This window comes from Psychrobacter submarinus, from assembly GCF_904846685.1.
Taxonomy (GTDB): domain Bacteria; phylum Pseudomonadota; class Gammaproteobacteria; order Pseudomonadales; family Moraxellaceae; genus Psychrobacter; species Psychrobacter submarinus.
In genome coordinates this window covers 690,082-747,752 of record NZ_CAJHBQ010000001.1, presented here as the reverse complement: position 1 = coordinate 747,752, position 57,671 = coordinate 690,082, and the positions used below count along the sequence as shown (strand labels likewise).

Below are 57,671 nucleotides of genomic sequence, written 5' to 3'. Positions count from 1 at the left end.
TATTCGATTGACAATATCTCACTATTTAAGCAGTACAGGTTTTCATTCATTTGAGGAGCGGTAATCTATGGCTAGTAAGCAACAACCATCAGAGTCTATCAACGACAAGACCCAGTACAGCGATCAGCAAAATAAAAAAACGCCACACGTATTAATGATATTAGATGGCTTTGGGCATCGTGAAGAAAATGACGATAATGCTATTGCTGCCGCCAATATGCCAAACTTAGATCAGATTTATCAGCAGTATCCGCACGGATTAATTTCAGGCTCAGGAGAAGACGTCGGACTGCCGCCGGGTCAGTTTGGTAACTCTGAAGTCGGTCATATGAATCTGGGCGCTGGACGTATTCTTTACCAGGACTCAACGCTCATCTCAAGCGAGCTTGAGAGTCGTGAGTTTTACAAGAATGAAGCGCTAGTAGGTGCGGTAAAAGCGGCTAATGAGCTTGGCGGTAATGTGCATATTATGGGCCTGCTCTCTGATGGCGGTGTGCATGCGCATCAAGATCATATTGAGGGTATGTGTCACTCCGCGCTCGTTCACGGTGCCAAAAACGTTTTTGTACATTGCTTCTTAGATGGTCGTGACACGCCGCCTAAATCTGCGGATAAATATATCAATCGTTTGCGAGAGTATTTAAATAAACTAAACTCGCACTACGAAGGCAACGTACAGATAGCCAGTATCATCGGTCGTTACTATGCTATGGATCGTGATAACCGCTGGGATCGCGTACAAAAAGCTTATGAGCTGATTACCGAAGGGAAAGCGGAGCGCATGTCAACGCGGGCGGATGGCGCCATTCAAGCAGCCTATAAAGCGCGCGAGACTGACGAGTTTGTCAGTCCAACTACCGTTATCGAGCATGGCGAAACCCCATGCACTGTCGAGAATGACGATGCGGTAATTTTTATGAATTTCCGTTCTGATCGTGCGCGTGAATTGGCACAAGCTTTTGTACTGCCTGATCATGAATTCTCAGGTTTTGCGCGTCATAAGCAGCCAAGGCTCGCCGCTTTTGTTATGTTGACTAAGTACTCAGACGTGCTCGCGGACAACCCCAAAACGAGCATCGCTTATCATCCGACATCACTCAGCAACACTTTAGGCGAGTACTTACAAAACCAAGGTAAGACGCAGCTACGCATCGCCGAGACAGAGAAGTATGCGCATGTAACCTTTTTCTTCAGTGGCGGCCGTGAAGAGGAGTTTACTGGAGAAGAGCGCATTTTAGTGCCTTCACCAGATGTGGCAACTTACGACCTACAGCCAGAGATGAGTGCGCCGGAGGTGACCGATGAGCTCATTGAAGCTATTGAGTCTGGTCAGTATGATGTGCTGATCGTCAACTATGCTAATGGCGATATGGTAGGGCATACCGGTATCTTTGATGCAGCAGTCAAGGCGGTAGAGGCATTAGATGTCTGTATCGGCCGCGTTAAGACAGCGGTGCGCGCCGCTGGTGGAGATATGCTTATTACTGCTGATCATGGTAACTGTGAGCAGATGCAAGACTATGAGAGCGGGCAGGTGCATACTCAGCATACCACTGAGCATGTGCCACTGATTTATATTGGTGACAAGGATGTCAAAGTACGTAGCGGTGGCCGATTAAGTGATGTCGCGCCAACGATACTTTCGTTGATGGAGCTAGAAGTCCCAAGCGAGATGACTGGTGAAAACTTACTGATCGCTAACGCTTAAGTCGATAAGCTTAAATCGATAAGTAGTTCTAAAGCGTACTTATAATCGGCGATTTAAACGGTCTTATCAGCATTTGCCAAAGATAGAAAAGGGAAGAGTAGAGATTATTCTTCCCTTTTTTATGCTTTGCTGTGCAAGCTTTGTCCTCTATAGTTTTTGCTTTTATGGTTTTTAAAGTTTATTAGTTATTAAGCCGACTTTAAGTGGTTTTTATCATAGCCTTAAGCTATCTTATGGTGTTATATAACAAAATTATTTATTTTTCAGGTGAGTTTTCCTATGCCTTTATCTGCTCTCAAAAATCTTCTTTTGGTAATACCAGTGAGTCAGCAGCAAGTGCTCCGAGCTATGCTGAGCCCTTGTCTATTAGCGGTGTTCGGCTTGAATGGGCCTGCGCAAGCTGCGCTCAATGATGATCAGATAAAAGTGATAGACAAAGCTGGTGAGCAACAAAAGCAGGACACCGATACTACTGCTAATCTGCAGCTGATCAGCTTACAAGATAACAGGCCAATGATTGACAGCAGCACTGATAATCGGAGTGATGATTTTTTAGAAGACGATACCAGCGCTTCTGATCAAAGCCAAGATTGGCCAGAGGATGACAGTGATGACAATGATGATATCGATGCCTTTGGCGATAGTACAAGCAGCCCATTAGCAGACGATATTGACGATGACTATGAAGAGGTACCGCGTGAAGTGGCGAACGTATCGCTCAAAGCCATCTCTCCTGAGACCCTTAAAACCTTTGTCGCTGTCGTTGATTTGGTGCGCCGCGAGTATATAGATCCGGTCAATGATGAAGTGTTATTCAATAATGCTATGAGCGGTATGCTGACCAAGCTTGATAGTCATGCAGAGTTTTTGGATGCTGAGGCGTATGAAAACTTACGTGCTTTCACCCAAGGCGATGTGGGTGATGTCGGTATCGAAGCGCACTATCAAGCGGATGCTGATCATTGGGTCGTGACTGAAGTGATAAAAGATTCACCTGCAGACCAAAAAGGCGTGACTGTCGGAGATTATTTACACCAAGTGGGCGAGTTTAAGCTTGATGATGAACGGGCGCCTAATGATATCAAACAATTATTAACCGGTATTGCCGGCTCACAAATCGATGTCATCGTATCAAAAGCCGGACGACGTAAACGCGCAGTGACGCTCCAGCGTAATCATACACGTACACAGAAGATAGATACGCGTTTGCTAGATGGCGTGGCTATTGTAAAACTACCATCTTTTCAAGAAACAACGCGCGAAAAAATAGTACAAAGTCTGATTTATTTAGACGCGCCTATCACTGGAGTGCTGTTAGACGTACGAGATAATCCAGGCGGGGTGCTGACCTCGGCAATCGATGTCGCCAGCCTTTTTATGAAAGATACGGATGTGGTACAAGTTAAAGGCCGTCAAGGCGATCCACGTATCTTAGCGACTAAAGGCAGCGCGTTACTTGCGCCGTTGCCGGTAGTCATTTTACAAAACCGGTATTCTGCCTCAGCAGCAGAGGTGTTAGCCAGTAGCTTACAGGCGCAGAACCGCGCCACTATCGCCGGGGAGACAAGCTACGGTAAAGGCTCGGTACAGTCGGTAATCGCATTAAATGATGAGCAAGCCGTCAAGCTAACGGTAGCCCACTATCTAACTACAGAGGGTGCAAAAATCGATAAAGTTGGGGTGCAGCCTGATGTGACTTTGAATGGTAGTGAAAGCTCATGGGAGCAGCAAGCACTTGACTTACTACGCCCAAAAATACAAAACTCAGGAATTCATCTGGTTAGAAAAGGCCATGTTGCCCAGCCAGCGGTGAAGTAGCTAGAGCGCTGATTATATAGCTGTATGTAGCTCTTAATGGCTAGACTATGCTGATAACTAGCGTAGTTATGAGTCTGGTTGCTCTTCAGCAATTCCAAGTTTTTTCATGCGATAGCGTAAGGAGCGAAAGGTGGTACCTAAGAGCTCAGCAGCTTGTGTTTTATTCCAACCAGTCTGCTGCAGCGCAGTGACAATCAGCTGTTTTTCTTGCTGCTGTAGATAAGCCTCTAAGCCTTTTTCGGGTAATTCAGCAGAGGTACTTTCTTGCATCGCTGCTGATACACTGGCGTTCGTGTCTTTTTGAGGATTACCCGTTGGTAAACTATCCTCTGCCGCAGCTACGCTGTTGGATAAAGGCGTAGTTTGGCTAGTCGGATCAGTCGTAGATTGTGACTGATCACAATAGGATGGCTCAGACAATGACGCCTCAACCTCCGGTAATCCTAAGTGCTCGGCTGCGATGATATCACTCTCCGCTAACGTTATCGCTCGCTCTAACAAATTACGTAGCTCACGGACGTTACCGGCGAAATGATGCAACTTTAAACGCCCAATAGCATCATCACTGAGCTGTGGTGATCCTTCTAGTTGCCACTCCTCACGAATCAAAGCTAAGAAATGCTGAGCCAAAGCCGGAATATCATGCGCACGCTCATTAAGCGCAGGTAGCTTTAGCTCAATGACATTGATACGGTAGTATAAGTCTTGTCTAAAGTGGTTAGCCGCTACCAGCTGCGCCAGATCTTTATGAGTGGCAGATAACAGACGAATATCGACGGCGACCTCTTTGGTATCGCCAATCGCGCGCACGGTTTTTTCTTGAATGGCGCGCAGGAGCTTGACTTGCATCGCTAAAGGTAAGTCTGCAATTTCGTCCAAAAACAACGTCCCGCCATTGGCTTGTTGAAACAGTCCTTGCTTGTCAGCCACTGCACCCGTAAAGCTGCCTTTTTTATGACCGAAAAACTCTGACTCCATTAACTCAGAGGGTATAGCGCCGCAGTTGACAGGAACAAAATGCGCCTCACGTCGAGGACTTAAGTCATGAATGAGCCGAGCGGCGACTTCTTTACCTGTCCCTGAAGCCCCTGATAAAAATACCGGTGCTTGCGAGCGGGCAAGCTTTAAGATAGTCGATTTTAGCGTATACATGACTTTGGTGTCGCCAATTAAGCGCTGGTCTAGCAATTGCTGTTCAGGCGTCTTCGCGTCTGCTGGTTGAACGCTATCATCTTGACGAATGACTTTTAGAGCGTTTTCGACCAACTGCCGCAAACGCGGTAGCTCCAAAGGCTTATTGACAAAATCAAATGCGCCTAATTTTAGCGCTTCGATAGCTAAGTCCATACTGCCATGTGCGGTGATGACAGCCACTGGCACAGTAGAGCTGCTGCTGATAAGTTTGACCAGATCAAGACCTGATCCATCCGGTAATTGCAGATCTGTGAGACAAAAATCGTATTCATTGTCTTGCCAGTAAGCTTTTGCCTGCGCTAAATCATAAGCGACATCGCTTTTGATGCCCATTTTAGTCAGGGTGATTTGCATTAAGCGGCACAAATCTACTTCGTCATCGACGACCAGTGCAGTTGCTGTCATAAATAACCTTTCAGTGTTCAACGAATAAAATGGGTGTAAAGCAGTTAGTATAGATTAATGGGTTAAAAGGCAGCTAAAGTCGGCCGCCAGTGAACTCTTATCTGTTTAGAGGTCCACACTCTCGGCTATAGCCTGCTCGGTCAAAATAGCTGGAATGATCAAGCGAAAGCAGGTTTTTTCGTGCTCTGGAACATAGACTAAACGCGCCTGATTAGCCTCACTAAACGCTTGTGATAGATATAAGCCTAAGCCTGTACCGGCTTTATCAGTGGTAAAAAACGGCTCAAATAAATGCTCAATATCAGCGCTTTTTACCCCCTTGCCACTATCTAAAATATCGATTATAACATCGTTACGCCGACTATAAATCTCTACTTCTACGTAAGCATGAGGATGAGATAAGCTACTATAGCGCAAACCATTGTTGATTAAATTAATCAATATCTGCTCTAATTGATGAGTATCAAAGACAATAAGAGGCTGCACTTTACCGGATAAAAACACATCATGACCACTAAAATGGTTAGCGATAAACTCTACCATCCAGCTCTCAAGCGTAATGCTGTGTTTATTGGGCGGCTGTCGTTTGGAGAGCTTTAGCACATCTTCAATAATTCTGTTAACGCGCTTGGTTTGCGAGAATATCATCCTGTATAGCTCAAAATTGCTATCATCGACGCTGTTAGCCGCTATCCTAACTGACGCGTCATCAGTACTGACAGACTCGGAATCAATATCTTCCATAAGCAGCTGGCTGGCTTGTGATATGGCGGATAAGGGGTTACGAATCTCATGCGCAATACTAGCGGTTAGCTGTCCAAGCGAGGCAAGCTTGAGCTGCTGCGCGCTGGCTTGTTCACGGCGTAAGTCTTCTAAGATGATCAGGCGGCTATAGTCTTTTAGCGGGATAACTTGCACTCGTAAACGCGCTATGATTGAAGCTTCTATAGTCGTTGGCAGCTCGTAAGTAAACAGCCTTGATTGTCCTGCAGGTACCGCCAAACAAGTCTGCAATAACTGCGTGTGTAGATGCGCTAATTGCTCATGGAAGCTTGCAAGCTCGTTGTTTGTCTCATCGATGTCTAATAGCTGATATGTCGCGCGATTGGCCAGTACAACCTGCTGCTGATCTAGGACTATGACGCCATTGATCATTTGGCTGATAACTTCTTGGTTGATATCGTTGAGCCGGGCCACTTCTTTCGCTTGCTGCGCGGAGACTTTTTCAACGTGTAATAAGCGCTGCGATATCGTCCAAGTTAAAAAACCAACAACCAAAAAGCTTGCCGACATAAGCAGCGCGTCGCCTAGATTTGCTAAGCTGATGCTACTAGAGAGCGCATAAAAAAACTGTTGATAAATAACAAATATAACAGCGAGCAAAGTGATGACTAGCGCTTGCGAGCCGGGAAGCAGCATAAAGCTTGCGGCAACGACCACCATATACAGCATCGTCAGTTGTAAATCTGGCGCGCCACTGCTATAAAGCAACAAGCTGAGCATAATGATATCGACCGCTAAACCAAAGCTTAGTTGGCGCTGTGGGCGCTTGCGTACGACATAAAATAAACCCAGTAGAATGATACTAAGTAGCGTGTAAAATATCAGCGCGGTCTGCTGTAATAAACTAGGCAAAAGCAGATTATCAGCATTAGCATTCGCATAAGCTAATATCAAAAAAAACACATTAATAACCACACGGTAACTGCTATACACCAGCCCCAATCGACGCAGCTGTGAGGAGGGTAGCGTATCGTTTTGCTGACGATAGTTGTTGATAACAGTCATCGTTTTGGCTAATAGGGTCATAAAGTATAAGCATCGAAGCAGTACAATAAAAATAGCATCATAGTAGATCACCTCAGCGGGAGTACAGAGTGAAACAAAGTTAAAGTGTAACCTTGTTTTAGTCATTAAGGCTGTATTAAACCATGACGAATGGCTAAGTGGGTCAACTTTACATCGCTATCGACGCCTACTTTTTCGTAGATACGGTAGCGGTAAGTATTGATGGTTTTGACACTCACAAAGAGCTGATCAGCGATTTCTTGTGGGCTTTGACAGTTGACTACCATCATCGCTACTTGCTTTTCTCTATCACTTAATAAGTCAAAAGGCGATCCGGCTTTATCGGAGAGTAATACTTCCGCTAACTGCTCGGCCACATCGTGACTGAAGTAACGCCCACCTTGATGTACCTTTTTGATTGCTCTTATCATCTCATCAAGAGGCGTTCCTTTAGTGATATAACCGTTGACGCCTGCTTTTAGCAGCATAGAAGGGTAGGGCTGAGTGACGACGCTGCTTACTGCTAAAATCTTGCTGCCTATGCCGAGCTGTACCAAACGTTTAGTCGCTTCTAGACCACCGATATTCGGCATATTGACATCCAACAAGATGACATCAGGGGTCAGATCACGCGCCAGTTTGATAGCCATGTCGCCGCCATCAGCTTCCCCTACGACTTCGATATCAGCACTATCGGCCAACATCCGACTGATACCCATACGCACCAGATCGTGATCGTCTACTACTAATACTCTAATCATAGTTATACTCTTAATTATACGGTCCACAGCGTGTTTGATTGCTACTTTTACGATAAGCTATTATTTATGATTGAAAATAAAACTATTACTAATCAAAACCTTAGAGCTAAAAACTCCAAAAATAACAAGCGAATAGAATTATATTACTGGAATGTTAATCAATATTGCTAGAAACTAAAGCAAATGTAGCAAAGTTTACTTAAGACGCAAAAAGGTTTACGTATGCAGCATAGTCGATTACTCTAAAATACAAACCATGATACACTAAAAGTACACAATACTATCTTAGTAATCATTTGCCAGTCGTTATTGGGCTATATCAATAGAGAGCTGATAATGAGCTAATTGTTATTAAGCGACGCATAGCCATCATCGTTTCACGCTATTTATCTATCGGTCGTCTATTATAATCGGTGACTGACGCCATACCAACCGCAGGGGGAAGAATGAGACATTTATCATTAACCAAACAGCAGCTCGTTGCTGCTCTAATTTCAATGAGTTTGGGCGGTGTTGCGCAAGCAGCGCTTACAATTAATGGTAACCCTGAAGCTAGTGCGCGCGTTAGTTGGGGCGGTGCTGATAGTCTATCAGAAGCTCGTAATATCATGTACAGCAAATCGTCTACTGTCAGCCGTGCTAATAATGGTTCAAGCATTAAAAAAGTAGATAACGGTTACGGCACTACCAATATTACTAACGCTAGTAGCTATGGTAGCAGCAATAATAGATTCAACGCTAATAATAGCTATAACACGACTTACAATGGCAGCTTTGGCAGCAGTGATATGATTCCGATCAGCACTGACTCTCGTAGTGTGACGGTAATTGATGCGGAGACTGGCGAATCTATTTATGAAAAAGATGCGGATAGAGCGCGTCCTATGGCTAGTATCACTAAAGTGATGACAGCGATGGTGGTACTAGATAGTGGTCTAGATATGCGTGAGGAACTTATCTTGGAACCTGAGGATTTTATTGGGCCTAAACGTGCCAGCTCACGCCTAAAATCAGGCGATCGATTGAATCGTGCTGAGATGCTATTAATGTCATTAATGAAGTCTGAAAACCCTGCAGCAAAAAGCTTAGCGCGTAACTATCCTGGCGGCTATGATGCCTTTATGCGCGCGATGAACCGTAAAGCGCAAGAGCTCGGTATGACCTCTGCATTCTTTGGCGATCCGACAGGACTTGATAAGCGTAACGTTGCTTCCGCAAACGACTTAGTAAAAATGGTACGCGCTGCTGGTAACTATGATGTGATCCGCCGCTTCTCTACCACAAAGAGCTACGACTTTTATGTTGCCAACTATGCCCGTGGTAACCGTACTTACTCAGCTAACAATACTAGCAGTTTGGTTCGCTCAGGTAACTATCCTATCGGTATCTCGAAGACCGGGTTTATCAATGAAGCAGGTCGCTGCGTAGTTATGGAAACCCGCGTCAATAATCGTCCGGCTATCATTGTGATCTTAGGTGCTAATAGCTCAGCGACACGCTGGGGCGATGCTAAAAACATCTTAAATAGTTTAGCGAGCCGCCGTACGGTATAAGACTATTCTACATTTGTAATTATGATTAGGCTGTTATTTAAAATAACAGCCTTTTTTATGACACTTATCTTTAGAGCTGAGATGTGACTTAAGTTTTAGCTTTTATGTCTTATATTTTGGACCCATAAATCATCTAAACTTACATCGAGCTGCCCGCGATATGACTGAGCTATTGAAACCTTTAAATCTACTAGTGCCTAAGCTGTATCTATTGACCAATGATGACAAGTTACCAGTGCTGCTGGCGAAGCTTGAGATGGCCTTGGCGACAGGAGTCGTGCACTTGCTTCAGATCCGCCGTAAGCAAGTTTTAGCTACAGATAATGGTGCCGCTAAGCTCTATCAAGAGGCGCTGCAAATCGTAGCGCTTGCCAAAAGATACAAGGTTGCGGTCGTGATTAATGACGATATGGCGCTCGCCGAGCAGCTAGGCGTGGGCGTACATTTAGGGCAGAGCGACGGCAGTATCGAGGCGGCTAGGCAGCGCTTGGGATGTCAGCAAGTAATTGGACGGACTTGCCACGATGATGTCGATTTGGTCGTTAAGGCGAAAAGCGCAGGCGCAAGCTATGCCGCAATGGGCGCTATCTTTAGCTCAACCACTAAGCCTAATGCCCAGCCTATAGAGCGCTCGAAGCTTATAGCAGGATGCAAGCAAGATATAGATATCTGCGTGATAGGCGGTCTAACCGCTGAGAGTATTACCGGGCTGCAAGGTTTGCCTATTCGTTATGTCGCAGTCGTCGGCGATATTATGGATTTGAGCGTTGATAAAATCGCGCATCGTTGCCAGCAGTGGCAGCAAGCGTTAAATACTTGGAGTACGGCCAGCTCAAAATAAAGGGCTAATAAAGTCAAAGAGCTAGCAAAGTCTTAGCATCAATGACTTCAACGTTTGCGACAAAATATTGCTATAAAAAAGGCATACTCATCACAGTATGCCTTAATATTTATTAATAAAAACCCGATTTTATATTTTAGATAGCTTATTCTGCGTGCTCCATACATAAAGTGGCGTAAGGCACGGCTTTTAGACGCTCTTCTTGGATAGGCTCACCGCAGACTTCACACTCAGTATAAGTCCCGTTTTCGATACGGCTTAGCGCCTCATTAACATAAATAAGGTTCTGCCTAGCTTCTTCAGCCAGCAGCTGGCGCGTATCGTTTTGACGAATAGAGATCGCTTGATCTTCCCAGTCTTTATTGAGCTCGTCTTGCGGGTTTTGAATATGATCTTCGATAGTATCAATGCGGGTTTGGTATTCTTCTTGTAGCTCTAATAGTGTCTTTTTGGCCGCATCTAAATCAATACTCATTGTACTCTCCTATTGGTTTTTGTTGTTTTGTACCGTAACAGCTTAAGGCGAATAAGCAAATAGTGCCACCACGAAATGTTACTGATATTTATTGAATAGGCTTATAAGGGCGTGTTGAACATTCAAATATTAGGACTGCTGATAGATAAAATCGCACCAAACTAGGCGTAAACCGACGATAATGTCGAGGCCTTAGCTAGGTTTACAACACCGTTTGGGGTGATTTTAGCATCAGCCCTTCGGGGCGGGGCTCTTTTTTGCCAATACATGGCGAAATTGTCTATCCTAGAATGACTAGGCTTCGAAAATTTCACTGCGTATTGCCTGAAAAATAGCCGCCGCCAGTGCCACATTTGAATGTTCAACACGCCCTAAAAGCGTTTATCGAAGGTTTGTTATCATGTGGCCTGTTTTGTTAAGTATAAATATAAGCGAGATTAAGTTGACGGTATATGAAATAGACCGCTAAAATGCGGCCAGCAAATAACGCTATACATAAGAGCCAGCATATGAGGGCTAGCGATTAAAAGCTAGCTGGTAACAAGTTAGCAGATGCGGCTTGTAAAATGAAATAGTGTCAAAGCAGTTGGACGTGCTCAACATGAGCTAATGAATAAATTAAGCATTCAATAAGAGACGATAAGGTAGAGAAGGTCATGAACTTTTTGCGTATGAGTGAGCTGGAATTGGCGGATAAGGTGGTTTTAATTCGTGAAGATCTCAATGTCCCCATCAAAGACGGCAAAGTGATGAGCGATGCCCGTTTACAAGCAAGCTTGCCAACGATCAAAATGGCTTTAGACAAAGGCGCAGCTGTTATTATTTGCTCTCATTTAGGTCGTCCGACTGAAGGTAGTCCGGAAGATAAATACTCGCTTGCGCCAGTTGCCGACTATTTGACCCAAAAGCTGGGCACGCAGATTGATAAACCGGTCACTTTAAACCGTGATTATTTAGAGCAGAGTGTTGACATTCAGCCAGGAGAGGTGGTACTGCTTGAGAACGTTCGCTTCAATAAAGGCGAGAAGAGTAACGATGCTAGCTTATCGCAGCACTATGCTGACTTATGCGACGTCTTTGTGATGGATGCTTTTGGCACCGCTCATCGGGCGCAGGCATCTACAGAAGGGGTGACCCAAGCGATGCATCAGGCGGATAAAGTCGCTTGTGCAGGGCCACTACTAGCGGCTGAGCTCGATGCACTCAGCCGCGCGCTTGAGACGCCAGCTCAGCCTATGCTAGCGATTGTTGGCGGCTCAAAAGTTTCTACGAAGCTTGAGGTGCTGCATAGCCTAGCTGCCGTCTGCCGCCAAATTATCGTTGGCGGTGGTATTGCTAACACTTTTTTAGCAGCAAAAGGGCATAATGTTGGCGCTTCTTTATTTGAGGCAGACTTAGTCGATACCGCGCGTGATATTATGGCCAAAACTGACATTTTATTACCAGAGTATGTGGTTACCGCCAGCAAGAATGACATCGATTTTGCAGATTTTACCGGCTCACTGCAGCAAGCCAAGGCTGAGGTAAAAGCGGTTACCGATATAGCCGCTGACGATATGATCTTAGATATCGCTGAGCCAAGCGCCAAAAAACTAGCCGACGCTATCAATAATGCGAAGACTATTCTTTGGAATGGCCCGGTTGGGGTCTTTGAAGTGGATGCTTTTGGTACAGGCACCCAAATTATCGCTAGAGCTGTGCAAGACAGCGACGGGTTTTCGATAGCTGGCGGCGGCGATACGCTAGCAGCTATTGATAAATATCAAGTCGCTGATGGCGTGAGCTATATGTCGACAGGCGGCGGCGCGTTCTTAGAATTTGTTGAAGGGAAGGTTTTACCTGCCGTAGCCGCCTTACAATTGAGCGCTTAAAATCGCTGATAGTAACACTAGAAGTACAAACTACATAAATCAACTGAGGTAGGCTGTCAAATTATTCGCAAACGTTATCGTCATTTAATAGCGTTGAAGAATAATAGCATGGAGCAGTTATTATATTGTTAATATACTGAAAATTTTATTGCATGTCCTATTTGCTAACTATAAACTAGCGAAACCATGTAATTTGACATGCATTATTTACGAGAGGTTTATTATGTTAAAACGTCATTTGTTACTTGCCAGTGTCCTTGCTGGTACTTTTGCAGTCACTGCATGTAGCCAACAAACTGAAGAGAACACCGAAGCTGCTGTTGAGTCTGCTGGTGATGACATCGCAGCTAACACAGAAGCTGCCGCTACTGAAGCTGAATTGGCTGCTCAAGACGCTGAAGTTGCTGCGCAAAACGCTGGTGATGAAATCGCTCAAGGCGCTGAAACAGCCGGAGCCGCTGCTACTGAAGCGCTAGCTAATACTGGCGATGCTATTGCTGATGGCACAAATGCTGCTGTCGAAGGTACAGCTGAAGCCGTAGCTGACGGTGCTGACGCTACAGAAGACGCTGCTAATGAAGTGGCCGTAGAAGCGGACCAACAGTACTAATACTCATTTAAGCCGCTGACACTATTTTGCACTAGCTTTAAGAGCACTGAGTTAAAGATAAATCTCTACTTTATTGAAGAAGCCTTGGTTATTACCAAGGCTTTTTTTTTGCGTTTAGTCGTGCTAACTAACGTTGTCTATTATTAGGTTTTATGATTAAGGTGGCAAAAAGATAAATACAGACACAAGCACTACGAGAGAGGGGTATATTTTGCTATAATCGCCCCGCAACAATTATCAGTGTTACTTTCATGTCTTTAAAATTTAAATAGAGAGCGTTTTATGGCCTTAATATCCCTACGTCAGCTACTAGATCATGCCGCTGAGCATAGCTACGGCGTACCTGCTTTTAATGTCAACAACCTAGAGCAGATGCGAGCAATCATGATGGCAGCCGACGCTTGTGATTCACCAGTGATAGTGCAAGCAAGTGCAGGAGCACGTACTTATGCTGGATCCGCTTTTTTGCGTCATCTCATTCTAGCGGCTATTGAAGAATGGCCGCATATTCCGGTCGTTATGCACCAAGATCATGGTATGTCGCCGGCGATCTGTCAGCGCTCTATTCAGCAAGGGTTCTCCTCAGTGATGATGGATGGCTCTTTAGGTGAAGATGGCAAAACACCGATGGACTATGACTACAATGCTAGCGTCACTCGTGAAGTCGTCAAGTTCTCTCATGCCTGCGGCGTCTCAGTAGAAGGGGAGATCGGCTGTTTGGGTAGCCTTGAGACGGGCATGGCAGGCGAGGAAGATGGCTCTGGCGCGGAAGGCGTGTTAGGTCATGAGCAGTTATTAACCAGCAGCGACGAAGCCGAGCAGTTCGTCAAAGACACCCAAGTCGATGCGCTAGCGATCGCAATCGGTACTAGCCATGGTGCCTATAAATTCACCCGTCCGCCGACTGGCGACATCTTATCTATCGAGCGGGTCAAAGAGATTCATGCGCGTATCCCCAATACGCATCTAGTGATGCATGGCTCGTCATCGGTACCGCAAGAATGGCTCAAAGTTATCAATGAGTATGGCGGCGATATCGGCGAGACTTACGGCGTACCCGTCGAGCAAATCGTTGAAGCGATTAAGCATGGTGTACGTAAGGTGAATATCGATACTGACTTGCGTCTGGCATCCACAGGGGCGATTCGTCAGCATTTGGCTCAAAACCCAAGCAACTTTGATCCGCGTAAATACTTCAAAGCGTCTATGCAAGCGATGTCCGACATCTGTACTAATCGCTTTGAAGCCTTTGGCTCAGCAGGCCAAGCGCATAAAATTCGTCCGATTAGCCTTGAAGGTATGGTTGAGTTTTATAAGTAAGTTTTTTGGTTAAAATAGCTTATTTAATGATATCTTATAACTCTATTAACGATAGGTGGCGCATATGATAGGACTGATTACTGGGCAAGTGCAGCATTTAATGGCACCAACCGCTTGTATTATGACCGCTTCTGGAGTGGGTTATGATATCGAGCTGCCGCTGTCGTCGTTCTGTCAGTTGCAGCTTGAACAGCAAGCGAGTATCTGGACGCATTTACATGTGCGTGAAGATGCGCAGCTACTGTTTGGCTTTATTGATCGTAAAGAGCGCGACGTGTTTCGGCAACTGATCAAAATCAACGGCGTCGGTGCAAAAATGGCTTTAGCGATGCTTTCAGCGATGTCAGCTGCGGAGCTCAAAATGCACGTTGAAGCGGATTCGGAAGTTGCGCTCACTCGCATACCAGGTATCGGCAAAAAGACCGCGCAGCGCTTGCTGATTGAGCTCAAAGATAAGCTGAAAAACATTGAGGTTGATGATAGTTCTTTAGTGCTTGATGTAGAGCCTGTTGTTGTCACCTCTGAAGGTAGTATTTTAGCGGAGGTGGAAGGGGCGCTAGTGAGCTTGGGCTATAAAGAAAAAGAAGCTCAGCAAGCCATCAAGGCAGCCAAAGCTGACGGCGCTACCTTTGATGACACCCAAAGTCTATTGAAAGCGACCTTGCAGCAGTTGTCCAGATTTTAGTTAACTTCGCTGATCACAACTTTTAATTCTTCATAAATAAGCGACACTAGATGTCGCTTATTTACCTTATATTGTCTCCGAATTAGGGTTTATGCATGACATAGACCAACACTTTGGTTATGCTATTTGCTAACTCAACATTTTTATAAAATGATACAACTATGACCCAAGAGCGATTAATTAATCCTTTAGAAGGCGCAGGTGATACGCCTGATGCCAATATTCGTCCGTCATTACTCGCTGAATATATCGGACAGCCGGTGGTGCGTGAGCAGATGGAGGTGTTCATTGGTGCGGCGCGGGCTCGTGATGAGGCACTAGATCATACGCTGATATTTGGTCCACCCGGTCTAGGTAAAACCACGCTTGCCAATATCATTGCGCGTGAGATGGGCGGCAATCTGCGCTCAACCTCAGGGCCAGTGCTTGAGCGGGCAGGTGATTTGGCGGCGATGCTGACCAACTTAGAGGCAGGCGATGTGTTATTTATTGATGAGATTCATCGTTTAAGCCCAGTTATCGAAGAGATCCTTTATCCAGCGATGGAGGACTTTCAGCTCGATATTATGATTGGCGAGGGGCCCGCTGCCCGCTCTATTAAGCTTGATCTGCCGCCTTTTACTTTGGTTGCGGCGACGACGCGAGCGGGCCTACTGACCTCACCGCTACGTGATCGCTTCGGTATCGTGCAGCGCTTGGAGTTTTATAATATCGCTGATCTGACCACTATCGTTAGCCGCGCAGCGCGCTTGATGGGAGTTCCTATGAGCGAAGATGGGGCAGTGGAGATTGCACGCCGTGCTCGTGGTACGCCAAGGATTGCCAATCGCTTGCTGCGCCGAGTACGCGATTATGCTGAGGTTAGAGGCGATGGTAGTATCAATGGAGTAATAGCGGCAAGCGCGCTTGATATGCTAGCCGTTGATAGACGCGGGCTTGACCACTTAGATAGACGCTATATCGAGATTTTGTTAGAGCGTTTTGATGGTGGACCTGCAGGCGTGGAAGCCGTCGCGGCCGCCATGGCTGAGGATAGAGGTACGCTTGAGGATGTCATTGAGCCCTACCTTATTCAGCAAGGTTATGTACTGCGTACTGCGCGCGGCCGCATATTGACGCAGATGGCGATCGATCAGATGGAGTAGGTTTGTAAGTTTTATCGCGGTTTAAAACATGACAGCCATTAACGTCTTATAGCAGTAAAGATCATAGCAGTAACTATGACAGTGTCACTAACCTTGCTAGCGCTACTTTGACTCAGGATTTGAAGATTGTTATTAAGCTAAAATACGCCAAAGCACGGCTAAAACTGCCAAGATATAAAATAGCGGCGACAACCAGCCGATGACTTGGGTGGCAATGGCAATGCTAATCGCGAATCCTGCTAGCGCTAACCAGTCGCGGCGGCGGTCATTGAGCATATCCGCGCGTATTTGCTGCATCTCGCGCAGTTGGCTGTCTTGTCTTGAGCCTTGCGAGGCTAGGCTCTGTAAGCCCTGATCCAGCAGCTTTGGAATATCGGTACTCGATAACAAAATCTCAGGCAGCTGCTGACGTAGCTGCTGCAGATTACGCATAGGATCGAGCTGCTCTTTGATCCATCCGCTTAGAATTGGCTTAGCTAATGACCAGATATCAAGATCAGGATACAGATCGCGGCCTAGACCCTCGACATGCACTAAGGTTTTAAGCAGGAGCATCAGCTGCGGCGGGATACTCATGTGATGGCGGCGGGCAATGTCTAATATCTGCATGAGTACGCCAGCAAAATCTATCTCGTTGATCGATTTTTGCACCATAGGGCCGACCGTACGGCGCATGTCACGTACTAAGGCATGTTTATCGGTATTGGGCGGTATCCAGCCGGCGCGGCTCACAATATCAACTAAGGCGGTGAAGTTATTATTCATCACTGCAAGCAGCATTCGCGCCACTATTAGCTGATCTTCCTTTGATAAAGTACCCATAATGGCACAATCAAGACCGATGTAGCGCGGCGCATGACCTAAGTCGACAGGGGTTATCTCACTATTAAGAGTTTTAACAGGCGGGGTTTCGACAAAGACATTACCCGGATGCATATCGGCATGAAAGAAGTTATCACGAAAGACTTGGGTAAAAAATATCGTTAAGCCTTTTTCTGCTAATGCCGCACGGTCATAACCAAGCTTATCAAAGACTTCTACTTGCGAGATCGGCACGCCTTGAATACGCTCCATGACCATGACGTTCTTTGAAGCGTCATAAACCTCAGGCACATACATTAGCGCGGAGCCTAAGAAGTTATTACGCATCTTAGTGGTATTATCGGCCTCTAGCGTCAAGTCGAGCTCATTGAGCATCACTTGCCGATAGTCCTCGACGATATCGATCAGATGCACCGCACGCGCCGCTTCTATGCGCGCAGAGGCCCAACTCGCAAGCTCGCGCAGCAGCTCAAAGTCAGCGACGATAGTCTTTTGAATATCGGGACGCACCACTTTCACGACGACTTCGCGGCCATCAGGCAAGGCAGCGGTATGTACCTGTGCAATGGAGGCGGCGGCTAAGGGTTTAGTATCGAAGCGGGTGAATAGGCTATCAATATTCTGACCTAAGCCATACTTGCTATCTTCGATTTGGGCGATAGCTGTAGCAACATCGAAAGGCTTTACTTTATCTTGTAATTGAATAAGCTGTTCGATGATCTCAGGCGGCACTAAATCACGGCGGGTCGAGAGCAGCTGACCTAATTTTAAGAACAGCGTACCCATATCCTCAAGTGCGTACTTGACGGCATTAGGCTGATGCTTTTTGCCCCAAGCGGCAGGGTGCAGCCGCAGTAAACGCGCTACGGGCTGCAGCTGCGGCGCTTCTTCTACAGGAAAATGGGTATCGAGTCGATAACTGGCGGCAATACGCCAAAGCTCGAGTAGACGCGTGCGATGAGATAGTAGCATGAATAATAATTACTCTAGATAAGGACAAGGTTAAAACAGTGGTAGCTGTGTTTAAGAAGATTTCGCAGTAAATTATTGATCTTGTCTTAAACGCGCTTGCTCCATTCTCAGCGCTGTCAGCTTAGCCTGCTCGCGCTCGACATCAGCACGCAGCTTGAGTAGCTGCTGCTTTAGATCGTTCACCTCAGCTTTATCAATCGGATCCGGCTCACTAGTACCTGCGATATCATTGGCCCAGTCAGTGACATCATCAAAGACGCGCTTACCACTGTGGCGCAGTCCCCATTTGAGCTGCGTGATTAATAGCTGTAGCTGACTTGCCATAGGTTTGCCAATCAATGGCTCTAGCTGACCGGCAATGTCAGGATCAAACCCAGCGACTAACTGCTTGAGCTGCATGAGCACTTTGTAGTCTCCCTCTATCGGCAAGTTACCTTTTGGCTCGCGCAGCAAGTTAAGCAGCTGCGCAGGATTATCTACGGTAATAATACAGTCAGGCTGACTGTGGCCTAGCCGCGCCATCTCCATATCTGCCTGCTCGCGCTCATCTAACGGATCGCCGCCGCGCGGCTCAAACACACTAGGAGTCGTTACTGGTTCAAAACGCAGGCGCTTATGATTGAAGATAACGTCTAAATGCAGCTCTGGCATCACCATGTTGAGGCGAAGCACTTTACCAGCAAGCGGCTCAAGACCGGCTTGGGTAATCTCATCACTCATCAAAGCGACATTAATTAGCTTCTCAGCGCCTGCCAAAAGTAAGACCGTTAGCATAATATTCTCACAGTAATCAGATTAGGGTTTAGCTTTAAACTTAAGCAGCTACGCTTTAAAACCGCGATGCACAGCAACGATACCAGCCGTTAAGTTATGATAATCGCAATTGACAAAACCCGCTTGCTGCATCATCTGCTTAAGCGTTTGCTGATTGGGATGCATACGGATTGACTCAGCCAAATACTGATAGCTCTCCGCATCATTAGCGACGATTTTACCCATCATCGGTAGCGCGGTGAACGAGTATAAATCGTAAGCTTTTGATAACGGCTCAAATATGGGTTTAGAGAATTCTAAAATCAGTAGACGTCCGCCGGGCTTGAGCACACGGTACATGGATCGTAGTGCAGCATCTTTGTCCGTGACATTACGTAGACCAAAGCTGATGGTTAATAAATCAAAGCTATCATCATCAAAAGGCGCTAGCGTCTCAGCATTGGCAAGGACAAAATCGACGTTATTGCAGCCGGCATTGATTAAGCGCTCACGGCCAACCTCGAGCATCGCGGCGTTGATATCTGACAGCACGACATGACCATGACGACCGACTTCACGGCTGAACACCTTTGCTAAGTCGCCTGTACCACCTGCGATATCGAGCACCTTTTGGCCGGCGCGAACCCCTGATAAGCTAATCGCAAAGCGCTTCCACAAACGGTGAATACCAAAAGACATTAAGTCATTCATGATGTCGTATTTTTTGGCGACTGAGGTGAAGACGTCTGCCACGCGCGCTTGTTTTTCAGCCTTATTGACTGTCTTGTAGCCAAAATGCGTTTGCTCTAGACCATCGGTGTCTGGCGTATGCGGGTTATTGATATCGTCGCGCTGATTAAAGGCAGCTTTTTTGCTTGCGCCGCTATTTAATGCAGACTGCACCTGAGACTGGGTTTGACTATCAGTAGCCGTACTCGGCATATCATAGTTAGACAGCGAGGTCTGTTGACCTTGCGGGGTTCCTACCGGTAAGTCTTGAACTTGGGTGAAATCATCGGCTTGCTGAGCGCCATCTTTACTGGTGTTTTGCTGTGCTTTAACTTGCTCGGTGATCTGCTGATTAGTGGCAATACTATCTTTCACTAATTGGTCTCGTTGTTTATCGCTCGGCAAACTCTGATTTTGAGCTAAACCATGGCCGGAAGAGGTTGTTTGATCGGTCATAAATATTTCCTATTACTGATATACACAGCGATGAATAAAGCGCTAAAGGACTGTCATTTAAATCAATTCATTTGAATAAATTTGTTTAAATCAATAATTATTTAGGCGGCCTCAAACACTTGTGCGGCGTTGTCGCTATCGCTGTTATGGACTTTGTCAATAATCTTGAGCTCGCGAGCACAAAAGGGATCGATAAAGCCTTTGACACTATCAAGCGGACGCATCGCAGCGAAGCCTGAATTGATAAAGTCGTATAAAGAGTTGAAGTTATAACGATAAGCGGTACGTTTTGTCATACCAAACGCTTTTCTTATCATAAATGAGTTGATGTACTTATCAGCGCGGTAACAAACTTCTTTGACGTTCTCGAGCTGAGCTTTACGAGCATCGCCTTCGTCAACAGCGCGGTAGGCTTTGAGCATAGTGTCTTCATTGACAGGTAGGCTGTGCTCCATTAACCACTCAGCCAAATGCAAATCTAATTCAATCGCTAAAGTGGAAGCTGATATTGCCATGCTCCCGGTTTCTAGAGCAGTAGCAGGCGCAAAACGCTCGACTTTTTGAGCCTTTGGAACGATGCGCTGTAGCTGTTTGGCAAGCGCTTTGAATTCAGCACCGTCATAGAGCTGAGTCAAAAAATAATCCGCCATCAGCTTGTTTTTGGGCTTATTAAACAGCTCACTATGAGTACGCTTGATACGTGCTCTTTGCCAAGCTTGTACTTCGGTCAGCTTTTGATTGAGTGCCTCATCATCGTGGTGAGGTAATTGCCAATAATGAGCTAAGTGTTGTTGTAAATCGGATAGAGCAGACATGAAGAAATCCTATAATAAATGTGTTAAAACCCGTGTCTAAGAGTATATGCGGTTTGTGACTTATACTAATAGCAAAAAAGCGTGGTGAGCGTAACCTTGTTTTGTAAACCAAAGCTTTTTATGAACCCCAAGACTTCGTAAATGAGTCTAGCGACTACTTTGGTATTTTGTTATGAGGCTATGATACATCAAAGACTAGCGCTTTTCCGTTGTTATGCGCTTTTTTTCTTTCTTCACTAATTATAAGTTTACGTTTACAAAAGCTTGAATAAAGCTTGCTGCGCTCAAAGGGAGACGATACCGCTACCAGACTTGTTATAAAGCTTGCTGTGCCGACATTACACAGTGGCGGATTATCAGCGGTTATAGATATGGGCTATGCCGTATCGTACTCAAGTTACCTTTAAATAAAAAACAATACAAATGGCAAACTGTTACACAGTGATATTATCTCGGTGGCAAGTGAATGCTATTATTCGTCTACTCCCTCCTAAAAATAATGACTAAGTGAGTCGCTATTATGTCTAACGATAAAGAGCATAAAACCGGTGCCAATAAAAAAAATGATGATACCCAGCAAGCCGTCAGCGCGCGCTTAGATCCAAAAGTGGTTAGTAGCCGGCTAACGCCCAATCCATTGAGTGAGTTTTCGATGGATAAAGACGAGCTAAGGCTTGCATTGGTCACTGCACAATTCGCGCTTAGGGCGACCAGGCAACAAACACCGCCGCCGACCAATAACCCTACCGGCTTGCTGGTGCTCGTCAACGGTATGGAGCAAGCAGGTAAAGGCAGCTCAGTCAAGCAGCTGCGGCAGTGGGTCGATCCAAGGCTACTAAAAGTAGAGGCGACTATTGGCTACCCGCCCTTAGCTTATCAGCCTATCTGGCAGGCCCATACTAAAGCGATGCCGCGTCACGGCGATGTGATGGTTTATTTTGGGAATTGGTACGCCGATCTGATACATAACGTCATGCGCATGATTCAAGAGGCATCAGCAGACCGCGCAAGCGGGCAACAAGAATTGCCAACAGCAGATTGGCAGCTTTATTTAACAGAGCAATTGGCTGAGCTTCAGACCTTTGAGCAAGATTTGCGCGCCAACCACACCAAAGTATTAAAGTGCTGGTTTCATATTGATGCTGAGACGCTAAAGGAGCGTCTTAATGATGATACCGCAGATCCTCAGTATCTATATCAGATAGACTGGTGCGATGAGCAGGTGCTCGAGCAGTTTAACTTAATAGCCGCAACGATATTGCGTGAGCAAGGCGACTGGGTCATCATTGATGGTAATGACAAGTCGCAAGCACAGATAAGTTTTTGTCATGAAGTGCTTCATGCTATACAAGCGGCATTAGCGAGTAGTGAGGTGCCTATCGAAGAAAACTCAGATAACGTCTCAGCGTCTAATATTGCCGCTTCTACTTTTGTAGCGGCAGAGGTACCAAAAGCGCTCACTGATATCAAAGACCATGACCTAGATAAGTCAGATTACAAAGAGGAGCTTGCGGAGAAGCAAGCTGAGTTTGCAAAGCTCATACGAGCTCGCGGAGGTCGTCATGTGGTATTTGCTTTTGAAGGTATGGACGCGGCGGGTAAGGGCGGCTCAATAAAAAGGATGGTAGCACCACTCGATCCGCGTGAGTATCAAATTTATAATATCGGCGCACCGATGCTCTACGAGCTGCAGCATCCTTATCTCTGGCGATTTTGGACGCGGTTGCCTAATGAGCAGACCGACCGTATCAGCCGTATTGCTATCTTTGATCGCACTTGGTACGGAAGAGTGTTGGTCGAGCGTGTTGAAGCGCTTGCTGGGCCTGCCGATTGGCAACGCGCTTATGGGGAGATTAATCGCTTCGAGGCGGACCTGCAAGCAGCAGGCACGCTTGTGATTAAGTACTGGCTGGCTATCGATAAAGACGAGCAGCTCGAGCGCTTTGAGGCAAGACGAGAGACTCCGCATAAAAAATTTAAACTCACTGATGATGATTGGCGCAATCGTGAGAAGTGGTCAGATTATGTACAAGCGGCAGCTGATATGCTCGCGCATACGGATACTGAGCACGCGCCTTGGTGTATTGTTGCGACCAATGATAAGCGCCGCGCGCGTCTTGATGTACTCGATCATGCTATTGCACAACTAAAAGCCTATAAATAAGTGGCAAAATAAAAGACAAAATCAGCGGTAAAACAAAAAGATAGGCACTGATGAACCTGTCGTTACAATTTTGGCAATTTCAATGTGCATAAATGCTAAATTTTTAATACAATGGGCGCACAAATAAGGGCTGATGATTCTTTAATTTCTAGGATCAGTCCTAAATACAGTATTTCAGTGTTTTAGTGCGTCGATGCTTATTGCTTTTATATTTATTATTTGGTATTTCATTGTCGCATTTTAATGATTTGTTCTAATTCTAATGGTTCCATTCTAATAAACTTGTCAGCGGCTATTTATGATGTAGATAACCGCTAGTGACCTAAGCCGCGAGCTGCCTTAATCAATTGATTCGGACTGTTACTTGCGGCTTAATTGTATGTCTATAGCCTGTGGCAGGCAAGTTTAGAAGGATTGCTATACATTCAATAGAGTAGCTCTATCCAGATTCAAGCACGATGAAGTTAAGCCGCAACCACGCAACTGAGCATTATAGTCGAACCACTATTAAAGTGTTACAGCGTTAGACTCGTTTAGCCTACTACTGTAGTACTTGCACTCGTCTGCCTTGTACCACTTTTAATATTGATTGACTATATATCAGTGTGTATTGTGACATCATTATTACTAGCAAGTCTCTTTAATCTTACTCAAGGCGTCTCATTTTATGGGTATTAGCAGCAACTCTGCAGCATCAACTAAGCCGGTTGGTTCTATGAGAATCAATTTATTTTTTGCTATTGTACTGACTGCGATGACCAGCTACTTTTTATGGTGGGGTCTCGACTACACGATGCGTCAGCAAACGACGTTGTTTATCGTTGCTACTGCCTTTGGTGTCTTTATGGCATTCAATATCGGTGGTAACGACGTCGCCAACTCTTTTGGCACCTCAGTAGGTGCAGGTACCTTGACCATTCCGCAAGCTTTGGGGGTGGCCGCGATATTTGAGGTGTCAGGGGCGGTGCTAGCAGGGGGCAGCGTCACCAATACTATTCGTAAAGGCATTGTTGATTTAGATGGCTTGTCGGTGAGTCCTAATCAGTTCATCTATGTCATGCTTTCCGCCTTGATTGCCGCCGCGTTTTGGTTATTATTCGCCACCAAAAAAGGTCTACCGGTTTCCACCACGCACTCCATTATCGGCGGGGTAGTGGGTAGCTCGATTGTCTTAGGTATCACTTTGGGCGGTACCGATATGGCGCTATCCACAGTCAATTGGATCACTATCGGTACGATCGCTATTTCTTGGGTGTTATCGCCTTTATTGGGCGGGGTATTGGCTTATATTTTATATGGTCATATTAAGCGCAATGTTATTGACTATAATGATAAAGCCGAAGCGCAAGTTGCAGAGCTAAAAGCCGACAAAAAGGCCATCAAAAAAGAGCACAAAGAGCGCTTTGATGCGATGACTGAGTCGGAGCAGCTGTCTTATACCTCAGCGATGCTGCGTGACCAAGAGATATACAAGGATGATGATTGTGATGTCGAAGATTTAGAGACCGATTATTATCAAAAACTATATATCGTGGAGCGTGAGCGCGAAAGTGTAGATACTCTAAAAGCCTTAAAGAAGTGGGTACCTCTGCTAGCAGCTATGGGCGGTGTTGTCATGACCTCGCTGGTAGTGTTTAAGGGTCTCAAAAACGTCAATAGTAATATGACCACCCTGCAGGGCCTCTTAATCATGGGAATGATAGGGGCGTTAGTATGGCTTGCGACCTTTATTTATACCAAAACCATTCGCGGTAAGCACAAAGAAGATCTGACCAAAGCAACCTTTATTATGTTCAGCTGGATGCAGGTCTTTACTGCTTCAGCCTTTGCCTTTAGTCATGGCTCCAACGATATCGCTAACGCCGTGGGTCCTTTTGCCGCGATTATGGATGTGATTCGTACCAATGCGATCTCCTCAGAAGCGGCAGTGCCATCGCCTGTAATGCTCACCTTTGGGGTTGCGCTCATTGTCGGTCTTTGGTTCATCGGTAAAGAAGTCATTCAAACGGTCGGTACTAACCTTGCCAAAATGCATCCGGCTTCTGGTTTTTCAGCTGAGCTTGCCGCAGCAGGTGTGGTCATGGTCGCCTCCACTTTGGGACTGCCCGTATCGAGTACGCATACTTTAGTCGGCGCAGTGTTAGGTATCGGTATCGTCAATAGAAACACCAATTGGGCGCTTATGAAGCCTATTGGACTGGCGTGGGTTATCACTCTACCCGTCGCCGCCACGCTGTCGGCTATTAGCTTCTTAGTACTGAATCAAATTTTTAGTTAGTAAAATACTAGGGCGTGTTGAACATTCGACCATGGCACTGACAGAGACTATTTTTTAGGCGATTTGCAGATAAAAATGGTAAGTTTAGTCGTTCTAAGCGTCTATTTTTATCAATAAAGCGGCAAAAAATAGTACTGTCCCTGTTGTTGTCGTGAGGGCTGATGCTAAAATCGCCCTAGTCGTTGTGAAAATCTATCCAATGCAATAAGCATTATCTGCAATTTTCACTTAGACTAGAACTATTTTAGCGATCAGCAGTGCGCATTTGTGAATGTTCAACACGCCCTAACTATAAAAAACCAAAAAAGCTTATCGGTTATCATCGATAAGCTTTTTTACTATTACAAAGTGTGGCTGGGGTTTAATATAGTGCTCTTGTCACTCACTTAAACCTCAAGAGCTTGATTGCCAGCCGCTTGATTATCTGTCTTGTCTGGATCAAACTGCTGGTCTGTACCGAACTGCTGGTCTGTACCGAACTGCTGGTCTGTACCGAACTGCTGGCGTTTTTTGGCAAAGAAGCGATCTAGGCGATCCATAGCGTTCTCCAAATCATGTAGATTAGGTAAGAATACTAAGCGAAAATGATCAGGCGTATCCCAATTAAAACCAGTACCTTGTACCATCAGCACCTTTTCATCAATCAACAGATCCATCATAAACTCCATATCGTCTTTGATAGGATAGATCTCAGGGTCCATCTTAGGGAAGCAATAAAACGCCCCTTGCGGCATAGTGCAAGAGATACCAGGTATTGCATTGAGACGCGATATAGCCATTTCGCGCTGCTTAAATAAACGACCCTTCTCTGAGGTCAGCTCTTTCATGCTTTGATAGCCGCCCATCGCTGTTTGAATGGCATACTGTCCTTGTACGTTTGAACACAGACGCATAGAGGCGAGCATATCTAAGCCTTCGATAAAGTCGGTGGCATGCTGTTTTTTACCAGACACCATCATCCAGCCGGCGCGAAAACCTGCGATACGGTGCGATTTTGACAAGCCATTATAAGATAGGACTAACACCTCATCAGTAAGCGTGCTCATAGGCTTATGCTCGACATCATCGTATAAGACTCGATCATAAATCTCATCCGCCATAATAATTAAATTATGCTCTTTAGCCACTTCGATTATCTGTTTTAAGTTCTCATCAGAGTATAGCGCCCCCGTTGGGTTATTCGGGTTGATAACGACGATGCCTTTGGTTTTGCTGGTGATTTTGGACTTAATATCTTCGATATCAGGCTGCCAGTTGTCATCTTCATTACAGCGATAGTGTACTGCAGTACCGCCTGAGAGGTTAGTTGCTGCTGTCCATAGCGGATAGTCAGGCATTGGGATGAGGACCTCGTCGCCATCATTCATCAGCGCCTGCATCGTCATCACAATCAGCTCTGAGACCCCATTGCCTAGATAGACATCACGTACATCGACTGCCGATAGCAAACCTTTTGACTGATAATACTGCAACACCGCTTTACGCGCCGAAAATATCCCCTGCGAGTCTGAGTACCCTGTCGCTTCTGGCAGATTCATTGCCACATCACGCAGGATCTCATGCGGCGCTTCTAAGCCAAAGGGGGCAGGGTTACCGACGTTGAGTTTGAGAATGCGTTGACCTTCGGCTTCCATTTTATTAGCCGTTTTTAATAAAGGGCCACGAATGTCATAGCAAACGTTTTGTAGTTTTTCAGATTTTTTGAGCTCGGTCATAGTAGTACCATCCTTGACTTGATATACAGTAGTATCAGCCGTGTTGTTAAGATAAGTGCTTGAGGATTTAGGGTCTTGGTTGGTGTCTGCTGAGGAAGTAGGTAGAGGTGTAGCCGCTGATTTACTCGAACTTTGGCGGATAGTATTGTTGTTGCTAGAAGTCTTATGAACACTATCACCGCGAAGCAAATACCCTTCTGTGCAGCCTAAGATATGGGCAAGCGTAGGCAGCTTGGATGAGACAATACCGTTAATACCGCGCTCCCAGTTAGAGATAGCGCCGCGACTGACTTTAGCGCCCGCTTTGGTCATCGCCTGTGCTAATTGCTCAGCGGTCAGACCTTTGTCACGGCGAAGTTGTACCAGTCTCTCAGCTTGTGCTAAGCGCTGGTCTTGAACGGAGTCAGCTTGGATTTTACTCATAATGGTTTTGACCTCAGCTTGTTAACACTTTATAAAATACCTTAATGCAAGATATTATTGCATTAAAAATAATAATGCAAGTCGCCTATACTAAGTTTATGCAAGTTATTCTTGCAATTTATGATTTGATTCTACTTCCTTACGTAAGCTTAAAGAGCTGTGATTTATAAAATTAATTAATATCAAATACTTAAGATTCGTTGTAAGTATCAATCAAAGCAAAAGTAGTTTGTATACTTACAAAAATATAGGCGAATTTTAACGTGTGATTTTAGTAATCGCGGCTAGCCATACATTGAATAATGAGTGATAAACATCATATCTTATAGGGCAGAAAGTTTTGAAGACTCAAAATTTTAATCAAGCGACTTTTAATCAAGCGACTTTTAATCTAGAGACCAAGAATAAGGAATGACTATGCAAGACAGCCAACTTACCAAAGAAGAGATCGCTCAGTTAACCGAAGACGACTGGAAACAGCGTTTAAGTGCTGATGAGTATCATGTCATCCGCGAGAAGGGCACCGAACGTCCTTTCACTGGCGTCTATAATGACGTCAATGATAAAGGCATCTATCGCTGTAAAGCTTGCGGTGCCAAATTGTTTGATTCAGAGAGCAAGTTCGATGCTGGCTGCGGTTGGCCAAGTTTCGATCAAAGTATCGATAGTGCTGCTATCGACGAGCACGTTGACGACTCTTTAGGTATGCGCCGTACTGAAGTGACTTGTAGTAATTGTGACGCGCATTTAGGCCATGTGTTCCCTGACGGGCCGCGTGAGACCACGGGTATGCGCTATTGCATCAACTCGGTGTCTATTGATTTGGATAAAGCGGAAGATTAAGCGGTATTCAGTATGAGCTACTTATCACGCAGGCTTTAAGATATAGTAGGGGAGCTAATAAGGCTCCCTTATTTTTTATCAGTAGTTTTTTTTATAAATAGGTGAAGCGTAATAAAAGACAATTTAATTAAGGATGAATAATGAGTACGATTTATGATTTTACGGCTGAGCGTATAGATGGCACAGAGCAGTCTTTTGCTGACTTTGAGGGGCAAGTGCTGCTAGTGGTTAATACCGCGAGCAAATGTGGTTTTACCCCTCAGTTTGAGGGGCTTGAAGTCCTAAATGAGCAGTATAAAGACCGAAAATTAACCATCATTGGCTTTCCGTGTAATCAGTTTGGCGGGCAAGACCCCGGCAGTAACGAAGAGATCGGCGCTTTTTGTCAAAAAAACTACGGCGTCAGCTTCCCGATGATGGCCAAAGTCGATGTCAATGGTAGTGATGCCCATCCAATTTTTAAGTGGCTTAAAGAGCAAAAAGGTGGCCTGCTCACTGATGGTATCAAATGGAACTTTACTAAGTTTTTGATAGGTAGCGATGGGCAAGTGCTTGAGCGTTATGCACCAACCACTAAGCCTGAGGCTCTTAAAGCTGATATTGAAAAAGCGCTGGCCGCTGCTAAATAAATTTCTATTACTAAGACGAGGTAGCTAGTAAGCAGGAAACAAATTATCTAAATATTTTTTGAATATAAAGCTAATAAAAACAGCTGCTTGCTAGTAAGTCACTATAAAAAGCAAAAAAATTTACTAAAAATGGTGAAAACTGTTTGACAGGCATCACCAAATCTATATAATACACACCCACAGCAAGGGGCTTTATTGGTTCTGAGTTGTGAGAGGTTAATTAAGAGGTGACAGTCTTGATTAGCTGGATATAAGAAATCTTAAACTCAGTTTTGGGTTAAGGTTTCTAGAATTTTCCCTTTAAGGAATTTTCAGCAATACCTAGTTTGGATGTATAGCTTTTAGAATTTACGAAAATGTAAATTCTCTTGCGCTCGGACGAAGCAGTGCTTCGTTATATCCTCGCTCAGGGTGATTAGCTCAGTTGGTAGAGCGTCTGCCTTACACGCAGAATGTCGGCGGTTCGAATCCGTCATCACCCACCACTTATTAGCAAGTGGGCCTTTTATAAAGGCAAGATGCTAAGACGACCTAAGCAGCGGTAGTTCAGTTGGTTAGAATACCGGCCTGTCACGCCGGGGGTCGCGGGTTCGAGTCCCGTCCGCTGCGCCATATTTAAAACGAATTTAGACTTTCGAGTTTAAGCAAGTTTCGCCTCAAACATTACATTGTTTGGGGTTTTTTGTGTCTGTAAAAACTGTTGGTAGAAGATCTGTTGGTAAAGGACAAGTATCCATAGCTGATGTATTTGGACTCCACTATACTTGCGCCAGATACAGCTTAACACTCACGGCAAAGTACTCATGATCTCTGATGCGAATGCTGACAGTACCGTCATGGGCTTGGGCGATGGCCTGTACGATAGATAGCCCCAGCCCCGATCCAGCATGCATGTTGGTAGTGGTATGATGACGATGAAAGCGCTCAAAGAGCTTATCCGCCTCCTTTTGCGCTAACGGCTCAGGCAATTGATTGGTGATAGTGATAGTTGCCATTTTAGATGTAGTCACAGACTGAATCTCGATGACGCTATTGCTCGCAGCATAATAGATGGCATTGGAGAGCAGGTTGGCAAATAGTCGTTGTAGTAAGCTGTTGTCCCCTAATAGCAAGCCAAACGCGCCACTTTTTTCAAAACTGATATCGCGCTCCTCTGCTATGAGCTCGAAGTAGTCGATAAGCTTAGTTAATAGCACCTCACTATCGACAGGTTGCCGCTGCGAATCACTCAGCCCCTTTTGAGTTTTGGCAAGCAGCAGCATGTTATTAATCAGACTCGATAATTGCGCGAGGGTGTCATGCTGATGATGGAGCTGCTCGGTATATTCCTCAAGGCTTCTAGGTTTACTTAGCATGACTTGGGTTTGGGTGGTGAGCGTCGCAAGTGGCGTACGTAGCTCGTGGGCGATGTTGTCCGAGAAGCGCGATAAAGAATCAAAATTACTCTCAAGCTTTGCCAGCATCAGATTATACGACTGAGCCAACGGACGCAGCTCTAATGGCATATCGCTGACCGTCAGCCGCTCATCCAAGCGCTCAGGATTGATACCTTTCATCTTTTGCACGATCGTTGCCAATGGCGCAAAGCCCCAATAGACGCTCAGCGCGGCAATAGACACTAGCAGCAGGGTAATGACAAATAAGATCAGGCTTAGCTGACGGTTAAACTGCACCAAGTACTGATGATGAACATCGATAGGCAGCGCGATAAGCGATAGCGCTTGCTCGTTTTCGATGACGATAGCGCGGTAATGTCTGTCATTTATATGAGTGACAAACTGCTGCTGCGCGTTATTTTGCCACAAAGTTATGAGATTAAAATCATCACCTAACTCATGAGCAAAGCTGCTCGGAGTGGTGGATAAGAGCTGTCCTTGCTTATCAGTAATGACGGTTTTTAGGTCATAATCGAGCGCTGAGGAATGTAGATGTTTATCTTTGTTTACCTTATATGGATCGCTCAATTCTGTTAAAGCAGTGTCTGGATTTTGCGCCTCTAAATCGCTTAAATCGCTTAAATCGCTTAGACGTTGACGCCAATTAAAGGCGGCGTGAGTGATAATCTCAGCGTCCATCTCTTCAAAATGACCTTTCACTGAGTGGCCCACCCAGATATAAATTACTATCTGCGATAGCACCACAAAGATAGTCAATAAGAAGATGGTGCGCCATAGCAGAGGCAGGCGGCGATTGTCAGCTTTATACGTCATGATACGCTATTATATTTTGAGACCAGATTTGAGTCCAGGTCAGTTTGGGAATCAGTACTTTTATGGCTCTCATTACTGTCAGCGTTGGCAGCATTGTCCTCTAGCTTATAGCCCATACCGCGTACCGTATGAATAAGCTTAGTTTCAAACTCATCATCTACTTTGAGCCTTAGCCGCCGTATCGCCACATCGATCACATTGGTATCACTATCAAAGTTCATATCCCAGACTTGGGAGGCGATAACCGAGCGCGGCAATACCTCCCCTTGACGCTCAAGCATAAATTGTAATAAAGAAAACTCTTTAGCAGTCAGTTTAATCGCTCTCTCGCCGCGGTGTACCGTGCGTTTAGCAATATCTAGCTTGAGATCAGCAAGTTGCAGCACCGTATTTTGATAGTCTGCTTGATTGGCGCGGCGCAAGAGGCTTTTTATACGCACAATCAGCTCGGCAAAGGCAAAAGGTTTGGTCAGATAATCATCGCCGCCGATCTCGATGCCTTTGACTTTATCGCGCAATTCATCTTTTGCGGTCAAAAACAGCACAGGCGTCTGCTTGCCGGCAGCGCGATAATTGCTCACTAATTCAAAGCCACTAACGTCAGGCAGCATCACATCCATAATAATGACATTAAAAGTATCGCTCATCATCGCATGATAGCCATCGAGGCCTGTCGCTTGATGCTCAACGATAAAACCGGCTTCGCTCAGACCCTTTTTTATATACTCGCCAAGCTTTATCTCGTCTTCTACCAATAATACCTTCATCATCCCACCTCACAGATCAGGTTCATAGCATAAGGCCATACTAAAGGATTCTGTCTGCTATGAACATCGATGGTGGCAAAGATGACAGGATTGTCATCTGCATGTCATCTGCCGGTCAGAATGGGGTCGCTAGTATATAGGCTATGAACGGCATCGGCGGCCGCTGTATTTATAACGGCTGTTGACTTAGTAAAAGGCCGCCCGCTCTACAGTATTATCTGATACAAGACAGTGGGATAAAAAAGGATAAAAGCATGATGTTTAATACAGACCATAAGTGGTTGGGTGGCGTTGTTTTATTGACGGCGAGCGTTGGGCTGATGGCTTGTAGTCAGCCAGATGTCGATGCGGCTGATAAGCAAACGACGGCGAGCACACAAGTACCAGTAGAGACTATAAGCCCAGCGTCAAACACAAAGGCATCAGACCTGCAGCCGTCATCCACCATTTTACAAAACGTCTCAGCAACAGTCTATAAAGATGCCAATTGCGGCTGCTGTAAAGAGTGGATCGGTCATGCTGAGGATCATGGTATGACAGCTGAGGGTCAAGACGTCACCGACTTAGCGGTATTTAAACAGCGCTACGGCGTACCTAATAATATGCGCTCCTGCCATACTACAGTGACGAGTGATGGTTATGTATTTGAAGGTCATGTCCCGGCCAAGTACGTGGCACAGTTCCTAAAAAATCCGCCAAGCGAGGCGATTGGTCTTGCGGTGCCTGGCATGCCTATGGGTAGTCCAGGTATGGAGTATCAAAACAGGTTTGATCCCTATCAAGTTATGCAAATTAATCAAGACGGTAGTAGCACGGTTTATGCGCAGATTGATACACCTGAAGCGCAGTTGTAGCTAAGATTTTAAGATAAATACTAAAAGCCATGTCAGAAGATATATTGGGTCATATTATGATAAATAAAAAAAGACTAGATCGCAGGCGTTTCTTAACAGGGTCATCAACGCTACTGGGGGCGTCAATGCTATCAGGCCTGCCAACGATAGCTAATAGTGCTTTGGGCAGCTCGAAAAATAACGCGGTCATTAATAGCGATAGACCCGATCATCAAGTGCCGATCCTCACAGGTAACGAGTTCGATCTATATATCAGCAAAAAACCTATTATTGTCAATGGCAAGTCCAGTATAGCCACGCTGATTAATGATTCATTGCCGGCGCCAACGCTGAAGATGCAAGAAGGCGATACGGTGGTGATACGCGTGCATAACCAGATGAATGAGTCGACCTCTATTCATTGGCATGGTCTGCTCGTACCTTTTGAGATGGACGGCGTACCGGGTATCAGCTTTGATGGTATACCCGCCAACAGCACGTTTACTTATAAATTCAAACTTAAGCAATCAGGGACTTATTGGTATCACTCGCATACAGGCTTTCAAGAGCAAACGGGTATGCGCGGCGCGATCGTCATCGAGCCAAAAGGAGCGGAGCGCTATCCGGTGGCAGAAGATCACGTCATACTGCTCAGTGACTGGACGCACCGTGATCCGCATACGTTACTCAAGCTACTCAAGCAGCGCGCTGACTTTGATAATTATCATCTACCAGATTTCAAAAAACTCCTTTCTGATATCGCAGCTACTGATATAGAGGCCGCTTTTGATAAGCGCAAAATGTGGAATCAGATGCGCATGATGCCGACTGATTTTAGTGATTTGTCAGGGGAGACGACTTTTACTTATCTGATTAATGGTAAAACAACCGCAGCGAATTGGGCGCAGCTGGTCAAGGCAGGGCAACCTGTTAAGCTACGCTTTATCAATGGCTCGGCGCAGACGATATTTGATGTGCGCATACCGGGTCTTAAGATAAAGGTCGTTGGCACTGATGGTAATGATGTCGCGCCAGTAGAAGTCGATGATTTTCGTATTGGCGTTGCTGAGACTTATGATGTCATCGTCACGCCAACTAAAGACGCCCATACTATCTTTGCGCAAAACATCGATCGCACTGATTATGTGACCGCGACCTTAGCCACTAAAAAAGGCGCGCGCGCTGCCATTCCTAAGATGGATGGTGTTGAGTGGCTCACCATGGCCGATATGATGGGGGCGATGGGCGACAAGGGTTATGACGCGCACCATGCCAAGACCGAGTATGATTTTAAGACCGACATGCGCGTCGATAGTCCACGGATGAATCTTGATGATCCTGGGATTAATCTGCGTAACATCGATAGAGAGGTGCTGACGTATAGCCAGCTGCGTTCTGTCGGCAATGAGATTATGAGCGAGCAGCGCAAACCCACTCGCGAGGTTGAGATTCATCTAACAGGCAACATGGAGCGCTATATTTGGGCACTCGACGGCATCATGTTTAAGGATGCGCCGCCTGTCAATATCAAACCGGGCGAGCGCGTGCGTATTACCTTAGTCAATGACACCATGATGAGCCACCCGATGCATCTACATGGTATGTGGAGTGATTTGCGTGCGCCTAATGGCGACTTTCAAGTACGCAAGCATACTATCTTAGTACATCCTGCGCAAAAGGTGAGCTTTGATGTGACGGGCGAGGCGGGACGCTGGGCTTGGCATTGCCATCTGCTTTATCACATGGAAGCCGGCATGTTTAGAGAAGTCGCTGTCGTTTAATGAATTGTGGAATGTGAGTTTATTATGAAAACAATTAAAAAAAGTCTGCCATTCATTGGCTTATCATCTGCGGTATTGCTAACGTCACCCTTAGCAGCGGCAGCTGAAATGGACATGTCAAGCATGGATCACAGCAGTATGGACATGTCGGATATGGACCATAGCAGTATGGACATGTCGGGCATGGATCACAGCAGCATGGATATGTCGGGCATGGATCACAGCAGCATGGATATGTCGGGCATGCAAGGCGGGGAGCCACCAGCTGATGCGCGTAGCCCTGATTACTCCAATGGCGTAGGTTATGGTGAATTTGGCAAGCCTGTGATGATGGGTAGTTTGCCTACTTGGGGTATATCGGTAGATGATTTAGGCTATCAGTTCGAGGACGATCAAATCAACTTTGAGATAGAGGGTTGGTATGGTGATGATAGTAGCCGTCTCCGATTACGTACTGAAGGCAGTGCAGCGACCAAAGGTAACAAAGAAATCGATAGTCTAAGCTCGCTTGCTTATTGGCAGCCGCTTAGTATCTTTTGGAATGGCGAAGCGGGCATCGCTTATAACACTGAAAACGACAAGTCAGCACTGATGGCGGGTATCGTCGGCACTGCGCCTTACTTTATTGAGACTGATGCTAGAGCCTATGTTTATACTGATGGTCAAGTCCAGCTCGATCTTGGTGCAGAATATGAGTGGCGCTTGGATCAGCATTGGGTAGTCATACCTGAGGTGGAGCTGACAGCATTTAGCAAGGATGATACTGATAATGACATTACTAAGGGCTTTAATGAGCTTGGAACTGAGGTTCGGCTCACTTATGAGATGCTCAGTCGTCAGCTATCTCCGTATGTCGGCTTTAGCTACGAGACAGTATTATCAGATGCAAGAGACTTACGTCGCCAAAACAATGAAGGTGTTGACACTAGTAGCGTCACCGCAGGGGTAAAATTTTGGTTCTAGGTTCCTAGTTCTAAATGCACAAATATCTCATTATTTAGAGTGCTGAGATTAACGTTAGTATGAACCTTGATACTATTACTAACGTGTTAACGACTAAAAAAGCACCTTTTAAAAGGTGCTTTTTTGTTAAATTATTATTTAGCTGAATTTAATAAGTATATTAATGGTTTGACTAAGCAACTAAAGATCAATTTTAAATTGGCTTAACCATATAACTATAAAAAAGGAGTAATCGCATGAACAACGATATGAACCATAAGCAAAAAATGAATCCTTATGTCAAATTTGGTCTGATGATTCTGACCTCCACCATCGTCATGTACATCATGATGTACTTTAATACCTATAAATGGGATCACGTCTATTTTAGTGAGACCCGTGCTTATATGGCGCTATATATGGGTGCGATGATGGCCGTTATCATGCTTGCTTTTATGGGTAATATGTATAAAAAAACTAAGGTCAATCTGATGATTTATGGTCTTAGTATCGTGCTATTTGCTTTTGGCTTATGGGGCGTACGCTCACAGCAAACCGTCGATCAGGTGGATTGGATGCAGGCGATGATACCGCACCATTCTATCGCTATTTTGACCAGTGAACGCGCCGATATCGATGACCCGCGTGTTCGTCAGTTGGCAGATGACATCATCAAAGCTCAAAAGCGCGAAATCGGCGAGATGCAAGCATTAATCGAAGAGCTTGAATAAAGAGGAATCGTGCTAATACGTACCGTTGTTTACTGTGTTTAAGGAGCAGCGTCATGTCTCATAATATGGACAAAAAACTGAGTGAAGCTGGCAAGTTTGACAAAGTACCAAAAGATTACCATGGTACGGTTTACACTTGCCCTATGCATCCTAAAGTTAGAGACGTCAGAAACAGCGGCTGTCCGATATGTGGCATGACGCTCAAACCTGAAAACGAAGTCACTGAGGCTAATAGCCATGACAACAATCATGCGCGCCATGAGCATTGTCATGGAGTGGATGCGGGTAGCAAGGATGTAGAGTCTCTTAGAGGCAGCAAATACGATAAAGTTCCCGAAAACTATAACGGTACGATGTATATTTGTCCGATGCATCCTGAGGTCAGAGATGTCGAAAAAAGCGATTGTCCGATATGTGGTATGTTCTTGCAACCTGAAGACCAAGTTGCTAAAGAAGCTATCAACTCAGACGCTAATGAGCACGACCATGCGCACTGTCACGGCGCGGGTGCTGACGGTGGTGACATAAAATCCGTCAAAGGCGGCAGGTACGACAAAGTGCCTGATGGCTATGATGGCACGATTTATACCTGCCCTATGCATCCAGAAGTTAGAGACGTCAGAAACAGCGGCTGTCCGATATGCGGTATGGCGCTTGAGCCTGAGACCATTACAGCGGGCGAGGAAGATACCGAAGAGCTTGATGATATGACGCGGCGCTTTTGGATCTGTACCCTGCTGACCTTACCGCTATTTATTTATGCCATGGGCGAGATGGTCGGTCTTAACTTTGAGCAGATCGGGCCGCTAGATCTCTCAGGTCAAATGGGTCAAATCATTCAGTTAGTGCTCGCCACGCCCGTCGTGGTTTGGGGCGCGGCTCCCTTCTTTGTGCGCGGTTGGCAGTCGATTCAGAGCCGCAACCTTAATATGTTTACCCTAATCTCGTTAGGGGTCGGCGCAGCTTTTGGGTTTAGTATTGTCGCAACCTTTTTCCCAGGCATCTTCCCCGATAGCTTTCGAGGGGCATCCGGTCAAGTTGGCGTTTATTATGAAGCGGCCGCAGTCATTACGACTTTGGTTCTGCTCGGTCAAGTGTTAGAGCTCAAAGCCAGAAGTCAAACCTCAGGCGCGATTCGCGCCCTGCTTGAGCTGGCACCGCCGACGGCTAGACGAGTTAACGACAAAGGTGAAGAGGTGGAGGTTTCACTAGATGAAGTGGTCGCGGGTGATCACTTACGCGTGAGACCCGGCGAGAAGCTTCCTGTCGACGGTATGGTCGTTGAGGGCAGTAGTAGTGTTGATGAATCTATGGTGACAGGCGAGCCCATTCCCGTGACCAAAGAGCAAGGCGACGACGTCACAGGCGGTACGGTAAATGGTACCGGTACGCTACTGGTTGAGGCGGTTAATGTCGGCGAGGACTCAGTACTGTCCAAAATCGTGCAAATGGTAAGCGATGCCCAACGTAGTCGCGCGCCCATTCAGCGCTTAGTTGACCAAGTGGCAGGCTGGTTTGTGCCTATTGTTATTGTGATCTCTATTATTACCTTTATCGTTTGGGCCATATTCGGCCCTGAGCCTGCGATGGCCTACGCTATGGTAAACGCGATTGCAGTACTGATTATTGCTTGCCCTTGTGCCCTTGGTCTGGCCACTCCTATGTCTATTATGGTTGGGACAGGTAAAGGCGCACAAAACGGCGTATTGATCAAAAACGCTGAGGCGCTTGAGACTATGGAGAAAGTTGATACCATCGTGGTTGATAAGACAGGTACGCTAACAGCAGGTCGTCCTGAGCTGACGGCCATTGATGCGCTATCAGGTCAAGATGAAGATGAGTTTTTGGCATTAGTTGCCGCAGTAGAAAGCGCTAGTGAGCACCCTTTAGCAGAAGCGATTGTGAGAGCTGCACAAGATAAATCCTTGACTATCCCTAAAGCTCAAAATTTTAATTCAACCACCGGTGAGGGCGTAGAAGCTATCGTCAATGGTAAAGCCGTGGCCATCGGTAACTCAAAGCTCATGAAGAGCCTAAATAGCTATGATCAAGATTTATCAGACAAGGCTGACGTGCGCAGAAAAGAGGGCGAAACGGTAATGTTTGTCGCGATAGACGGCAAGGCCGCTGGTATCATCTCCGTAGCTGATCCTATCAAGCCCAGCACCAAGGACGCTATAGGACTGCTACACGATGCAGGACTAAAAGTCATTATGCTAACGGGTGATAACCAAAAAACCGCGCAAGCCGTCGCCAATAAATTAGGCATCGATGAGGTGCATGCGGATGTCTCACCTGAAGATAAAAATCGTATCGTCAAAGAGATGCAAGATAGCGGTAAATTGGTTGCGATGGCAGGCGATGGTATCAATGATGCGCCAGCTTTAGCACAAGCCGATGTCGGCATTGCAATGGGTACGGGGACTGACGTGGCGATGGAAAGCGCTGGGGTGACTTTACTCAAAGGCGACTTAATGGGGATTGCTAAAGCCCATAAGCTGAGCCGCTCGACCATGCGCAATATTAGACAAAACCTATTTTTTGCCTTTATCTACAACGCCATTGGCGTACCGATTGCCGCAGGCGTACTTTACCCTGCGTTTGGACTACTGCTTAGTCCTATGATAGCAGCGGCGGCGATGAGTCTGTCTTCGGTATCAGTGATTGCCAACGCGCTCAGACTGCGTACTTTGGATTTATCAAAGTAGATAGTAAGATTTAAGTACCATCCGCTAAGTAAGCCCTATACCGTGACTTTTTTGGTCAAAGTACATAGATGTAACAAACTACAAGCGGCGGCACTAGTACAGCGGGTAAGCTGGTATTATTGCCTTTTGCTTTAGCGTTTGATGTGGTGTCTTTGCCAGTGCAAATTTTAGATAGTCTATAAACTGTCAGCTTTTAAAGCAATTATCCTTTTTATATAAAAAAACTCAAGCGTATTTAGCCCTTGAGGTTTTGTTTTATCGGTGAGAGCGTTTATTGGTTTTTAGCAGAAGTTATTTTTAATAACGCGCATTTTTGGGTTTTTTAGCAGTCGACCAGTCATTAAAAAAACACTTACTGTCTAAACGAGAGCCTATTAACTCAGAATCAGGCTATCATCATCAATCTTTTCACCGCGGGTGCGCTCAAACATATCGAGTAAATCATGTACTGTCATGCCTTGACGCTTTTCGCCTGCCACATCTAATACCACTTGACCTTGATGCAGCATGACGGTGCGCGTACCGTGGGCGAGGGCTTGCTGCATAGAATGGGTGACCATCATGGTTGTCAAATTATTATCGGTGACAATTTTATCGGTCAGCTCTAAGACGAAAGCGGCCGTTTTTGGATCGAGCGCTGCGGTATGCTCATCGAGTAATAGGATTTTGGAGGGCTGCAGGGAAGCCATAAGCAAGCTGACCGCTTGACGTTGACCACCTGATAATAGACCCATGCGATCGGTAAGTCGATTCTCAAGCCCTAATTTCAATACCGATAGCTTTTCGCGAAACAGCTCGCGGTTATTGTGATTTAAAGCGAAGCTCAAACCACGTTTGCCGCCGCGCTTATAAGCTAGGGCCATGTTCTCTTCGATAGTCAGCGCTTCACAAGTACCCGCCATCGGATCTTGAAACACACGTGCTACCCAGTGCGCGCGCTGATGGGCTGACTTTTTGGTGACATCGATACCGTTCAATAAAATCGAACCACTATCGACGCGCGTCGTACCACTAACTGCATTCAAAAAAGTCGATTTGCCCGCGCCATTAGTCCCGATGACTGTGACAAACTCGCCATCTGCGATATTGAGATTGATCCCGCGAAGAGCAGGGTTTTCGATAGGGGTGCCTGGGTTAAAAGTCAGGCGTAAATCATTGGCTTGCATCATAATCGTAAGTGCCTATATTGCTAGATTGCTAGGTTTATAGTCTGCTCGCTTTAAGCTCTGACTCTACGCGATAAAAACTTGGTTTTTGCCTTAGGCAGTACTAATGCTAGCACGACCAATAGTGCCGTAATCAAGTTCAAATCTTGCGGCCCAAAACCTATACTACGTAGCGTATCGCTCGACAAGGCCACTTGGATAAATAGCTTGTAGAGCACCGCGCCAATAATGACGGCTAAAGTAATAAGCCAAATACGCTTAGCAGGAATAATGGTCTCACCAATGATCACTGCCGCCAGACCGATGACAATGGTACCGATACCGATAGAGATATCCGCGCCGCCCTGCGTCTGAACAAAGAGCGCTCCGGCTAGCGCAATCAGACCGTTAGAGATCGCCATACCGATAATGGTCATCCATGAGGTATTGATGCCTTGCGCTTGCGCCATACGCAGGTTAGAGCCGGTTGCACGCATCGATAGACCAGACTCAGTACTATAAAACCAGTCCAAAAATAGCTTGGCTAGTATCACCACAGCGCCGATAATCAAGCAGCGCATCCAAAAGCCATTATCGTTTGTGACCAGAGAGCTAAAGACAGTGGTCTCACCTAAGAGTGGCAGGTTGGGCGCGCCCATGATACGCAGATTGACAGAATACAGCGCCACCATCACAAGGATACTGGCCAGTAGCTGCAAGATACCAAGCTTAACATGCAACCAAGCGGTGACTACGCCTGCAACTGAACCTGCAAGCATGCCAAAGGCGCAAGCGAGCCAAGGGTTAACCCCAGCAACGATAGAGACCCCAGCAACCGCACCGCCTAGAGGAAAACTACCATCAGCGGTCAAGTCAGGAAAGTCTAAGGTTCGAAAGGATATTAAGACGCCTAGGGCGACAAGACCGTAGATGAGACCACTCTCAAGCGCACCAAAAAAAGCAATTAAAGACATAAGTAATCAGTAAGTCATAACCAAGTGCTACCTAACATTAGCAGCGACTAAGCGGTGGGTTAAACAGATTATGCAATCTGCGATTAGGGTGAACCAAAGCGTGTATTCGCTAAGAGATAACAGGCTTTTATTTTATAGCGTTATCAGCAGCAGCAATAAAATAGAAAGTAGCAAAATATTAGCATCAAAAAACAAGCCCAGTCTATAAAGGGATAGCTGGGCTGTCTCTAAGCTTAGCGCGAGCAGCAAAATAAGCTTATTCTACCACTTCTTCTGCGTCATCGATAACCGCTTGCGGCAAAGTAATACCTTGCTCTTCAGCATTTTTTGGGCTGACATGTAGGTTTAAGTTTTGCGGGGTATAAACCGGAATAGCGCCTGGGTTTTCACCATTTAAGATATTGACAACGATTTTACCGGTTTCGCGGCCTAAGCTATAGTAATCAACGCCTAAGGCTGCAATAGCGCCGCGCGCAACGGAGCTCGTGTCCGAGGCAATAAGTGGGATCTTACTTTCTTTAGCGACTTGATAAAGCGCTTCATAGGCTGAAACCACGTTATTATCGGTTGAGGTGTAGATCATATCGACCTTACCTTCTAGGCTACGAGCTGCCATAGCGATATCATTACTACGAGCTGCAGGTGCTTCTAGGACATTAATGCCCATCGGTGAGAGCTTTTCTTTTAGGTTTTTGAGCGTAATGGTCGAGTTGACCTCACCTGGGCTATAGACGTAGCCGACGTTCTTTAGGCTTGGGATAATTTGGCGCATCAGCTCGATTTGCGGCTCATAAGGGAGCGCATCAGAGCCGCCTGTAACGTTAGTACCTGAGCCATCAAGCGTAGTAACTAGCTTAGCCTCAACAGGATCGGTCACCGCCGAGAATACTAGCGGAATCGTGCTAGTCGCCGCCGCTACAGACTGCGCTGATGGTGTACCGATAGCGACAATAACGTCGGCTTCATCAGCAACGAACTGCTTGGCAATCTGGCCGGCAGTGGCGGTATTACCTTGCGCGCTTTGGAAGTTTAGCGTCAAGTTTTCACCGTCGTTAAAGCCTTGTTCGGCCAGCTCATCAACCACGCCTTTACGTACATCATCTAGCGCTGGATGCTCAACGATAGCAGTAATAGCGACCGATTTTGTCTCTGTAGCTACTTCACCGCCAGCGGCACCATCGATAGTGTCAGGGTCATCAGTTGGCGATTGATTACAGCCGGTTAAAATAGCGGTACAAACGCTGCCTAGCATTAAAGCTTTGGTAAAGTTAAAACGGCTAGCTCGTTTCTGATACAACATAGGTCTTACTCCTAAAGATAAAAATGTGTCCATACAACCAGTAAAGGAAGATAGGATCATAATCAGTAGTTATTAGCAAATCCTTTGCTAATTCCTATACTCATTTTAATAATGCTTCAATTAATCTTTTATCGCCAACGTCCTAGGCTTACTGGTCATCGACGTTGATAGCGTCTTTTAGTACTTCGTCAGATAAAGTCACGCCTTGCGCTTGTGCATGTTTAGGACTGACATATAAAGTCAGATCATTCATCACTTGAGGTTTAACTGTCGCGACCGCTTCATCGTTCAATACTCGGTAAACCATCTCACCTGTGACGCGGCCAAAGTCATAATCATTGACCCCAAGCGCGGCAGTGGCGCCGCGTCTAACGCTGAATTCATCAGAGGCGATGACTGGGATTTTGAGCTCGTTCGCCGCGCTTGCCATCGCCTCAAACGCTGAGACGACATTATTATCGAGCGAGGTATAGATGACATCGGCGCGACCATCTAGGCTACGAGTCGCCATCGCCACATCGGTTGGACGATTAGCGGTTAGATCCAAGATTTCGAGTCCGCGCGCAGGAGCCGCTGCTTTGAGCTGATTGAGCACAGTGACTGAGTTGGCCTCACCAGGACTATAAACATAGCCAATAGTTTTGGCATTAGGCGCAACTTTCTGAATGAGATCTAACTGTGGCTCAATAGGCAGCTGGCTCGATAAGCCTGTGACATTAGACTGCGCAGGGACACCGTTTTCATCGATAAGCTTGGCAGCTAATGGATCAGAGATAGCGGTATAAATGACAGGAACCTGAGTCGTGGAAGCGACAATAGACTGTGCAGAGGGCGTTGAGATAGCGACGATAGCGTCTGGCAGGTCACCGGCGAACTGTTTGGCAATCTGTCCGGCGGTAGCTAGATTACCTTGCGCGCTTTGAAAATTCACCGTTAGGTTTTCGCCTTTTACGTAGCCGTTATCTGCCAGCTCTTCTATAAGCCCGCGTCTGATCTCATCGAGTGATGGATGCTCGACGATTTGGGTAATAGCGAGAGTCTTGGCTGGTTTTTCGCTACCAGTAGCCGCATCATCAGTGGTGGTTTCAGTAGCCGAGTTTGAGCAACCTACTAAGCCAAATATACTGATGGCACTGAGAGCAGCTCCGCATAGGCTTAGGCGTAGAGGGGTAGCAATAGTCATTATCAAATTAACTCTTCGGTTGGAAAATGCAAGTCAGCTCGTCCACTTAACCATAGCGCCACTTTCGGTGCGCGCCTGCAGCTGACTGAGATAAAATAGAGGGTTTATAAATATAATTGGTTATATCATGACAGTAATGTAACGATTCGCAATAAAAAATTAGCGGATAAGTTTTATAAGTTCAAAAAACCGCTAAAATTATCATTCGGCAAGTCAGATGTTTTAATGATTTTATCACTCAATACGATTGAGTTTTAAAATTTTCAAAAGACTTAGCGCTAAGGTTGAATCCTAAGTCTAAAAAGGTGCCAAGCTAGGCACCTTTTTAGACTTAGGGTTTATAAGACTCAATGTATATGAGCTTGTAAATATAAAACTAAGCGAGCAAATCACCAACCACACAAGCATCAGGCAAAGTCACGACCGTGAGCTGAGTCTTAGGATTGCCAGTAGAGAGCACCATGCCTTCTGAGATGCCAAACTTCATCTTACGCGGCGCAAGATTCGTCACGCATATCACCTTTTTACCGGTCAACTGCTCAGGCTCATAAAACTTACGAATACCGCTAAAGACGTTACGCGGCTTATCTTCGCCTACATCTAGAGTAAACTGCAGTAGCTTGTCTGCGCCTTCGACATAGTTGCATTCTAAAACGTGCGCCACTTTCATCTCAACCTTACTAAAGTCCTCGATACCGATATAGTCGGCTTGCTCAGCGCTGTTGTCCTCTTTATCAGTTGCAGCTGGTTCCTCTTTTGATTCGCCCAATGACGCTTTTGAGGCTTCAATCATCGCAGTGACATCTTTTTCTTCGATACGCTGCATCAGCGGCTTGAACTTATTGATCTGATGACCGAGCAGCCACTCGTTACGGCTATGAAAGCTCAAATCATCGATATTCAAAAACGCTTTGGCGTTATGGGTTAGCTCAGGCAATACCGGAGCCAGATACACCATCAATTGACGGAAGATATTAATCGCTACTGAACAGACGTCTTGTACTTCTTGCTCAGTGCCCTCCTGCTTGGCAAGTGCCCAAGGCTTTTTCTCGTCGATGTACTCGTTGGCTTTATCCGCGCACTGCATGATCAGACGCATAGCACGGCTAAACTCGCGGTTCTCGTATGCCGCGGCGATCTCATCACCAGTCTTAGTGATGTCTTCTAGTAGTTTAGGCTCCGCGCAAACCTCAGTGAGCATGCCATCATATTTTTTGACAATAAATCCGGCGCTACGGCTGGCAATATTGACCACTTTGCCGACTAAGTCTGAGTTGACCTTTTGCATAAAGTCTTCAAGATCTAGGTTAATATCTTCGACTTTATCTGATAGTTTGCTAGCAAAATAATAGCGCAGGTACTCAGGGTGCAAGTGCTCTGCATAAGTCTCAGCCTTAATAAAAGTACCACGCGACTTACTCATCTTCTCGCCATTGACCATCAAGAAGCCATGAGCAAAGACGCCAGTGGGCGTGCGGAATTCGCTACCTGCAAGCATCGCCGGCCAAAATAGAGCATGGAAATAAACGATGTCTTTACCAATGAAATGATAAACTTCCGTTTTATGTTCATTCTCAGCCGCCCAGTAGCGATCAAAGTCGAGCGCGTTGTCCGTGCCTGCGCGCTTATCACACAGGTTTTGAAAGCTTGCCATATAGCCGACAGGCGCATCCAGCCAAACATAAAAGTACTTATCCGGCTCGCCCTCAGGGGTGTCTGGTATCTTAAAGCCAAAGTAGGGCGCATCCCTCGAGATATCCCAGCTGGCAAGACCGGCATCGAACCATTCTTGTAGTTTATTGGCAACTGAAGGCTGTAGACGCTTATCACTGCGTGTCCAATCTTGTAAGAACTGCTCGAACTCTGGTAAATCAAAAAAGTAATGCTTAGAGACTTTAAGTACTGGCGTGGCATCCGATAACGTTGAGCGCGGGTTTTTCAGCTCAGTGGCATCATAAGTGGTGCCGCAAACCTCGCAGTTGTCCCCGTACTGATCGGCCGATCCGCATTCAGGACATTCGCCTTTGACAAATCTATCGGCCAAAAACAGCTGCTTTTCAGGGTCAAATAATTGCTCGACGTCACGGGTTGAGATGTGACCGGCGCTATTGAGCCGACGATAAATTAGCTCTGAGTAGTGCTTGTTTTCAGCGGAGTGAGTGCTGTGATAATTATCGAACTCAATCAAAAACTTAGCAAAATCAGCTTCGTGCGAGGCTTTGACCGAAGCGATCTGCTCCTCTGGCGTGATGCCGTTATCTTCAGCCTTTAGCATAATAGCCGTACCATGAGCATCGTCAGCGCAAACATAAGTGACTTGATGGCCTTGTGCCTTCATTGCCCGCGCCCAAATGTCAGTTTGGATATATTCTACAAGATGGCCTAAATGAATATAGCCATTGGCGTAAGGTAGGGCACTAGTTACTAAAATTTCACGCACTTTTATCACCTTTGTTATCGATATAAATGGGTTGATTATCTCACGGCTCGACTTTTCAAGCTTTATCGTTATCGATCCTAATAATGAGATATTTCTAAATTAAAAATTTTGTCTATGATACCGTAAATCTATCATTTATGTGATAGTGCTTAGTAATTATCTAAACAACAGCGGTTCATCAATCGGGGCCAAAATCAGTACTGAATATCCTCGGTAAGCGAAGAACATCAGTAGTAGCAAGGTAATAACAATAGCAAAGGTACTAAACATAACCGCCTCTCCTTGGCATAAAAAATAATGAGTAAAATATACTCACTGCTAACTGAAATAATGATTTGATAAAGAGTAGCGTCAAAAAGCGAATAAAAGGCAGCGAGGGATGACTTAGTACTGCTGTCGGTATAAGTTGCTACAACTCATTATTACGGCTTTGAGTTTTTCTCTAGGCTCTATCAAAATATTATGGTAAGTTAGCATAATCTTTTTAAATAAGATATAACGATATGATACGTATCTTTTTAGTGTAATACGCTTACCGTTTAATTTCTATCGTTAAGTCTATGTTTTTTAAAATAAAAAAATGCGTAAGTGATTATCGAAAATAAATGAAAAAAATAGCTTAAAGGAGATAAGCATGAGTCAATCAAAAGTGTACAACAGTGCAAAGAGCGCTCTACAAGATATCGTCAAGGATGGCCAAACCCTTGCTATAGGAGGCTTTGGGCTCTGCGGTATACCTGAAGCGCTCATCGCAGCGCTACGGGATAGCGGCGTTAAGGATTTAACTTGTATCAGTAATAACGCTGGCGTCGATGACTTTGGCCTAGGGCTACTACTGCAAACGCGGCAAATTAAAAAAATGATCTCATCCTACGTTGGCGAAAATAAAGAATTTGAGCGTCAGTACTTAGCAGGCGAGCTTGAGGTTGAGCTCACTCCGCAAGGCACGCTCGCCGAAAAACTACGCGCAGGCGAGGCAGGTATTCCAGCGTTTTATACCGCAACAGGTGTCGGCACTTTAGTTAGCGAGGGTAAAGAGACACGAAATTTCGATGGTCGTACTTATGTGCTTGAGCATTCTTTAACTGCCGATGTGGCTCTTATCAAAGCGCAGAAAGCCGATAAAGCTGGCAACCTTATCTTTAATAAAACCGCGCGTAACTTCAATCCAGATTGTGCGATGGCTGGCAAAATCACTATTGCTGAGGTCGAAGAGATCGTCGAGACCGGCGCGCTTGATCCTGATGAGATTCATCTGCCAGGCATCTTTGTGCAGCGCATTGTTCTCAATAGTACCCCTGAAAAGCGCATCGAAAAAACCACGGTCAAAGCGGCTGGCAGCGCTTGAATACGCGATTTGGAGTAACTTTAGATCGTGGTAATAACTAGAGTGTTAATGAATGATAGTCGCTTAAAAAAGCAACTTTAAAAAGTGATCAAAAAAGGAGTACGACATGGCATGGACAAGAGAGCAGATGGCACAGCGGGCAGCACAAGAGCTGCAAGATGGTTACTACGTAAATTTAGGTATCGGCCTGCCAACTTTAGTAGCTAACTATATCCCTGAGGGTATGGATGTTTGGTTACAGTCTGAGAATGGCCTATTGGGTATCGGCGAGTTTCCAACTGAAGACAGCATCGACGCCGATTTGATCAATGCTGGTAAGCAAACGGTTACCGCAGCTTCTGGCGCAAGCTATTTTGGTAGCTCAGAGTCATTTGCGATGATACGCGGCGGGCATGTCAATCTTGCCATACTAGGCGCGATGGAAGTCTCGGAACACGGCGATCTGGCCAACTGGATGATCCCAAAAAAGATGGTCAAAGGTATGGGCGGCGCGATGGATTTAGTCGCTGGCGTGCAGCGGGTGATTGTCCTGATGGAGCAAGTTAACAAACATGGCGATCCTAAAATACTAGCCGAGTGCCAGCTGCCTTTGACTGGTAAAGGCGTAGTCGATCGCATCATTACTGAGCTTGCGGTGTTGGACGTCACTGATAACGGCTTACAACTGGTTGAGCTGGCCGAGGGCGTCAGCTTTGCTGAGCTACAAGAAAAGACGCCAGTAGCCATTGCTCAATATAGTCGATACACTCTAAAAATGTCATAGCGCTACTGGGATGAATTTTGCGCAGCCTCTGGGAACGCAGCACGCAAGTAAAATTTATACCAGTAGCGCGTTTAAATCCATAACAGTTTTACATTCAGCTAACTATAGCTGTTTTTCAGTCGTTATAATGCGATAGCTAAAACCAACAGCTACTGCTCGATAAAAATCAAGAGCAGTATTTAGGGCGTGTTGAACATTCGACCTTGGCACTGACAGAGACTATTAGTCGAAAAACAAATCCCGCAGCAAGCCACCGAAAAAGACATCAGTGCAGAAGAAGTGGTCAACGATATTATGCTAGTCAATACCGTGGACAAAGAATTTACAAGCGTCGATGATATTGCTCAGTTGGCGCTGTTTTTAGCCGCGTTTCCAACCAATGTGTTTACAGGTCAGTCCATCGTCGCCAGTCACGGCTGGTTTATGAACTAATGTTTTATCCTATTGCGTCTTGATTTAACCGTCACGCGCTTGCTAATAAAAGGGTAATCTATTAGCATTTAACGTCTATTAATTGGAGCCGATACTATTCATACTATTGGCTCTTTTTTATGATCGCTAAGTGCATCGTTTAGGCTGCTCGGAGTAAAAGAATGCATAATGAAGCTTTTGCATTAAAGATAAGTAGTGCTATTGACCAACAACAATATGATAAAGCAGCCGATCAGGTTGAAGCGCTACGACCCATTGATATTGCGGATATACTGGCGCTCATCAACCCTAGTTCTGCTTGGCAGTTGCTTTAGCGCAAGCGCAGCGAGAGGATATTCGCAGGCTTGCCGCTAATGCCGAGCGTACCGCTGGGGCTTTGATGATCTCAATCAGCGATGCCTCAGGTGTGCTTATCTACCTATTTATTGCCTCGAGGTTTTTGGCTATCGGCTAAGACACGTCTTATTGATGTTATAATAACGACAAATACTGATAATAATGATAAAGGCAACTATGTTTAATTTTATGAAAAAAAAGACCAAACCTGAAACTCCAGAGCAGCAAGCGCAGCGTGATAGCGCGGTTGATAAGGCGTTGCTTAGCTATCACGTCGGTGATGCGAGCATTGCGACTATGGTCACCGGCCTTGAGCGTAATGTTCATGAGCTCACTTTAGACTTGCGTTTGCCGCACAGTAGTGACCCTGAAGTGATTCAGCAGGAGCTTGGGCAACTGCTGCGTCCTCACGGTATTGAGGTCATTCATATGAATGTCCGCTTGCCTGCGCCTCCCAAAGCTTCGAGCGCAAGCCTGCCCAAATCGTCAGCGACCTCGATGCCAAAAACCACTGATGCTATGGCGGGAAGTACACAGTCACAGGCCGCTCGTAGCGATGCTGAACCCGCTATCACTAAGGCCGCTCCCACCCAAGCCTCTCTAGCCGCGCATCCGCGTATTCGTCACATTATTGTCGTGGCATCAGGTAAAGGCGGCGTCGGCAAATCAACGACGACTGTGAACATCGCACTGGCATTACAAAAGCTGGGTAATCGCGTGGGCGTGCTTGATGCGGATATATATGGCCCTAGTATGCCAACGATGCTTGGGGTTGCCGATGTGAAGCCGCAATTAGAAAACGAGCAGTTCGTTCCGGTCGAGGCACACGGTTTAGCGATGCTCTCCATCGGTAGTTTGCTCGATGGGGAGAACACACCAGTTGCGTGGCGTGGGCCAAAGGCGACGGGCGCGCTGATGCAACTGTATAATCAAACCAACTGGCCACAGCTAGATTACTTGGTGATTGACATGCCGCCAGGTACGGGCGATATACAGCTGACCTTAGCACAGCGTATCCCAGTGACAGGCGCTGTCATCGTCACGACGCCGCAGCACGTTGCACTACTTGATGCGCAGAAAGGTATTGAGATGTTTAACAAAACCAGTATTCCTGTGCTTGGTGTTGTTGAAAACATGGCGCTACATACTTGCAGTAACTGCCAGCATACCGAAGCCATTTTTGGTAAAGGCGGTGGTGAGATTATCGCTGAGCAGTACCACGTGCCTTTATTAGGGCAGCTACCATTGGCCAGTGGTATTCGCGCGCAGGTCGATAAAGGGGAGCCAAGTGTATTGGCTGATGATGAGTTTGCGAATTACTATATCAATATAGCCAACAACATCGAGACTAATATTGATAAATTTGCTAAGCCTGTCGATGATAAACGTATATTTTAATCGTTTATGATGATAGTTTATCAATAACAAATTAGCCTAAGCAAATATAAAGTTAAAAGCACTTTTATTCTAACAAAGAAGCAAGGAAGCTTTGTGAGCGTATCTATTTATCAAAGTCATTTAGAGGCTGCGCCCAAGCAGTACACGTTATTAAAAATGCTGCGTCCGCCCGTGTATGAAATTGAGCTATCAAATAACCAACTGATTGGCGTTTGCTACTATAAAGATGGTAGTAGCAAGCGCTATCAAGTCAATGCAACCTTTAGTAATAGGCGAATGGTGATTGCCGATTTTTTGTCAGCAGTAGAGGCGATGGCGGCTTTATTGTTAAAGTTTCCTAAGCATCCTTTTGGGACAAATGGTTTTGCCGTAGCAAATGTGACGCAGGAGCTGGCCGATGGACTCACTGCAATATAGTCGAACCACTATTAAAGTGTTACAGCGTTAGACTCGTTTAGCCTACTACTGTAGTACTTGCACTCGTCTGCCTTGTACCACTTTTAATATTGATTGACTATAGAGGTCAAAGCCATTACAGAAGCTATTTGGGCCGCATCAAGGCAAGCAAAAAGAACAGTGATAAGTACCGAAGTAAGCTATCAAGGACAAGTGATTAGTCAGTAATAAATGCAAGACAAGGATGTCATAGCAATGCATGGACCTATTAAAAGCGACAAGGTAGATAATGTAGCTTACGCAAATATCATTTCTACCGATATAAAGCCACAAGCTATCGAACAGCTCATCCAAAATGGTCAGCCGCAATTTGGGGTGTTCTCGCAAGTTAAACAAATCAATTATCTCGATTATTACAGTCCGCTAATCTCGCAAAAACCATTATCAAACTGGCGTAAAGACCTCAAGGCCAATCAATTCTGTTTTATCCAAATCATTGAGCCGCCTTTTAGAGTCTGTCTCGCACTGGCAACGATTAAGATTGCCACTAGTGCTTTTGTTTATGTTTACAATGAGGAGACTGAGCAGCTAGAAATTGGGGAAGCCTTGCAGCCAGTTACGCGCCGCAGTGAATTTAAAGGCGATCACTATCAAGGGCAGATGTTTTTTACCCATAGCAAGCTTAGCCTAACGCTAGGTTTTACCCCAGAGCAGGTGAGTATAGAGCTTGATAGCCAATATCTAGCAGTCCATGCAAAATTAGAGCGTCAGCAGCGGCCGCTTGCGATATGTACGCCAACAGGCAGACGCGGTTGGACGTTTACCCAAAAAGAGCCGTTGAGCGCTGCCAGCGGCGAGATAACTATCAAAGCGGGTGCACAGATAACCGCTGATAGTCAGCAGCAAAAACTTGAATTGAGCAAGACAACAAGAGCCAATCTAGATTGGACACTGGGTTATATGCGTCATGAGACCAATTGGTTTTGGACTTGTATCAACAGCTACCTAGCAGATGGTCGGCATTTTTTATTGAATCTCTCTATGGGTGTCAATGAGACAGGTCTAAGTGAGAATGCTTGTTGGCTCGATGGCGAGATTTTTTATCTGCCGCCTGTATTATTTGAGCGTAAAGATACGAATGACTCCTCTGCCAATACTTGGCACATTTATCATCGAAGCTTAGGCTGGAGCAGTGTCGATATCGATTTAACTTTCACGCCGATTAGAGTCTACAAAAAAACAGATAATTTCGGCGTTGTCGCCAGCATCTTTGAGCAGTGGCTAGGGGAGTACAGCGGCGAGATACGCTTAGCTGGGCAAGTGCTACGCTTGGATAAGGTAATGGGACTAGCGGAAGATCACTTTGCAAAATGGTAATATCTGACTCAAGCTGAATAGCGAGTGGATACTTTTATCTCGCGTAAAGCCTATAAATTGATGCCTCAACTGCGTATAATTATCGCTACCGAAATATCTATCATGCACACTATAAATATTGTTAAGGATAAAAATGTCTATCAAATCTGACTGCTGGATCCGTAAAATGGCTGAAAATCAGCAGATGATTGAGCCTTTTGAAGCCGGTCAAGTGCGCTTCAATGACGCAGGTGAGCGTCTCATCAGCTACGGCACCTCAAGCTACGGTTACGATGTGCGCTGCGCTCCTGAATTTAAAGTATTCACCAACGTACATTCAGTCGTCGTCGACCCCAAAAACTTCGATGAAAAAAGCTTCATTGATATCGTTGGCGATGAGTGCATTATTCCACCAAACTCCTTTGCGCTAGCTCGTACTGTAGAATACTTCCGCATTCCGCGTGATGTGCTGACCATTTGTCTAGGCAAATCGACTTATGCGCGCTGCGGTATCATCGTCAATGTCACGCCGCTAGAGCCTGAGTGGGAAGGGCATGTAACGCTAGAGTTCAGTAATACCACCAATTTGCCAGCGCGTATTTATGCCGGAGAAGGCGTCGCGCAAATGCTGTTTTTCCAAAGCGATAGCGACGATGTCTGCGAGACCAGCTACAAGGATCGCGGCGGTAAATACCAAGGTCAACGCGGAGTGACCTTGCCTAGGACTTAGATTGATTAAACATATGCTAATAAAAAAGGAGCCTATCTATAAGGCTCCTTCTTTATGGTTTAACGCTTTATCTTATGCAGACTATTTGAGTATCTTTAAGCCTGCTTTGTTATCGCGTTTAGGTCTAGTCGCAGCTTTTGGTTTATTCGCTACCGCGCTAGCCTCTTCTTCAGGCTCATAGTTATCGTACTCGTTAGGATCAAAAAACATCCCTTGCGAGTTTTCTTTAGCATAGATGCCAAGTACCGCTTGCAAGGGTACCCAAATCTCTTGCGAGACACCGCCAAAACGCGCGCTGAAATGAATATAATCATTTTCCATACTCATATTACCGGTGGCACGACTGGCGATATTGAGGACGATACGACCATCTTGCACGTGCTCGGTTGGAATCTGTACGTTTTCTGCCGTGGCATCAACCATCAAGTAAGGGGTTAGTGCATTATCTTCTATCCACTGGTAGATAGCACGTACCATATAAGGGCGCGTTGGGGTAGTAGCGATAGGGGTATCACTCATTTTTTATTCCTCTACTGATATTTTACGAAATAATAGTAACAAGTATTCTCAAGTTATAAAAGTACGGCAAAAGGTTAGCGCACACTGGCCCGAAAGCTTTTACGTTCAAACAACCGCTCTTGATAGTCCAGCAATGGGCGACTGATATTGCGTGGTAGCTCAATTTGCATCTCTTCTAATCGCCATAACAGCGGTGCTAACAAGACATCGCACCAGCCAAACTCATCGGCCATAAAGTAAGGCTTATGAGCGAATAGGGGCGCTAAAGTAATCAGCGAGTCGGCTAGTTGCTTCTTAGCCAGCGCTGCTTGAGCTTTATTAAAGCTATCAGGGTGCATCAGCAGACGTTTACCCAAGACTAGCCAATCACGCTGAATGCGCCAAGCCAATTGTCGAAACTGCGCGCGCTCTTGCGGGGTCTCAGGGAGTAATTTATTGGCATAATAACGCTCTTCTAAATACTCAAAGATAACGTTGATCTCATATAACGCAGTCTCACGCTGCTGTAGTACTGGCAAAGTATGATAAGGGTTTAGTTCAGTTAAGTCTTCAGGGCGCTCAGAGTGCAAGCGCGATAGGTAATACTCTAGTTTTTTTTCTTCCAGTAATAAGCGCACGACATGGCTATCGTAGCCATCATCAGCATATAAGATCAGCTGACTACTGGGAATGTCATTCGCATCAATCATAGCAGCCTAATATTCATTATTAAGGCTGTCATCGTAAACAAACTCACCTTGTTAATCAAGACAGTAAGCGTAAATGCTAACCAATTCCACGCGGTTATCTATAATTTGTTAGCGTAGCCGGTTTGAGGGTTTCTCTGCTGTCCCAATGGTCTATGGCTATTAAACATTGTCTGCACATTTTTTTTGCACAAAAAAAGCACTACCGAGGTAATGCTTTTTTTAGTACAAATCAGTTAGCTTTAGCGCTTACTTATTTAACATCTTTCCAGAACTCTTTGTTGAGTAAGTAGACCGGAATGAGCAATACTAGTAGGAATAGGATGACAAAAGCACCGATGACACGGCGATCATGACGAACCGGCTCACCCATCCAAGCCATAAAGTTAACTAAGTCGCCGACTTCAGACTCAAACTCTTCTTGGCTCACGCTTTCTTGCAGGTTGAGCAAGACGTGAGGCATAGCCGCGTTAGCTAACACTAGGTTGTTCGCGCCCCAAGGACGGCTAGGATCTTCGTAAAAAGATAACAAGTAAGTGTAGACCCAGTCATCACCGCGTAAACGGTTGACTAAAGATAGATCAGGAGGCGCCGCACCGAACCAAGACGCTTGTAGCTCAGGGTCAATCTCAGCATCGATATGATCACCGATTTGATCGGTGGTCACCATCAGATATTTCTCGACCAGCTCTGGCGGTATTTCAAGGTCTTTGGCGATACGTGAGTGACGAACATACTTCGCCGAGTGACACCCAGCACAGTAGTTCATAAACATTTTTGCGCCGTTTTGTAGCGAACCCTTGTTAGTGAAGTCAATAGGAGCATCGCTACAAGCCAAATGCTCTTCCACACCTTCAGCATTAACAAAGGTACCACAGCCACCGCCGCCTGCGGCCATTGCAGTGCCAGCAGTCAAGGTCAATGCCGCGCCTAAGCCTAGACCCGCTAGGGATTTGATTAGGGTTCTCATTAGTGACCTCCGGTAACGCGTTCTGGTGGCTGTTTACACGTCTCAATAGCAGTGTAAAACGGCATTAGTAAGAAGAATAAGAAATATAGAATCGTGAATACACGAGCCATAATAGTCGCAGTTGGCGTGGCAGGTGTCGCACCTAAATAGCCAAGTACGATAAAGCTAATAGCAAAGACAGTTAGTGCAATCTTAGACAAGATACCTTTGTAGCGTATTGAGCGTACAGGTGATCTGTCGAGCCACGGTATCAAGAATAGTACAGCGATGGCCGCACCCATGGCGATGACCCCGCCCAGCTTATTCGGCACCGCGCGCAAGATAGCGTAGAATGGCGTGTAGTACCATACTGGCGCAATATGCGCAGGTGTCTTCAAGGAGTTTGCTGCCTCAAAGTTAGGTGGCTCAAGGAAATAACCGCCGCCCTCTGGGAAGAAGAACACCACTGCAAAGAACAAGATAAAGAATACTACGATACCAACCATGTCATGCACAGTATAGTACGGATGGAATTCGATACCATCTAACGGTACACCATTCTTATCTTTGAGCTTCTTAATATCGATACCATCAGGGTTGTTAGAACCAACGTGATGCAAAGCCACGATATGCATAAATACTAAACCAACTAAGACTAGCGGAATAGCCACAACGTGTAGCGCAAAGAAGCGGTTCAGCGTGATACCTGAGATGATGTAATCACCACGTACCCACTCAGCAAGACCATCACCGATGACCGGCAACGCTGCTGGTAAGTTCAAGATAACCTGAGCACCCCAGAATGACATATTACCCCAAGGTAATAGATAGCCGAAGAACCCTTCTGCCATCAAGGCAAGATAGATACCCATACCGATCAGCCATAGTAGCTCGCGTGGCTTTTGATATGAGCCATACAGCAAGGCTCTAAACATATGCAAATAGACGACAACGAAGAACGCTGATGCACCTGTGGAGTGCATGTAGCGGATGAGCCAGCCGCCTTTGACATCACGCATGATATATTCGACCGAGGCAAACGCGCCTTCAGCACTCGGGTTATACATCATGGTCAGCCAGATACCAGTCACTAATTGGTTAACCAATACCACCATCGACAACACACCAAAAAAATACCAAAAATTGAAGTTTTTTGGTGCATAGTATTTGGACATATGGTATTCGTAGGTTTCAGTCGCAGGAAAGCGCGCGTCCACCCAATGCATTAATTTTTTACCCATACTCATATTAAGCCTCCCCAACTGTCAAGATGGTACCAGCCATACTATACTCTGGGACGGGTAAATTGGTTGGTGCCGGTACGCCGCTATAAACGCGACCTGCTAAGTCATATTTAGAACCATGGCAAGGACAGAAAAATCCGCCATACCAATCATTACCGCCTAAGTCAGCCGCGCCAACTTCAGGACGATAGTTTGGGGCACAGCCCAAATGGGTACAAACGCCTTCAACCACTAGTAGACCCGGCTCGATAGAACGAGTTTGGTTCTTGGCGTATTCAGGTTGTAGTGATGCGCTTGAGTCGGGATCAGCGAGTAAAGGCTCAACAGGCTCTAAAGTATTCACCATATCTTCAGTACGTTTAACGACGTAGATAGGTTTGCCGCGATACTTTACGACAATCATTTGTCCTTCTTCAATAGAAGCGATATCTTGGATAACTGCCGCACCCGCAGCTTCAGCTTTGGCGCTAGGTGTCCAAGAGCGAACAAAAGGGGTGGCTACCGCCGCGACTCCAGCTGCACCAATTACGGCAGTTGAAGCAATCAAAACTCTACGGCGTTGTACATTAACGCCTTCGGCTTGGCTCATTAATACTTCCTCCAGGTGAATGAAATGGGATTATCCCACACTGGGTTTGTGACTTAGAAATATAAAACATTTAGTATTGGTTCATACTATATTGACAATATAAAGAGACAAGCCACATCAGCTATGCCTAATTTTGCTAATTGTTACTATTCTAAGCTATTTTGGTTAAAAAATAAATTGGTACGCCAAAAATAACGCGACCTTTGCAGGCATTATTATTAGCATTACACTGTTGAAAGTCCTAAGTCATTATCAGAATAATCAGCATTGAATTCGTATCGACTGAACGGTACGCGCCATTGTCATATTCAGTTAAATAGCATTTATAAGCACTATTAAATATAATCACTATTAAATATAAGCACTATTAAAAGTATCTGTAATAACTAGTAAAGTCTCAAAGACTGCTCTCATCGTAAGGTAATCGATACCACCTTTTGAGTAATAAGATTACCTTATAAATGTTAAGGATATTTATTTATAGGCGATGATACTTGAAATCAGCCCAATGTTCACTAACTTTCAGCACCTTTACGTAACCGATTTTGTTTAATCTCTCATGCAAGTCAATAGCAATGAGAGAGTGAGAAGATAAAAGACAGTAGGACAATACCTGACTTTTATCATTAATCACTCTCAAGTTCTTCCCAGCGCTCAAGCTTTATCATCATTTCCTCCTCAATAACCGCTAAGCGTTCACTGGCGGCTGTCGCGGCATCAAAATCCTCAGTAAACCAAGAGCCATCGGCCAGCTTGTCTTGTAGCTTGGCTTGCTCTGTTTCTAGCTTAGTGATTTCTTTTGGTAGCGAATCAAGCTCGCGCTGCTCATTGAAGCTGAGCTTTTTTTGCGCCTTAACAGGTTTAGCGGGTGTTGCAGCTGGTTTTTGGTTGGCTTTAAAAGTATGAGGACGGCTCGGCGCTTTAGACGCTTGCGCGCGATTCTTTTGAATCAAGTATTCTTGATAGCCGCCGACATATTCATCGACCACGCCGTTACCGTCTTCATCGGTATCAAACACCCAAGTAGAGGTAACCACGTTATCCATAAACGAGCGATCATGGCTGATAAGTAGTATCGTGCCATTAAAGCTACTGACGGACTCTTCTAATAACTCAAGGGTCGCCATGTCCAAATCGT

48 protein-coding genes, 2 tRNA genes and 1 pseudogene (1 of these 51 running past the window's edge) are annotated in these 57,671 nt (G+C 45.6%); 29 read left to right on the top strand and 22 right to left on the bottom strand.

Features of this window, described 5'->3' with window-relative positions; all coding sequences use genetic code 11:
• Nucleotides 1-67 precede the first annotated feature (67 nt).
• Both gpmI and JMY03_RS03380 read left to right on the top strand, forming a co-directional pair.
• A complete protein-coding gene (gpmI, locus tag JMY03_RS03385) occupies nt 68-1,708 on the top strand; it encodes a 2,3-bisphosphoglycerate-independent phosphoglycerate mutase (protein WP_201601047.1) in 1,641 nt (546 codons plus the stop codon).
• Nucleotides 1,709-1,987: 279 nt separating this feature from the next.
• Nucleotides 1,988-3,526 (top strand): S41 family peptidase, encoded by a 1,539-nt coding sequence (locus tag JMY03_RS03380; RefSeq protein WP_201601045.1) that lies wholly within the window; start codon nt 1,988-1,990, stop codon nt 3,524-3,526.
• 66 nt (nt 3,527-3,592) lie between these two features.
• On the opposite strand, the gene JMY03_RS03375 is transcribed toward JMY03_RS03380, so the two are convergent.
• The 3 genes from JMY03_RS03375 to JMY03_RS03365 form a co-directional block, all read right to left on the bottom strand.
• Complete coding sequence (locus JMY03_RS03375) at nt 3,593-5,125, bottom strand: sigma-54-dependent transcriptional regulator (protein WP_201601043.1); 1,533 nt, start codon at nt 5,123-5,125, stop codon at nt 3,593-3,595.
• A 105-nt stretch (nt 5,126-5,230) separates the two neighbouring features.
• Nucleotides 5,231-6,913: a sensor histidine kinase gene (locus tag JMY03_RS03370; RefSeq protein ID WP_227675468.1), complete on the bottom strand. Its 1,683-nt coding sequence runs from the start codon at nt 6,911-6,913 to the stop codon at nt 5,231-5,233.
• A 125-nt stretch (nt 6,914-7,038) separates the two neighbouring features.
• Nucleotides 7,039-7,674, bottom strand: a complete 636-nt coding sequence (locus JMY03_RS03365; RefSeq protein ID WP_025647321.1) for a response regulator — start codon at nt 7,672-7,674, stop codon at nt 7,039-7,041.
• 446 nt (nt 7,675-8,120) lie between these two features.
• Here JMY03_RS03365 and JMY03_RS03360 point away from each other — a divergent pair, with 446 nt between their 5' ends.
• Together JMY03_RS03360 and JMY03_RS03355 are read left to right on the top strand one after the other, a co-directional pair.
• The gene (locus tag JMY03_RS03360) at nt 8,121-9,227 is read left to right on the top strand and encodes a serine hydrolase (RefSeq protein ID WP_201557694.1); all 1,107 of its coding nucleotides are present in this window, start codon (nt 8,121-8,123) and stop codon (nt 9,225-9,227) included.
• A 160-nt stretch (nt 9,228-9,387) separates the two neighbouring features.
• Nucleotides 9,388-10,068 carry a thiamine phosphate synthase gene (locus JMY03_RS03355; RefSeq protein ID WP_201601039.1) on the top strand — a complete coding sequence of 227 codons (681 nt, stop codon included), beginning with the start codon at nt 9,388-9,390 and terminating at the stop codon, nt 10,066-10,068.
• 145 nt (nt 10,069-10,213) lie between these two features.
• Here JMY03_RS03355 and JMY03_RS03350 read toward each other — a convergent pair whose 3' ends face one another.
• Nucleotides 10,214-10,543 (bottom strand): TraR/DksA family transcriptional regulator, encoded by a 330-nt coding sequence (locus JMY03_RS03350; RefSeq protein WP_201557692.1) that lies wholly within the window; start codon nt 10,541-10,543, stop codon nt 10,214-10,216.
• 656 nt (nt 10,544-11,199) lie between these two features.
• Between JMY03_RS03350 and JMY03_RS03345 the strand changes: the two genes are divergently transcribed.
• From JMY03_RS03345 to ruvB, 5 genes are all read left to right on the top strand, one after another.
• Nucleotides 11,200-12,414: a phosphoglycerate kinase gene (locus tag JMY03_RS03345; protein WP_201557691.1), complete on the top strand. Its 1,215-nt coding sequence runs from the start codon at nt 11,200-11,202 to the stop codon at nt 12,412-12,414.
• A gap of 223 nt (nt 12,415-12,637) precedes the next feature.
• Nucleotides 12,638-13,024 carry a hypothetical protein gene (locus JMY03_RS03340; protein ID WP_201557690.1) on the top strand — a complete coding sequence of 129 codons (387 nt, stop codon included), beginning with the start codon at nt 12,638-12,640 and terminating at the stop codon, nt 13,022-13,024.
• Nucleotides 13,025-13,306: 282 nt separating this feature from the next.
• Entirely contained in the window at nt 13,307-14,344 is a 1,038-nt protein-coding gene (fba, locus tag JMY03_RS03335) for a class II fructose-bisphosphate aldolase (protein ID WP_025647311.1), read from the top strand.
• 64 nt (nt 14,345-14,408) lie between these two features.
• On the top strand, nt 14,409-15,029 hold the full coding sequence (ruvA, locus tag JMY03_RS03330; RefSeq protein ID WP_201601037.1) for a Holliday junction branch migration protein RuvA: 621 nt from the start codon (nt 14,409-14,411) through the stop codon (nt 15,027-15,029).
• Nucleotides 15,030-15,190: 161 nt separating this feature from the next.
• The gene (gene ruvB / locus JMY03_RS03325) at nt 15,191-16,174 is read left to right on the top strand and encodes a Holliday junction branch migration DNA helicase RuvB (RefSeq protein WP_025647309.1); all 984 of its coding nucleotides are present in this window, start codon (nt 15,191-15,193) and stop codon (nt 16,172-16,174) included.
• A gap of 132 nt (nt 16,175-16,306) precedes the next feature.
• Here the strand turns inward: ruvB and JMY03_RS03320 are convergent, their stop codons facing one another.
• The 4 genes from JMY03_RS03320 to JMY03_RS03305 form a co-directional block, all read right to left on the bottom strand.
• A complete protein-coding gene (locus JMY03_RS03320) occupies nt 16,307-17,968 on the bottom strand; it encodes an ABC1 kinase family protein (protein ID WP_025647307.1) in 1,662 nt (553 codons plus the stop codon).
• Nucleotides 17,969-18,040: 72 nt separating this feature from the next.
• Nucleotides 18,041-18,742, bottom strand: coding sequence for a ubiquinone biosynthesis accessory factor UbiJ (locus JMY03_RS03315; protein WP_201601034.1), 702 nt, complete (start codon nt 18,740-18,742; stop codon nt 18,041-18,043).
• 48 nt (nt 18,743-18,790) lie between these two features.
• Nucleotides 18,791-19,906 carry a bifunctional demethylmenaquinone methyltransferase/2-methoxy-6-polyprenyl-1,4-benzoquinol methylase UbiE gene (gene ubiE, locus JMY03_RS03310; protein ID WP_201601031.1) on the bottom strand — a complete coding sequence of 372 codons (1,116 nt, stop codon included), beginning with the start codon at nt 19,904-19,906 and terminating at the stop codon, nt 18,791-18,793.
• Nucleotides 19,907-20,007: 101 nt separating this feature from the next.
• Entirely contained in the window at nt 20,008-20,721 is a 714-nt protein-coding gene (locus tag JMY03_RS03305) for an FFLEELY motif protein (protein ID WP_025647294.1), read from the bottom strand.
• Nucleotides 20,722-21,241: 520 nt separating this feature from the next.
• Between JMY03_RS03305 and JMY03_RS03300 the strand changes: the two genes are divergently transcribed.
• Complete coding sequence (locus tag JMY03_RS03300; RefSeq protein WP_201601028.1) at nt 21,242-22,885, top strand: ATPase; 1,644 nt, start codon at nt 21,242-21,244, stop codon at nt 22,883-22,885.
• 667 nt (nt 22,886-23,552) lie between these two features.
• Nucleotides 23,553-25,163, top strand: a complete 1,611-nt coding sequence (locus tag JMY03_RS03295; RefSeq protein ID WP_201601025.1) for an inorganic phosphate transporter — start codon at nt 23,553-23,555, stop codon at nt 25,161-25,163.
• A 485-nt stretch (nt 25,164-25,648) separates the two neighbouring features.
• On the opposite strand, the pseudogene JMY03_RS03290 reads toward JMY03_RS03295, so the two are convergent.
• A pseudogene (locus JMY03_RS03290) lies at nt 25,649-27,301 on the bottom strand (aminotransferase class I/II-fold pyridoxal phosphate-dependent enzyme); the annotation flags it as partial.
• 417 nt (nt 27,302-27,718) lie between these two features.
• Here JMY03_RS03290 and msrB point away from each other — a divergent pair.
• The 4 genes from msrB to JMY03_RS03270 all read left to right on the top strand — a co-directional run bounded on the left by msrB (nt 27,719) and on the right by JMY03_RS03270 (nt 29,385).
• Nucleotides 27,719-28,144 carry a peptide-methionine (R)-S-oxide reductase MsrB gene (msrB, locus tag JMY03_RS03285; protein ID WP_201601019.1) on the top strand — a complete coding sequence of 142 codons (426 nt, stop codon included), beginning with the start codon at nt 27,719-27,721 and terminating at the stop codon, nt 28,142-28,144.
• A gap of 140 nt (nt 28,145-28,284) precedes the next feature.
• Nucleotides 28,285-28,773 (top strand): glutathione peroxidase, encoded by a 489-nt coding sequence (locus JMY03_RS03280; RefSeq protein ID WP_201601016.1) that lies wholly within the window; start codon nt 28,285-28,287, stop codon nt 28,771-28,773.
• Nucleotides 28,774-29,182: 409 nt separating this feature from the next.
• Nucleotides 29,183-29,258: transfer RNA gene (locus tag JMY03_RS03275), tRNA-Val, on the top strand.
• A 50-nt stretch (nt 29,259-29,308) separates the two neighbouring features.
• Nucleotides 29,309-29,385: transfer RNA gene (locus JMY03_RS03270), tRNA-Asp, on the top strand.
• Between the two features lie 146 nt (nt 29,386-29,531).
• Here the strand turns inward: JMY03_RS03270 and JMY03_RS03265 are convergent.
• A complete protein-coding gene (locus JMY03_RS03265; protein WP_201601013.1) occupies nt 29,532-30,983 on the bottom strand; it encodes a heavy metal sensor histidine kinase in 1,452 nt (483 codons plus the stop codon).
• Nucleotides 30,980-31,750, bottom strand: coding sequence for a heavy metal response regulator transcription factor (locus JMY03_RS03260; RefSeq protein ID WP_201602110.1), 771 nt, complete (start codon nt 31,748-31,750; stop codon nt 30,980-30,982). Before JMY03_RS03260 ends, JMY03_RS03265 begins: the two co-directional genes overlap by 4 nt.
• A 257-nt stretch (nt 31,751-32,007) precedes the next feature.
• Here JMY03_RS03260 and JMY03_RS03255 point away from each other — a divergent pair, with 257 nt between their 5' ends.
• The 5 genes from JMY03_RS03255 to JMY03_RS03235 all read left to right on the top strand — a co-directional run bounded on the left by JMY03_RS03255 (nt 32,008) and on the right by JMY03_RS03235 (nt 38,745).
• Nucleotides 32,008-32,604, top strand: coding sequence for a DUF411 domain-containing protein (locus JMY03_RS03255; protein ID WP_390879996.1), 597 nt, complete (start codon nt 32,008-32,010; stop codon nt 32,602-32,604).
• A 56-nt stretch (nt 32,605-32,660) separates the two neighbouring features.
• Complete coding sequence (locus tag JMY03_RS03250) at nt 32,661-34,364, top strand: copper resistance system multicopper oxidase (protein ID WP_201601002.1); 1,704 nt, start codon at nt 32,661-32,663, stop codon at nt 34,362-34,364.
• A 24-nt stretch (nt 34,365-34,388) separates the two neighbouring features.
• Complete coding sequence (locus JMY03_RS03245; protein ID WP_201601000.1) at nt 34,389-35,327, top strand: copper resistance protein B; 939 nt, start codon at nt 34,389-34,391, stop codon at nt 35,325-35,327.
• A 236-nt stretch (nt 35,328-35,563) separates the two neighbouring features.
• On the top strand, nt 35,564-36,037 hold the full coding sequence (locus JMY03_RS03240; RefSeq protein WP_201557647.1) for a DUF305 domain-containing protein: 474 nt from the start codon (nt 35,564-35,566) through the stop codon (nt 36,035-36,037).
• 53 nt (nt 36,038-36,090) lie between these two features.
• Complete coding sequence (locus JMY03_RS03235) at nt 36,091-38,745, top strand: copper-transporting P-type ATPase (protein WP_227675467.1); 2,655 nt, start codon at nt 36,091-36,093, stop codon at nt 38,743-38,745.
• Nucleotides 38,746-39,119: 374 nt separating this feature from the next.
• Here the strand turns inward: JMY03_RS03235 and JMY03_RS03230 are convergent, their stop codons facing one another.
• The 5 genes from JMY03_RS03230 to metG form a co-directional block, all read right to left on the bottom strand.
• Nucleotides 39,120-39,914, bottom strand: coding sequence for an ABC transporter ATP-binding protein (locus JMY03_RS03230; RefSeq protein ID WP_025647265.1), 795 nt, complete (start codon nt 39,912-39,914; stop codon nt 39,120-39,122).
• 50 nt (nt 39,915-39,964) lie between these two features.
• On the bottom strand, nt 39,965-40,864 hold the full coding sequence (locus tag JMY03_RS03225; RefSeq protein ID WP_201600998.1) for an ABC transporter permease: 900 nt from the start codon (nt 40,862-40,864) through the stop codon (nt 39,965-39,967).
• A gap of 256 nt (nt 40,865-41,120) precedes the next feature.
• Nucleotides 41,121-42,164, bottom strand: a complete 1,044-nt coding sequence (locus JMY03_RS03220) for an ABC transporter substrate-binding protein (protein WP_201600996.1) — start codon at nt 42,162-42,164, stop codon at nt 41,121-41,123.
• Between the two features lie 148 nt (nt 42,165-42,312).
• Complete coding sequence (locus tag JMY03_RS03215; protein WP_201600994.1) at nt 42,313-43,347, bottom strand: ABC transporter substrate-binding protein; 1,035 nt, start codon at nt 43,345-43,347, stop codon at nt 42,313-42,315.
• 376 nt (nt 43,348-43,723) lie between these two features.
• Nucleotides 43,724-45,787 carry a methionine--tRNA ligase gene (gene metG, locus JMY03_RS03210; RefSeq protein WP_201600992.1) on the bottom strand — a complete coding sequence of 688 codons (2,064 nt, stop codon included), beginning with the start codon at nt 45,785-45,787 and terminating at the stop codon, nt 43,724-43,726.
• Between the two features lie 634 nt (nt 45,788-46,421).
• On the opposite strand from metG, the gene JMY03_RS03205 reads away from it, so the two are divergent.
• From JMY03_RS03205 to dcd, 9 genes are all read left to right on the top strand, one after another.
• Complete coding sequence (locus JMY03_RS03205) at nt 46,422-47,135, top strand: CoA transferase subunit A (RefSeq protein ID WP_201600982.1); 714 nt, start codon at nt 46,422-46,424, stop codon at nt 47,133-47,135.
• Nucleotides 47,136-47,241: 106 nt separating this feature from the next.
• On the top strand, nt 47,242-47,898 hold the full coding sequence (locus JMY03_RS03200; RefSeq protein ID WP_201600980.1) for a CoA transferase subunit B: 657 nt from the start codon (nt 47,242-47,244) through the stop codon (nt 47,896-47,898).
• Nucleotides 47,899-48,192: 294 nt separating this feature from the next.
• Entirely contained in the window at nt 48,193-48,330 is a 138-nt protein-coding gene (locus JMY03_RS03195) for a hypothetical protein (RefSeq protein WP_265088138.1), read from the top strand.
• A gap of 161 nt (nt 48,331-48,491) precedes the next feature.
• On the top strand, nt 48,492-48,644 hold the full coding sequence (locus tag JMY03_RS03190) for a hypothetical protein (protein ID WP_201559410.1): 153 nt from the start codon (nt 48,492-48,494) through the stop codon (nt 48,642-48,644).
• The gene (locus JMY03_RS03185; RefSeq protein ID WP_201600978.1) at nt 48,629-48,784 is read left to right on the top strand and encodes a hypothetical protein; all 156 of its coding nucleotides are present in this window, start codon (nt 48,629-48,631) and stop codon (nt 48,782-48,784) included. Before JMY03_RS03190 ends, JMY03_RS03185 begins: the two co-directional genes overlap by 16 nt.
• Before the next feature lie 59 nt (nt 48,785-48,843).
• A complete protein-coding gene (apbC, locus tag JMY03_RS03180; RefSeq protein WP_201600976.1) occupies nt 48,844-50,064 on the top strand; it encodes an iron-sulfur cluster carrier protein ApbC in 1,221 nt (406 codons plus the stop codon).
• A 93-nt stretch (nt 50,065-50,157) separates the two neighbouring features.
• A complete protein-coding gene (locus tag JMY03_RS03175) occupies nt 50,158-50,481 on the top strand; it encodes a hypothetical protein (RefSeq protein WP_201600973.1) in 324 nt (107 codons plus the stop codon).
• A gap of 234 nt (nt 50,482-50,715) precedes the next feature.
• Nucleotides 50,716-51,837, top strand: a complete 1,122-nt coding sequence (locus tag JMY03_RS03170) for a DUF2804 domain-containing protein (protein WP_201600970.1) — start codon at nt 50,716-50,718, stop codon at nt 51,835-51,837.
• A 133-nt stretch (nt 51,838-51,970) separates the two neighbouring features.
• Nucleotides 51,971-52,546 carry a dCTP deaminase gene (dcd, locus tag JMY03_RS03165; protein WP_201600967.1) on the top strand — a complete coding sequence of 192 codons (576 nt, stop codon included), beginning with the start codon at nt 51,971-51,973 and terminating at the stop codon, nt 52,544-52,546.
• 81 nt (nt 52,547-52,627) lie between these two features.
• Here the strand turns inward: dcd and JMY03_RS03160 are convergent, their stop codons facing one another.
• The 6 genes from JMY03_RS03160 to JMY03_RS03135 all read right to left on the bottom strand — a co-directional run.
• Complete coding sequence (locus JMY03_RS03160; protein ID WP_025647256.1) at nt 52,628-53,065, bottom strand: ClpXP protease specificity-enhancing factor; 438 nt, start codon at nt 53,063-53,065, stop codon at nt 52,628-52,630.
• Nucleotides 53,066-53,139: 74 nt separating this feature from the next.
• Complete coding sequence (locus JMY03_RS03155) at nt 53,140-53,754, bottom strand: glutathione S-transferase N-terminal domain-containing protein (protein ID WP_201600965.1); 615 nt, start codon at nt 53,752-53,754, stop codon at nt 53,140-53,142.
• Between the two features lie 250 nt (nt 53,755-54,004).
• The gene (locus JMY03_RS03150; protein ID WP_201600963.1) at nt 54,005-54,721 is read right to left on the bottom strand and encodes a cytochrome c1; all 717 of its coding nucleotides are present in this window, start codon (nt 54,719-54,721) and stop codon (nt 54,005-54,007) included.
• A complete protein-coding gene (locus JMY03_RS03145; protein ID WP_201602106.1) occupies nt 54,721-55,926 on the bottom strand; it encodes a cytochrome b in 1,206 nt (401 codons plus the stop codon). The genes JMY03_RS03150 and JMY03_RS03145 overlap by 1 nt, the downstream gene beginning before the upstream one ends.
• A gap of 22 nt (nt 55,927-55,948) precedes the next feature.
• A complete protein-coding gene (gene petA / locus JMY03_RS03140) occupies nt 55,949-56,533 on the bottom strand; it encodes a ubiquinol-cytochrome c reductase iron-sulfur subunit (protein WP_201600961.1) in 585 nt (194 codons plus the stop codon).
• 626 nt (nt 56,534-57,159) lie between these two features.
• Nucleotides 57,160-57,671, bottom strand: the 3' end of a protein-coding gene (locus JMY03_RS03135) for an ATP-binding cassette domain-containing protein (RefSeq protein WP_201600958.1). It continues 1,426 nt past the right edge of the window; the window shows 512 of its 1,938 coding nt (coding positions 1,427-1,938); its start codon lies off the right edge, out of view; it ends in the stop codon at nt 57,160-57,162.

Bases quoted from the DNA above. Each gene is read 5' to 3' on its own strand.
- dcd (WP_201600967.1), top strand. From the start codon at position 51,971: ATGTCTATCAAATCTGACTGCTGGATCCGTAAAATGGCTGAAAATCAG.
- JMY03_RS03195 (WP_265088138.1), top strand. From the start codon at position 48,193: ATGCTAGTCAATACCGTGGACAAAGAATTTACAAGCGTCGATGATATT.
- JMY03_RS03240 (WP_201557647.1), top strand. From the start codon at position 35,564: ATGAACAACGATATGAACCATAAGCAAAAAATGAATCCTTATGTCAAA.
- JMY03_RS03350 (WP_201557692.1), bottom strand. From the start codon at position 10,543: ATGAGTATTGATTTAGATGCGGCCAAAAAGACACTATTAGAGCTACAA.
- JMY03_RS03295 (WP_201601025.1), top strand. From the start codon at position 23,553: ATGGGTATTAGCAGCAACTCTGCAGCATCAACTAAGCCGGTTGGTTCT.
- fba (WP_025647311.1), top strand. From the start codon at position 13,307: ATGGCCTTAATATCCCTACGTCAGCTACTAGATCATGCCGCTGAGCAT.
- JMY03_RS03380 (WP_201601045.1), top strand. From the start codon at position 1,988: ATGCCTTTATCTGCTCTCAAAAATCTTCTTTTGGTAATACCAGTGAGT.
- JMY03_RS03170 (WP_201600970.1), top strand. From the start codon at position 50,716: ATGCATGGACCTATTAAAAGCGACAAGGTAGATAATGTAGCTTACGCA.
- JMY03_RS03315 (WP_201601034.1), bottom strand. From the start codon at position 18,742: ATGCTAACGGTCTTACTTTTGGCAGGCGCTGAGAAGCTAATTAATGTC.
- gpmI (WP_201601047.1), top strand. From the start codon at position 68: ATGGCTAGTAAGCAACAACCATCAGAGTCTATCAACGACAAGACCCAG.
- JMY03_RS03375 (WP_201601043.1), bottom strand. From the start codon at position 5,125: ATGACAGCAACTGCACTGGTCGTCGATGACGAAGTAGATTTGTGCCGC.
- JMY03_RS03215 (WP_201600994.1), bottom strand. From the start codon at position 43,347: ATGACTATTGCTACCCCTCTACGCCTAAGCCTATGCGGAGCTGCTCTC.
- JMY03_RS03205 (WP_201600982.1), top strand. From the start codon at position 46,422: ATGAGTCAATCAAAAGTGTACAACAGTGCAAAGAGCGCTCTACAAGAT.
- ruvA (WP_201601037.1), top strand. From the start codon at position 14,409: ATGATAGGACTGATTACTGGGCAAGTGCAGCATTTAATGGCACCAACC.
- ruvB (WP_025647309.1), top strand. From the start codon at position 15,191: ATGACCCAAGAGCGATTAATTAATCCTTTAGAAGGCGCAGGTGATACG.
- JMY03_RS03365 (WP_025647321.1), bottom strand. From the start codon at position 7,674: ATGATTAGAGTATTAGTAGTAGACGATCACGATCTGGTGCGTATGGGT.
- JMY03_RS03255 (WP_390879996.1), top strand. From the start codon at position 32,008: ATGTTTAATACAGACCATAAGTGGTTGGGTGGCGTTGTTTTATTGACG.
- JMY03_RS03150 (WP_201600963.1), bottom strand. From the start codon at position 54,721: ATGAGAACCCTAATCAAATCCCTAGCGGGTCTAGGCTTAGGCGCGGCA.
- JMY03_RS03345 (WP_201557691.1), top strand. From the start codon at position 11,200: ATGAACTTTTTGCGTATGAGTGAGCTGGAATTGGCGGATAAGGTGGTT.
- JMY03_RS03200 (WP_201600980.1), top strand. From the start codon at position 47,242: ATGGCATGGACAAGAGAGCAGATGGCACAGCGGGCAGCACAAGAGCTG.
- JMY03_RS03305 (WP_025647294.1), bottom strand. From the start codon at position 20,721: ATGTCTGCTCTATCCGATTTACAACAACACTTAGCTCATTATTGGCAA.
- JMY03_RS03320 (WP_025647307.1), bottom strand. From the start codon at position 17,968: ATGCTACTATCTCATCGCACGCGTCTACTCGAGCTTTGGCGTATTGCC.
- apbC (WP_201600976.1), top strand. From the start codon at position 48,844: ATGTTTAATTTTATGAAAAAAAAGACCAAACCTGAAACTCCAGAGCAG.
- JMY03_RS03155 (WP_201600965.1), bottom strand. From the start codon at position 53,754: ATGATTGATGCGAATGACATTCCCAGTAGTCAGCTGATCTTATATGCT.
- JMY03_RS03145 (WP_201602106.1), bottom strand. From the start codon at position 55,926: ATGCATTGGGTGGACGCGCGCTTTCCTGCGACTGAAACCTACGAATAC.
- JMY03_RS03245 (WP_201601000.1), top strand. From the start codon at position 34,389: ATGAAAACAATTAAAAAAAGTCTGCCATTCATTGGCTTATCATCTGCG.
- JMY03_RS03355 (WP_201601039.1), top strand. From the start codon at position 9,388: ATGACTGAGCTATTGAAACCTTTAAATCTACTAGTGCCTAAGCTGTAT.
- ubiE (WP_201601031.1), bottom strand. From the start codon at position 19,906: ATGACCGATCAAACAACCTCTTCCGGCCATGGTTTAGCTCAAAATCAG.
- JMY03_RS03340 (WP_201557690.1), top strand. From the start codon at position 12,638: ATGTTAAAACGTCATTTGTTACTTGCCAGTGTCCTTGCTGGTACTTTT.
- JMY03_RS03225 (WP_201600998.1), bottom strand. From the start codon at position 40,864: ATGTCTTTAATTGCTTTTTTTGGTGCGCTTGAGAGTGGTCTCATCTAC.
- JMY03_RS03160 (WP_025647256.1), bottom strand. From the start codon at position 53,065: ATGAGTGATACCCCTATCGCTACTACCCCAACGCGCCCTTATATGGTA.
- JMY03_RS03370 (WP_227675468.1), bottom strand. From the start codon at position 6,913: ATGACTGTTATCAACAACTATCGTCAGCAAAACGATACGCTACCCTCC.
- JMY03_RS03360 (WP_201557694.1), top strand. From the start codon at position 8,121: ATGAGACATTTATCATTAACCAAACAGCAGCTCGTTGCTGCTCTAATT.
- JMY03_RS03280 (WP_201601016.1), top strand. From the start codon at position 28,285: ATGAGTACGATTTATGATTTTACGGCTGAGCGTATAGATGGCACAGAG.
- JMY03_RS03300 (WP_201601028.1), top strand. From the start codon at position 21,242: ATGTCTAACGATAAAGAGCATAAAACCGGTGCCAATAAAAAAAATGAT.
- JMY03_RS03190 (WP_201559410.1), top strand. From the start codon at position 48,492: ATGCATAATGAAGCTTTTGCATTAAAGATAAGTAGTGCTATTGACCAA.
- petA (WP_201600961.1), bottom strand. From the start codon at position 56,533: ATGAGCCAAGCCGAAGGCGTTAATGTACAACGCCGTAGAGTTTTGATT.
- JMY03_RS03260 (WP_201602110.1), bottom strand. From the start codon at position 31,750: ATGAAGGTATTATTGGTAGAAGACGAGATAAAGCTTGGCGAGTATATA.
- msrB (WP_201601019.1), top strand. From the start codon at position 27,719: ATGCAAGACAGCCAACTTACCAAAGAAGAGATCGCTCAGTTAACCGAA.
- JMY03_RS03220 (WP_201600996.1), bottom strand. From the start codon at position 42,164: ATGTTGTATCAGAAACGAGCTAGCCGTTTTAACTTTACCAAAGCTTTA.
- JMY03_RS03230 (WP_025647265.1), bottom strand. From the start codon at position 39,914: ATGATGCAAGCCAATGATTTACGCCTGACTTTTAACCCAGGCACCCCT.
- JMY03_RS03235 (WP_227675467.1), top strand. From the start codon at position 36,091: ATGTCTCATAATATGGACAAAAAACTGAGTGAAGCTGGCAAGTTTGAC.
- JMY03_RS03250 (WP_201601002.1), top strand. From the start codon at position 32,661: ATGATAAATAAAAAAAGACTAGATCGCAGGCGTTTCTTAACAGGGTCA.
- JMY03_RS03265 (WP_201601013.1), bottom strand. From the start codon at position 30,983: ATGACGTATAAAGCTGACAATCGCCGCCTGCCTCTGCTATGGCGCACC.